The following is a 56345-nucleotide window of genomic DNA, read 5'->3' as shown; positions in this document are numbered from 1 at the left end:
CGACCCGCTCGGCCAGCGCGACGAGGTCCGCTGTGGTCGCGTTGCCCGCCGCCCGCTCACTGGTCCAGGTACGCAGGATGCGGAAGAAGAGGTCGTCACCGACGGTCCGGCGCAACGCGTGCACGGCCAGCGCCCCGCGCTTGTAGACGGCCGAGCCGAACATCTGCTCCCGGCCCGGCTCGACCGACGGCTGCGTCCAGTCGGTTGCCGCGTACTGGATCTCGAAGGTGCGCTGGGCGGTCCGGCCGCCGTCGTGCTCCTCCCACAGCCACTCGGCGTAGCTGGCGAAGCCCTCGTTGAGCCACATGTCGCTCCACCTGCTCAGCGACACGCTGTCGCCGAACCACTGGTGAGCCAGTTCGTGCGCGACGACGCTCGGGTTCGGCCGGTCGTCAGCGAAGAAGCCAGGCCCGTAGACCGGCCGGGACTGGGTCTCCAGCGCATACCCGATCCGGTCGTCGGCGATCACGATCCCCCCGTACGAGTCGAACGGGTACGGGCCGAAGCGGCTGGCCAGGAAGTCGACGATCGCGCCGGTGCGGGCCAGCGAGGTGGCCGCGCCGCCGGTCGCCGGCAGGCTCGCCGCCACCGCAGTGACCATCGGCCGGCCGGCGTGCGTGCCGGTCACCACCCGGTAGTCACCGATCACGAGCGTGCTCAGGTAACTGGCCATCGGGGCGCGTTCCGACCAGCGCCAGGTGGTCCAGCCGTCGGCGCTGCTCTTCGGCCCGGGCACGCCGTTGCTCAGCGCGGCCAGGCCGTCCGGGACGGTCACCGCCAGGTCGTAGGTGGCCTTGTCCGACGGGTGGTCGTTGACCGGGAACCAGGTGGCTGCCGAGTCGGGTTGGCCGAGCGCCACCGCGCCGTCGGCGGTGTGCAGGAAACCGCCGCTGCCCAACGTCCCGTCGTCGACGGCAGTGGGGACGCCCGCGTACTCGACGGTCACAGTGAACTGCCTGCCGCGCGGCAGTCCGTCGCGGGGCGTCACCACCAACTCGCCGTCGCCGCGTCGGTGCTCGGCCGCCGCGTCATCCACGCTGACCGCGCGGACCTCCAGGCCGACCAGGTCCAGGTTGAACCGGGACAGGTCCTGGGTGGTGGTGGCCGTGATGACGGCTCGACCGGTCAGCCGGTCGGTCGACGGGTCGTAGCGGACGTCGAGGCCGTAGTGCCCGACGTCGTAACCGCCGTTGCCGTGCCCCGGCACGTACGGGTCGCCGACGTCGGCGGCACCGGGCCGGAAGCCGTCGCTGTCGTCACCGGTGCAACCGGTGGCGGCCAGCCCGATCGCGCAGGTCAGCGCGGCGAGTCGCCGTCTCCGTCCGGTCAGGACCATGCCCACCCCTCCTGCGGCACCCGGCCTCCTGCGGCGTTGCGGTCAGGACGAGCGTAGTCAGCATCGCGGGCCGCGCGGCCGGTATCGACGATCATCAGTGACTTTCGTCGAATCGAACAAAAGCTGCCGTCGATCGAACCTTTCTTTCGACTTAGACCGACGTTAGTGTCGATCTCCGACCACCGTCGCGAAAGGTGGAACCATGTCAGACCACACCGCCCCCGACGCCACCCCCACCGGCCGGCTCAGCCGCCGATCCCTGCTCGCCGCCTCCGCCGGCGCCGCCGCCGCCATCGGCGCGGCCGGCCTACCCGTCCTCGCCACCGGCACCCCCGCGCTCGCCAACCCCGGCAACGCGAGCAAGCTGCGGGTGGAGCCGCTGATCCCGGCCAGGAACCGCGGCATCATCCTCTACAGCGTCCGCGACCGGATCACCGCCGCGCCCGACGACAGCGGGGTGCCGTACGGCTTCGAGCGCGTCCTCGCCCGACTCGCCGAGATCGGTTACAAGGAGATCGAGTTCGCCGGCTACACCCAGAGCACCGAGATCCTGGGCCGGCAGATCACCCCCGCCGAGATCCGCAAGATCCTCGACGACAACGGACTGGTGGCCAACGGCACCCACGCCTCCATCCAGCCGGCCACCTTCCAGCAACAGCTGGACATCGCCGAGGAACTCGGCATGAAGAACATCGGCACCGGCAGCGACCCGACCAGCAGCGCGTACAAGGCCGAGTGGGACGCCGCCGCCGACATCTGGAACGAGCTGGGCCGGCAGGCCAAGGCCCGGGGCATGCGGCTCTACACCCACAACCACGACGCCGCGTACAGCTTCCTCATCGACCGGGGCCCGCGCGACGCGCAGGGCCGGCAGACCCGGTCCTCCGGCATCCGCCGGTTGGAGTACTTCTTCGAGATCACCGACCCGCGGTACGTCTTCTTCGAGCTGGACATCTACTGGGCCTACGTGGCCCGTTACAAGCACCAGAAGTACGTCAACCCGGCCGGCCAGGAGGTGACCGACCTGTTCGACCCGATCCTCACCGTGGCCGACCGGACCACCCGGTTCCCGCTCTTCCACGCCAAGGACGGCGACCGGGACACCAGCGTGCCCAACGGGTACCAGATGACCCCGCTGGGCGACGGCGACCTCAACTTCCAGCAGTTCTTCCAGACCATCGGCGAGCGCAACTTCCACCACGCCAACTGGGAGATGGACACCGCCCCCGGCGGTGCGGACAACAAGGGCCAGTCGCTCGACTTCGCGGCGACCAGCTACCAGAACATGTCCGACCTGAGCATCTACGTGGAGAAGTGACTCCGCGCTGAACGCGACGAAGGCCGGCCCCGCACCAGGCGGGGCCGGCCTTCCGGCGTCTGACGGCTCGGTCAGCGGTCGAGGACCAGACCGACCTTCTGGAACTCCTTCAGGTCGCGGTAACCGCACTTGGCCATCGCCCGACGCAGCCCACCGAACAGGTTGAGCTGGCCGTCGGCCTCGTCCGCCGGCCCGAAGAGCAGCTGCTCCATCGACCCGAGCGGCTCACCGGAAACCTCGAAGGCACCCCGGGGCAGCGACGGGTGACTCGCCGCCGAGTGCCACCAGGCGCCACCGGCGGGGGCCTCGTCGCAGAGCGACAGCGGCTCACCGAGCATCACCGCGTCCGCGCCGCAGCCGAGCGCCTTGGCGATGTCGCCCGAGGTCTGGATGTCACCGTCGGCGATCAGGTGCACGTACCGGCCGCCGGTCTCGTCCAGGTAGTCACGGCGGGCCGCCGCGGCATCGGCGATCGCGGTGGCCATCGGCACCCGGATGCCCAGCACCGACTCGGTGGTCGACCACTCGTCGCCCCCGATGCCCACGATCACGCCGGCCGCGCCGGTACGCATCAGGTGCAGCGCCGTCTTGTAGTCGGTGCAGCCACCGACGATCACCGGCAGGTCGAGGTCGGCGATGAACTCCTTGAGGTTCAGCGGCTCGTCGGTGGTCGACACGTGCTCGGCCGAGACGATGGTGCCCTGGATGACCAGGATGTCCACCCCGGCGTCCAGGATCACCGGCGCCAGCGCGAGGGTGTGCTGCGGGGAGACCCGCACCGCCACAGTGCCGCCGCCGGCGCGCAGCTCGCGGACCCGCTCCGCGATCAGGTCCGGACGGATCGGCTCCGCGTACACCTCCTGGAGCCGCTTGGTGGCGCGGGCCTCCTCGTCGAGGCCGGCCAGCTCGTCCAGCACCTTGGTCGGGTTCTCGTAGCGGGTCCAGAGCCCCTCGACGTTGAGCACGCCGAGGCCGCCGAGCTGACCGAGCCGTACCGCCGAGGCCGGGCTCATGGTGGCGTCGGAGGGGTGGCCGACGCACGGAATGCCGAACGGGTACGCGTCGAGCTGCCACGACGTCGAGACGTCGTCGACGTCCCGGGTACGGCGGCTCGGCACGATGGCGATGTCGTCCAGGTGGTAGCCGCGCTGCGCGGTCTTGCCCAGCCCGATCTCGACCACGTCACGCATGGGGGACTCCAGGTGGTTGGGGGTGTTGGGTCAGCGGGTGTGGTAGTTGGGCGCCTCGACGGTCATCTGGATGTCGTGCGGGTGGCTCTCCTTCAAACCAGCCGCGGTGATCCGGATGAGCTGGCCCCGGCGGTGCAGATCGGGGATGTTCTCCGCACCGGCGTACCCCATGGCCAGCCGCAGCCCGCCGACCAGCTGGTGGGCGACCCGGGACAGTGGCCCCCGGTAGGGCACCTGACCCTCCACGCCCTCGGGGACCAGCTTGTCGTCGCTGAGCACGTCCTGCTGGAAGTAACGGTCCTTGCTGTACGACTTGGCCTGACCCCGGGACTGCATCGCGCCGAGCGACCCCATCCCGCGGTACGTCTTGAACTGCTTGCCGTTGACGAAGATCAGCTCGCCGGGGCTCTCCTCGCAGCCGGCCAGCAGGCTGCCGAGCATCACCGTGTCGGCGCCGGCCACCAGGGCCTTGGCGATGTCGCCGGAGTATTGGATGCCACCGTCGCCGATCACCGGCACGCCGGCCGGGCGGGCGGCCCGGGCCGCCTCCATGATCGCGGTCACCTGCGGCACGCCGACCCCGGCGACGATCCGCGTGGTGCAGATCGCGCCCGGCCCCACGCCCACCTTGACACCGTCAGCGCCAGCGTCGACGAGCGCCTTCGCGCCGGCGTACGTGGCCACGTTGCCGCCCATGATGTCGACCGCCACGTCGGCCTTGAGCCGGCGGACCATGTCCAGCACGGCCCGCTGGTGGCCGTGTGCGGTGTCCACGATCAGCACGTCGACGCCCGCGTCGACCAGGGCACGGGCCCGCTTGTACGCGTCCTCGCCCACACCGATGGCGGCGGCGACCCGCAGCCGGCCGGCGTCGTCCTTGCTGGCGTCCGGGTACTGCTCGCTCTTGGTGAAGTCCTTGACGGTGATCAGGCCACGCAGGCGGCCCGAGTCGTCGACGATCGGCAGCTTCTCGACCTTGTGCTGACGCAGCAGCGCCAGGGCGTCGTCCTTGCTCACCCCGACCCGCGCGGTGACCAGCGGGGTGTGGGTCATGATCTCCCGAACCGGAGTGTTCGGCTCGGAGACGAAACGCATGTCCCGGTTGGTGACGATGCCGACCAGCTGGCCGTCGCGGTCCACCACCGGAACGCCGGAGATGCGGTAACGCCCGCACAGCTCGTCGACCTCGCGCAGCGTGTCGTCCGGGCTGGCGGTCACCGGGTTGGTGATCATGCCGGACTCGGAGCGCTTCACCAGGTCGACCTGGAGGGCCTGGTCCTCCAGGGAGAGGTTGCGGTGCAACACACCGATGCCGCCCTGGCGGGCCATGGCGATCGCCATCCGGGCTTCGGTCACCGTGTCCATCGCGCTGGACAGCAGCGGAATGGACAACTCGATGTTGCGGGTGAGCTTCGTCCGGGTGTTGACCCGGCTGGGCACCACGTCCGACTCGCCCGGCTGAAGCAGCACGTCGTCGAAGGTGAGGCCGAGCGGAACCACCCGGGCGGAGCCGGCCGGCAGCTCGGGCAGGTGGCCGCCCAGGTCGGCGTGCTCGACGCCGGCCGGAAGATCGGTGCTGGGCGAATTTTCCACGATTGCTCCCCTGAGCTGCTCGGATGGGCTTCAGCGAGGTGGCGCGGGCGGGCACCGGAGCGCGCCACGATGCCGGCACGTCGCCTCATCGTACCCAGTGAGCTGGGCGCCCCGTCCGTGGCAGGCCGGGCCGCGCGGAGGCCGGGGGGCGGACGTTCGCGCCGCGTTGGGTCTACGGTGAGGGGGTGCACGACGAGCCCATCGACCCGTTCAATGGCGACCCGGCCGATCCGACAGCGGGTCTGGATGACCCGGGCGATGACGCGACGCCGGATCCGCTGACCGACGTCGAGCGGCAGGATGTGCTGGAAGACCTCGCTGACCTGGAGATCTACCAGGCTCTGCTGGCCCCGATCGGGGTCCGCGGGCTGGTGATCGAATGCGAGGACTGTCGCGAGCCACACTACTTCGACTGGGACCTGCTCCGCGGCAACCTGCGGCACCTGCTCAACTCGGGCCGGCCCCGGGTGCACGAACCCGCCTACGACCCGGACCCGGACCACTACGTGACCTGGGACTACGCCCGGGGGTACGCGGACGGGGTGCACGACACCCTGTCCGAGGGCACCGAGGACGAGCCGGGCGGCCCGACCGCCACCAAGTAACACCGCCGTGCGCCGGGCACCCGGCTGCCGCGCGTCACGGATGCCCCGCAGTCGCCTGGCGGGCCCGGGCTGCCGCGCGCCCCGATGCTCCGCCGCCACGCGGCGTGCCCTGCAGGCGCCTGGCGGACCCGGGCTGCCGCGATGCTCTGCTGTCGCGCGGTGCACCCCTGCTGTCGCGCGGCGTACCCCTGCTGTCGCGTGGTGTGCCCCGGCTGTCGCGCGGCGTACCCCTGCTGTCGCGTGGTGTGCCCCGGCTGTCGTCACGCGGGGTGCCCTGCGGCCGCGCGACGTGCGTATGTCAGGCGACCAGACCGGCGCGGAAGCCCGCAGCCACCGCGTGGGCCCGGTCCCGGGCGCCAAGCTTGCGGAACAATCGGCGGGCGTGCGTCTTCACGGTGTCCTCCGAGACGAACAACTCCCGGCCGATCTCCGCGTTGCTCTTGCCCTCGGCCATGCCGAGCAGCACCTGAAGCTCACGCTCGGTGAGGCCGATCGACGCCCGACTGGGTCGGGCGTTCGGGGCGGGACGGCCCGGGTCGGTCTGCGCCGGCGACTCGCCGGTTCCCGCCTCCGCCTCGTCGTCGCCCCGCTGCACCGGCACCGAAGCCAGCCCGGCCGGCCCGTCGGCGGCCGTGGCCGCCCAGCCAGGCTCACCGGAACCACGCGGCGACGGCCCGGAGCGGCCGGAACCACCCACCGCCGCCGCGTCGCGGGCCGGATCGGTGATCCGCTGCCGGGAGGCTCGGCCGGGGGCTGTGAGCAGCAGTAGCGCCTTCGCCACCGCGCTGGTCAGGTCATGGTCGACATTCTGGATGAGCCCCCGGGCGCCGGCGCTGATGGTGGCCGCCGCGGCCTCGGACTCCTCGGTACCGAGCAGCAGCACGGCCGCCTGCGGCGCACGTGCCAACACCCGACGGACGAAGCCGGCGCTGTCCGGCCGGGTGAGGGCCGTGTCGGCCAGGACCACGTCGGCCGGTCGCTCGGCCAGCCGCAGCATCACCTCGGGATCAGAGACGGCGGTACGAACGATCGCGGACAACCCCAGCCGCGCGGCAGCAGAAGTAAGGTGCTGGGCCGCGAGTGGTGTCCGAACGCACACAAGAACGGTACGCACTGTGGTCTCCTCTCCGCCAACGAGCAGACCATGACGCGGTCGGCTGGGGAGGGGGTTCCCGGCAATCCTTCGAACTTTTCCGACAGATGGGGCAAAAGCCGCAATTTCCCGGACGTTTTCGATCACAGACGTGTGAGTTGACGACGGCCCGGGTACCGGGAGATCCAGGCCGGGAACGGTGCGCCTGCGCGGCCCGCCGCCCGGATGCCGGCCATAAGGATTCTCGCGGAGCCGCGCGGGAGGAGGGGTGCTGATGTCGAACGTACGTAGACTGCCCGGACCCATCGTCGATCTCTGGGACTGGCAGCGACTCGGTGCCTGCCGAGGGCGCGACAGCGCTCAGTTCTTCCACCCCGACGGTGAGCGTGGTTCCTCCCGGCTGCGTCGCGAGTCCGCCGCCAAGTCGGTTTGCCGCGCCTGCCCGGTTCGCGCCGAGTGCGCCGCCCACGCCCTGTCGGTACGGGAGCCTTACGGCGTGTGGGGCGGCTTCAGCGAGTCGGAGCGTCTGCGACTGCTCGCCGTCGGCTGGGAGGACCTGGCAGACCGCCGGCACGCCCGGGTCGACGTCGCACGGCTGGAGGCCCGACTGGGCCGCCCGCACAAGTCGACCGTCCCGGCGCAACGCAACGTCGCCTGACCCGACGCGTCCCGAACATCCACGAAACCGCGCCCTCACCCGTTGGGCGCGGTTTCGTGTCGTTCATGCGGTTTCCCCACGGCCAAGGCCCGCGCCGCCGCCGACAAAGCCGTGATCAACACGGGTTTCTTGATGTCGGGGCATCCCGCCCGAACAGTCGATGTCAATAAACCCGGGTGGCTCAAGCGAAGCGTTCGGCCCGAGCGGCAGGCAGAAGAGGTGCCCTGGCTGGTTTGTCCGGTCTGGGGTATTCGGGCCGGGTGCAGGACTTAGGCTGCTGCGAGGTACGCGACCTTTGTCCGGTGACCGGATGCACTCGTGGGCCGGAATCATGGCCGGGCGGGGGTCGTTACATACCCTGACGATCGCAGTACCACCGGCCCGCCGCCCGACCCCTGAGGGCTGGTCGCGCAGGTTGGAATGCCAGCCTCCACCCGGTCGTTACAGTCCCCACGAACGACCGTCGGGCACCGCCTCGATAAGGGTGCCGGCAGGTGGGCCAACCCCGGAATGACCCCGGCCCCCCGGTCGTTACAACCCCCACGAACGACCGCAGGCACCGCCTCGACGAGGGTGCCGGCAGGCGGGCCGACCCCGGAATGACCCCGGCCCCCGGGTCGTTACACAGGGTCCCGGCGCCACGAGCCCCCCGGCTCGGCAGGTCGCCGACCCGACGCCCCACAGGGTGTCACCCCCCCAAGACTTTTTCCCCGTTTGATGCAGCGCCGGACGAGGTGCTCACACCCGTCACTGCCGTTCCCCCTTTTTGGCGGTGTGGGTGTTCTACCCCCGAAGGAGCTACCCCCATGAACACGATCTTCCGTAAGAGCATGCTGTCTGTTGCTGGTCTCGCGTTCGCCGGCGGTGTCTTCGCCGGCCCCATCGCCGCCCACGCCAACCCGGTGGATGCCAAGCCGGTCGCGGTCACCGTGCAGTCGGCGGCGCCGAAGCCGCAGGGCGACCAGTCCCACATCACCCTCAACGACGAGCAGACCGCGAACGTGAAGGCGATCATCGCCGCCACGAAGAAGGCCGGTCTGCCGGAGCGGGCCGCGGTCATCTCGATCGCGACGAGCCTGCAGGAGTCCAAGCTGGAGAACCTGGGTCACCTGGGCGACATGAACGACCACGACTCGCTGGGCCTGTTCCAGCAGCGGCCGAGCTCGGGTTGGGGTACGCCGGAGCAGATCACCGACCCTGAGTACTCCACGACCGCGTTCCTCAAGGGTTTGAAGCAGGTCGACGGGTGGCAGGACATGGCCTTGACCGACGCCGCGCAGACGGTGCAGGTGTCGGCGTACCCGGACGCCTACGCCCAGTGGGAGCAGCAGGCCACCGATCTCGTTGGCCAGCACTGGAACAGCTGACCCGCACCACCGCACCACACCACAAGCACCCAGCAGACGGCACGACAACACCACAGCAGGACACCGACCTCTGGCCGGCACCCGCAACCCGGGGTGCCGGCCAGAGGTGTTTCTCTGCTCCGAGTCCACAGACCTGAATCCGCAGATCTTGGACACTTTCCGTCCAGCGCGAACGGAAAGTGTCCAAGATCTGCGTGCGTGGTCCGGGGCACCACCGGTCCACCCGCCGTCCCGCCGTCCCGCCGTACCGCCGTACCGCCGTACCGCCGTACCGCCGTACCGCCGGAGAATCGCGGGAACCCCGCAACGCAGGTCGCGAACCAGCCCACCGACCCGCAGAGCAGGTCACGAACGCGCACCCGCAGAGCAGGTCACGAACGCACAGGGCAGGTCACGAACGCGCAGAGCACGTCGCGGACACACGTCGCGGACGCAGCCCGGGCGACGACGCCATGGCGTGGATCAGCGGACGGTCACCGTGATCGTGTGCCAGCCGGTGGCGCCATCCGGGACGACGTCCTGCGTACGTTCGGTCTGGGTTTCACCGGTTGCGTCGGTCGCGCGGACCTGAAGCCGGTGCTCGCCCAGCGTGGCCTCCCACCGCCAGGACCACTGCACCCAGGTGTCCACTGACACTGTCGGGGCCAGCGCGGCTTCCTGCCACGGGCCGTCGTCGACGCGTACCTCGACTCGGCGGATGCCCCGGTGCTGCGCCCAGGCCACCCCGGCGACGGTCACCGGGCCGGCGGTCAGCCTGTTACGTCCCCTGGGCGTGTCGATCCGGGATTGGGTCTTGATCGGCCCCTGGGGGGACCAGCCGCGCGGCACCCAGTACGCGTCGAAGTCGGCGAACCGGGTCAGCTCCAGTTCGGTCACCCATTTGCAGGCCGACACGTAGCCGTAGAGACCTGGCACCACCACTCGGGCCGGGAAGCCGTGCTCGACCGGCAGCGGCTCGCCGTTCATCCCGACGGCCAGCAGGGCGTCCCGGCCGTCGCGCAGCGCGGCGGTGGGGGTGCCACAGGTCCAGCCGTCGACCGACCGGCCGACGACCTGGTCGGCGTCGTCGTCCGGCTCGACCTCGTCCAGCAGTTCCCGCAGGGGTACGCCGAGCCACAGGGCGTTGCCGATCAGGTCACCGCCCACCTCGTTGGAGACGCAGGCCAGCGTGACATACCGCTCGACCAGCGGTCGGGCCAGCAGATCCGCGTAGCTGTAGGTGCGTTCCCTACCGACCCGTCCGTGGATCCGCAGCCGCCAGGTGTCCGGGTCGACCTGGGGCACCACCAGCGCCGTGTCGATTCGGTAGAACCCGAAGTTCGGGGTGACGTACGGCGCGAGCTGCGTCAGTGAGAGGTCCGCGCCCGCCGGTACGGCAGGTGCGGGGGTAACCGGCGCGGGCAGGCGGATCGCGTCGCGGGCTGCGGACACGCCGCGCCGCCCCGCCAGCCAGCGCCCACCGAGACCGGCCACCACGGCCGTGCCGAGCAGCACTCCGCTGCCGGTGAGGAATCGCCGCCGCGACTCGGGGTCCACTTCGGCAGGCCCGACCGGTTCGACAGCCGCCGTCGGTCCGGCCGGTGTCACCGGCACCGGCCCTGCCGGCGACACCGGCACCGATTCACCCGGCGGCACCGATTCTCCGGGCGACCCCGGACCAACCGGCGACCCCGGACCGGCCGACCCGGGACCAGCCTGCGATCCCAGGCCAGCGGACGACACCGGACCAGCCTGCGACACTGGACCTGCCGATGGCACCGGGCCAGCGGGCGGCGTGGGTGGTGACCAGGACCAGGGGTCCAGCTCGAACGGCCCGCCGATGAACAGCCAGAGCACCAGGGCGCCGAGACCGGCGCCGACCAGGGACGGCAGCGCGTCGGCGAGGTCAGCGCCGGCGCGGGTCAGCGCGGAGGCCACGCCGATGACGCCGAACGCGGCAATGCCGGCCAGGCCGAGTGCCAACCGGCGGACCGCCAGTACGCCGAAGAGCGCGGCGAAGCCTCCCAGCAATACGGCAGTGCCGACCAGCAGCGCGATCTTGTCGGCGGTGCCGAAGAGGTCGATGGCGAGTTGCTTCAGCGACTCGGGGACGGCGTCGACGACGACCCCGCCGACCGCGACCAGGGGCGCCGACCGGGGACCGGTCAACACCGCGACCGGTTCGGCGATCCCGATCGCGACGGCGGCGGCGGTGATTCCGGCCAGCGCGGCGTACCGCCGTGACGTGGTGCTCATCGGCCCAGTGTGCGCGATCATCTCGCCGGGTCGCCAACAACGTCAGCGTTCGGTAATGACCTACCAGCCCGCGAGAACGAGCCGGGGCGCACCGCCTTACAGCGGTGCGCCCCGAAACGGGTGTCGCTACCGGATCAGAAGCCCGGGCCGTGCTGGTGGCCGTGACCGTGGCCGTGCCCGCCGCCGGCGGCCGGCTCGGCCTGCTCCGGCTTCTCCACCACGAGGCTCTCCGTGGTGAGCAGCAGACCGGCGATCGAGGCGGCGTTGGTGACCGCGTTGCGGGTCACCTTCACCGGGTCGATGATGCCCGCCTTGACCAGGTCGACGTACTCGCCCTTGGCGGCGTCGAGGCCGTTGCCCCACTTGAGGTCGGCGACCTTCTGCGTCACGACGTAGCCGTCGTGACCGGCGTTCTGGGCGATCCAGCGCAGCGGCTCGACGAGCGCCTTGCGCACGACCGAGACGCCGACCTTCTCGTCACCGGTGAAGCCCAGGTCGTCGTCGAGCACCGAGAGGATCTGCACCAGGGCGGCGCCGCCGCCGGGCACGGTGCCCTCCTCGACCGCAGCCTTGGTCGCCGCGATGGCGTCCTCGATGCGGTGCTTGCGCTCCTTCATCTCGACCTCGGTCGCCGCGCCGGCCTTGATGACGGCGATGCCACCGGAGAGCTTCGCCAGCCGCTCGGCCAGCTTCTCCCGGTCCCAGTCGGAGTCGGAGGCCTCGATCTCCTTGCGGATCTGAGACACCCGGTCGGCGACGTCAGCCTTCTGGCCACCGCCGTCGACGATCGTGGTGTTCTCCTTGTCGACCACGACGCGCCGGGCGGTGCCGAGCACCTCCAGGCCGACCTGGTCGAGCTTGTAGCCCAGCTCCGGGGCTACCAGCTCGGCGCCCGTGGAGATCGCGATGTCCTGCAGCATTGCCTTGCGCCGGTCACCGAAGCCCGGGGCCTTGACCGCGCAGACCTTGAGGGTCTTGCGCAGCGAGTTGACCACCAGGGTGGAGAGCGCCTGGCCGTCCACGTCCTCGGCGATGATCAGCAGGGGCTTGCTGTTCTGCAGGACCTTCTCCAGCAGTGGCAGCAGCTCCTCGATCGCCGAGATCTTCTGGGTGGTGACCAGGATGTACGCGTCCTCAAGGACGGACTCCTGACCCTCCAGGTCGGTGACGAAGTTCGGCGAGATGAAGCCCTTGTCGAACTGGAGACCCTCGGTCACGTCCAGTTCGGTGGTGAGCATCGAGCCTTCCTCGACGGTGATGACACCGTCGCGGCCGACGCGCTCCATCGCCTCGGCGATCAGGTCGCCGATCGTGGAGTCCTGCGCGGAGATCGTCGCCACGTTGGCGATCGACTCCTTGCTGGTGACCTCGGCGGCACGGCCGAGCAGCGCCTCGGAGACCTTCATGGCCGCCGCGTCGATGCCCCGCTTGAGGCCGGCCGGGTTGGTCCCGGCGGTCACGTTGCGCAGACCCTCGCGAACCATCGCCTGGGCCAGCACTGTCGCGGTGGTGGTCCCGTCGCCGGCGACGTCGTTGGTCTTGGTCGCCACCTCCTTGACCAGCTGCGCGCCAAGGTTCTCGTACGGGTTGGTGAGCTCGATCTCCTTGGCGATGGTCACACCATCGTTGGTGATCGTCGGCGCACCGAATTTCTTGTCCAGGACGACGTTGCGCCCGCGCGGGCCGAGGGTGACCTTGACCGCGTCCGCGAGGGCGTTGACACCGTGCTCCAGCAGGTGCCGGGCGTCGTCCGAGAAGCTCAGGATCTTCGCCATTAATGTCCCTTCGAAGCGCCATTGCCCCGGCCCGGCGAGCCGGACCGGGGCAGTGGCACTGATCGGTTGCTTACTTCTCGATGACCGCGAGGACGTCGCGGGCGGAGAGCACCAGGTACTCCTCGCCGGCGTACTTGACCTCGGTGCCGCCGTACTTCGAGTAGAGGACGGTGTCGCCGACCTGCACGTCAACCGGAACCCGGTTGCCGTTGTCGTCGACGCGCCCCGGGCCCACAGCGAGGACGGTGCCCTCCTGCGGCTTCTCCTTGGCGGTGTCGGGGATCACGATGCCCGACGCCGTGGTGGTCTCAGCCTCGTTCGCCTGGACCACGATGCGGTCCTCGAGCGGCTTGATCGCAACCTTGGTCGCGGTAGTCACGGGCATACCCTCCTGGGGTACTGGTTTCGTTGCTGGCCAGCGGGGCTGACCAGCGTCAATCTGCCTCATGCCACCGGGCGGTGCCGTCGTCGCGGGTGCCGGTCCGCCTGGCGTGCGCACCCGGGTCGCGAGACCCGGAAGCTGGCACCCTCAGGGTGAGAGTGCTAATCGCAGGTTATTCCGTGGCTAGCACTCCGTCAAGGAGAGTGCCAGCGAGTCGCGCCCCGCCAGCCAGGATTTCCGGGTCGGCCAGGACAATGGCGGGGTGGATCTCGATCAGCTGGCGGCGCTGCGTACCCCTGAGGGGTCGGCCGCGCTCACGGCGGCGGCCGACCTGGCCGGCGGTGATCCACTGGTCGCGGCGTCGGCGCTGCGCGCGACCGGGGTGCCGCCGACGTTGGCTGCGGCGGCCCTCACCCAGGCCGAATTGCGGCACCGGGCGGTGGGCAAGTTCGGCCCGGCCGCCGCTGGGATGTTCCTCACCCGTCCCGGCCTGGAGCAGGCCACCCGCCGGGTGGTCGCCGACCGTCGGGCCGCCCGGTTGTCCGCGGCCGGCGTGCGCACCCTGGCCGACCTCGGGTGCGGGCTCGGGGCCGACGCGCTGGCCGCCGCCCGCGCCGGCATCCGGGTGTACGGGGTGGAAGCCGACCCGGTGACCGCGGCGATGGCCGCCGCCAACGCCGAGGCGGCCGGCCTGGCCGAGCTGTTCACTGTCGAGTGCGGCGACGCGACCGGGTTCGACGTGTCAGGGGTCGACGGGGTCTTCTGCGATCCGGCCCGCCGCACCACCGGCACCGGGCGGCGGATCTTCGACCCGCGCGCCTACTCACCACCGTGGGACTTCGTCACCGGGCTGGCCGAGCGGGTGCCGCGCACAGTCGTGAAGGTCGCGCCGGGCCTGGACCACGCGCTCATTCCGGCCGGCGCGGAGGCCGAGTGGGTCGGCGTGGACGGCGACCTGGTCGAGGCCGCGCTCTGGTGCGGCGAGCTGGCGGAGGTGCCCCGCCGCGCCACCGTCTACCGCCAGCGGGGCGCCGAGACCCACCGTCACCAACTCACCGGCTCGGGTGCCGCCGAGGCGCCGGTCGGGCCGCCGAGGCGCTACCTGTACGACCCGGACCCGGCGGTGGTGCGCGCGCATCTCGTGGCCGAGCTGGCCACCGAACTGGACGCCACCCTGGGCGATCCGAGCATCGCCTACCTCTACGCCGACCGGCCGATCCGCACCCCGTACGCGCGCTGCCTGGAGATCACCGACGTGCTGCCGTTCTCGCTCAAGCGCCTGCGGGCGCTGCTGCGCGACCGCGGGGTGGGCCGGGTGGAGATCCTCAAGCGGGGTTCGGCGCTCACACCGGAGCAGCTCCGGCGGGACCTGCGGCTGGCCGGGAACGCGGCGGCGAGTCTGGTGCTCACCCGGGTCGACGGCGCACCGACGGTGCTGGTCGGCCAACCTGTCGGCTAGCCCCGTCTCGACTAGCCTCGTCGCTGTGGCGGGACAGGGCACGCCGGCAACGGCACTGTTGGTCAAGCGCGGAATCGCGCATCGCACCCATCCGTACCGGGTGTCACCGGACGCCCCGAACTACGGCGCGTTGGTGGCGGTGGCGCTCGACGTGGCACCGGAGCGCGTGTTCAAGTCGCTGGTGACCGCTGTCGACGGCGCGCTCACTGTGGCGGTCGTCCCGGTCACCGGCGAGCTGGATCTCAAGGCGCTCGCGGCGGCGGTCGGCGGCAAGCGGGCAGCGTTGGCCGACCGGGCGGTCGCCGAGCGGGCCACCGGTTACGTGCGCGGTGGGATCAGCCCGCTCGGGCAGCGTCGACGGTTGCCCACGGTGTTGGACGAATCCGCGCTGGATCTCCCGACGATCTACGTCTCGGCTGGTCGGCGTGGTCTGCAACTCGAACTGGCCGCAGCGGATCTGGTGGCGCTGACCGACGCCCGCACCGCGCCGTTGCAGACCCACTGACGACAGTCGTTACGTCGACTCCCCCGTGGGATACCCAGGGAGTAACAGTCGCGTTGCTGAATTGTTATCGCTCCCAACAAACTATGCACCTGCGCGGTCTTGTGGAGCCGGTGTGACGCGAAATACGTTGCCGGACACAACAAAACAACACCTCCCCCACCTCCGAAAGGACCCTGCACATGCGTAAGGGGATCCTCACCATCGCCGCCGTGGGCCTGCTCACGACCGGCGGCTTGACCGCCTGTGGCGACGACTCCGGCGACAAGGCCGCCTCCGCCAAGACCCCCAAGATCGGCGTGATCCTCCCGGACAGCAAGTCCTCGGCCCGCTGGGAAACGGCGGACCGTCGGTTCCTGGAGGAGGCGTTCAAGGCCGCCGGCGTCCAGTACGACATCCAGAACGCCCAGAACGACAAGACGGCCTTCCAGACCATCGCCGACCAGATGATCACCGGTGGCGTGACCGCCCTGATGATCGTCAACCTGGACTCCGGCACCGGCAAGGCCGTGCTCGACAAGGCCAAGTCGCAGGGTGTGGCCACCATCGACTACGACCGGCTCACCCTCGGCGGCTCCGCCCAGTACTACGTCAGCTTCGACAACGAGACCGTCGGCAAGCTCCAGGGCGAGGGTCTGACGAAGTGCCTGACCGAGAAGGGCGCCAAGAACCCCGTCGTGGCGTACCTGAACGGCTCCCCCACCGACAACAACGCCACCCTCTTCAAGGCCGGCTACGACTCGGTGCTCAAGCCGAAGTTCGACGCCAAGGAGTACGTCAAGGGCCCTGAGGACGCGGTGCCGGCGTGGGACAACGCGCAGGCCGCGACGATCTTCGAGCAGCAGCTCACCAAGGCCAACGGCAAGATCGACGGCGTGCTGGCCGCCAACGACGGTCTCGGCAACGCGGCCATCTCGATCCTGAAGAAGAACAAGCTCAACGGCAAGGTGCCGGTGACCGGACAGGACGCCAGCACCGAGGGCCTGCAGAACATCCTCGCCGGTGACCAGTGCATGACCGTCTACAAGGCGGTCCGGGAAGAGGCCAAGGCCGCCTCCGACCTGGCCATCGCCCTCGCCAAGGGTGAGAAGAAGGACACCGGCCAGACGGTCAAGGACGGCGACCGGGACGTCCCGTCGGTGCTGCTCACCCCGAAGGCCATCTACAAGGACAGCGTCAAGGACGTCATCGCCGACGGCTACGTGACCAAGGAAGAGGTCTGCACCGCGGCGTACACCAAGTTCTGCGCCGAAGCCGGCATCAGCTGACCGACGCCGCAGTACCCGCCGGAACGACCATCGCCGCCCGGCACGGGAGCACCCTCCCGTGCCGGGCGGCGCACGCCGGACGGGCCCCGACCCTCCCTTAAGAAGGAGACCCCCGTGTCCGCGACCCCCCTGCTGGAACTCCGCGGGATCGACAAGAGCTTCGGTCCCGTCCAGGTGCTCCGCGACGTCGCCCTGACCGTCCACCCGGGAGAAGTGACCGCACTGGTCGGCGACAACGGCGCCGGCAAGTCGACCCTGGTGAAGTGCATCAGCGGCATCCACCCCACCGACGCCGGAGAGTTCCTGTTCAACGGTGAACCGGTGCACATCGGCAGCCCACGCGACGCCGCCACGCTCGGCATCGAGGTCGTCTACCAGGACCTCGCGCTCTGCGACAACCTGGACATCGTGCAGAACATGTTCCTCGGCCGGGAGAAGCGCAGCGGCATCGTCCTCGACGAGCCGACAATGGAACAGCTCGCCGCCGAAACCCTGGCGGGGCTCTCCATCCGCACCGTCACCTCACTTCGCCAGCACGTGTCCAGCCTCTCCGGCGGTCAACGCCAGACCGTGGCCATCGCCAAGGCGGTGCTGTGGAACAGCAAGCTCGTCATCCTGGACGAGCCGACCGCGGCGCTCGGCGTGGCACAGACCGCCCAGGTGCTCGAACTGGTCCGCCGCCTCGCCGACAACGGCCTGGCCGTGGTGCTCATCTCGCACAACATGAACGACGTCTTCGCCGTCTCCGACCGGATCGCCGCGCTGTACCTCGGCCAGATGGTCGCCCAGGTGAAGACCACCGACATCACCCACGCCCAGGTGGTCGAGCTGATCACCGCCGGGCGCTCGGGCGGGCTCGGCCTCGCCACCGACCCGGGCAGCAACGGCGACGGCCCACAGGCGGCCGACTCGATCTCAGGAGGCGTCCGATGACCACCACCGCCGTGCGGAAGGACGGACCCGCCGCCGTCACACCGACGCCGACCATCGGAGGCCACTTCCGCAACTACCTCAGTCGGGTACGCGGTGGCGACGTCGGCGCACTACCAGCCGTACTCGGCCTGATCGTGCTCTGCACCGTCTTCGCGATCATGAGGCCGTCGTCGTTCCTGTCGGCCGGCAACTTCGCCAACCTCTTCACCCAGGGCGCGGCGGTCACGCTGATCGCGATGGGCCTGGTCTTCGTGCTGCTGCTCGGCGAGATCGACCTGTCCGCCGGCTTCGCCAGCGGCGTCTGCGCGGCGGTGCTGGCCAATGTGGTCACGGTGCTCGGCTACCCCTGGTGGGTCGCCGTGCTCGCCGCTGTCGCCACCGGCGTGGTCATCGGCAGCACGCTCGGCATGCTCGTCGCGAAGATCGGCATTCCGTCCTTCGTGGTCACCCTCGCCGGCTTCCTCGCCTTCCAGGGCGTCGTGCTGCTGCTCGTCAAGGACGGCACCAACATCGCCGTCCGCGACGACGTGCTGGTCGCCATCGCCAACCGCAACCTCGGCCCCACCTTGGGCTGGGCGCTGACCGCCGTCGCGGTCATCGGCTACGCGGCTGTGCAACTGCTGCGCCACCGCACCCGGGTGGCCCGCGGCCTGATCACCGATCCGCTCGCGGTGGTGGCGCTGCGGATCGGCGGGCTCGCCGTCATCCTCGGCACCGCTGTGTACGTGCTCAACCTGGAGCGCAGCCGCAACGTCCTGATCAGCTCACTCAAGGGTGTGCCGATCGTGGTGCCGATCATCGCGGTGCTGCTGATCATCTGGACCTTCGTGCTCCAACGCACCAGCTACGGCCGGCACATCTACGCAGTGGGCGGCAACCGGGAAGCGGCCCGCCGGGCCGGCATCGGCGTCGACCGGATCCGGATCTCCGTCTTCGTGATCTGCTCCTCCATGGCCGCCATCGGTGGCATCGTGGCGGCCAGCCGGGCCAACTCGGTCGACCCGAACACCGGGGGCAGTAACGTACTGCTCTACGCGGTCGGCGCGGCGGTGATCGGCGGCACCAGCCTCTTCGGTGGCAAGGGCCGCGTCCTCGACGCCGTCCTCGGCGGCGCGGTGGTCGCGGTCATCGAAAACGGAATGGGCCTGATGGGGTACACCTCGGGAGTCAAGTACGTGGTCACCGGCGTCGTGCTCCTGCTCGCGGCCAGCGTCGACGCGCTCTCCCGCCGTCGCGCGGCAGCCACCGGCACCCGCTGACCGCGCGGGAGGTAGCACCAGCATGCGCCCAGGACCGACCCAGGATGACGTCCGACGGCAGAACCTCGGGGCTCTGCTGAGGCACGTGCACGTCCACGGGGCGACCACGCGTGCCGAACTGACCACCACGCTGGGCCTCAACCGCAGCACCATCGGCGCGCTCACCGCCGACCTGTCCGCGGTGGGGCTGGTCAGCGAAGGGGCACCGAAGGAAACCGGCCGAGCCGGACGACCGTCACTGGTCGTCCGGCCCGAGTCGGCGCGGGTCTACGCGTACGCGTACTCGGTGGAGGTGGACCGGCTGCGCGCCGCCCGGATCGGGCTGGGTGGCGCGATCCTGGACCGCCGGGATCTGGACCGGCCGCGCGGGCTGCTGGCCGCGGAGGCCGCACCGCTGCTGGCCGGCGCGGTCAAGGAGATGCAGCAACTGGTGCCGGCGGACGCGATCTGCGTCGGTGCCGGCGTCGCGGTCTGCGGCATGGTCCGCCGGGACGACGGCCTGGTTCGACTCGGCCCCACCACCGGTTGGGTGGACGAGCCGATCGGCGCGGCCCTCGCCGACGAGTTGGGCATCGACGTACCGATCACAGTGGGCAACGTGGCCGACGTCGCCGCGTTCGCCGAGCACGCACGCGGTGTGGCGGCAGGCTGCGACAACGTCCTCTACCTGTACGGCGACGTGGGCGTGGGTGCCGGCATCATCGCCGGTGGGCGCAGGCTGACCGGGCACGGTGGGTACGGCGGCGAGGTCGGCCACATGAAGGTGGTGCGCGACGGCAGACCCTGTGAGTGCGGCTCCCGGGGCTGTTGGGAGACCGAGATCGGCGAGCGTGGCCTCCTGCGCGCCGCCGGACGCTCCGACGCCCGGGGCCGTGACGCGCTGCTGGCCGTCTTCGACGCGGCCGATCGCGGAGACGCCCGGGCCCAGACGGCGGTCCGCCAGGCCGGCGACTGGCTCGGCTTCGGGGTGGCCAACCTGGTGAACGTCTTCAACCCCGAGATGGTCATCTTCGGTGGGACGATGCGTGACCTCTACCTCGCGGCGGCGGCCCAGATCCGCAGCCGGCTCAACTCCAACGCGCTCGGCGCCTGTCTGGAGCACGTCCGGCTGCGTACGCCGAAACTGGGTACTGACGCGCCCCTGATCGGTGCCGCAGAGCTGGCCTTCGAACGGCTCCTCGCCGACCCCCTCGACGTGGGCTGATCCGCGTACGCTGTCCGGCGTGGATGTCGAGCTGCGCGCCTCCGACGACGACCGCAACCGGGTGGTCGCCGCGCTGCACCAGCACACGGCGGCGGGCCGGCTGACGCTCGACGAGTTCTCCGATCGCGCCGGTGCGGTGTGGACGGCGCGCACCCTCGGTGACCTGGCCGCGCTGACCCGCGATCTACCGGCCCTGCCCACCTCGGGCGTCGACACCGGCCCGGTCGGGCGCGGGCGTCAGGAGTTGCTGATGGTTTTCGCCGCCGCGGCGATCACCCTGCTGCTGCTCGGCGGCCTGCTCGCCGTCACCCGCTGATCCCTGTCGCTCCGCGATGAACTGATCGCGCGATCAGTCCGTACCAGTGGGCGGACGGGCAACCGGCAGGATACGGCTGCCCGGTCCAGACGCGTTCCGGTCCGGACCGAGGAGGCACCACAGACATGGCACCGCTCAGATCCGCCCATCGCCGACTGGGCACCCGGACCCACCGAGCGGCGATGCTGCTCATCGCGGTCATCGCGGGGGTCGGTGTCCTGCCCGGCGTGGCCGTCGCCGCGCCCGCCGGTGGCCAGCAGCTCAACGCCGCCGACATGACACTGCTCAACGGGGTGCGGCTGGCCGGGCTGTGGGAGATGCCAGCCGGCCAGATGGCCGCCGAGAAGGGACAGTCGGCGAAGGTCCGGGAAATCGGCGCCGGCATCGCCAGCGAGCACCAGAAGCTCGACCAGCTCGTGGTCGACGCGGCCAACAAGTTGGGCGCGACGATCCCCAGCGATCCGACCGCCGAGCAGAAGGGCTGGCTGGCCGAGATGCAGAAGGCATCCGGCGCCCGGTTCGACCAGATCTTCGTCACCCGGCTCCGGGTCGCCCACGGCAAGATCTTCCCGGTGATCGGCGCGGTCCGGGCCAGCACCCGGGACGCCACAGTCCGCAAGCTCTGCGAGGACGCCAACGCGTTCGTCCAGCACCACATGCAGATGCTGGAGAGCACCGGCCTGGTCCGCTGGCCGGAGCTGCCGCCGGCGGCGCTGCCCGCCCCGGGTGAGGACGGGCTCCTGGCCGCCGCCTCCGCCAACTCCGGCCCGCAGGTCGGAGTCAGCAGCACAGTCGTGTGGCTGGTCTTCCTCGCCGCGCTGGGCACAGGCGGAATCGCCACCTACCGGATGTTGCGCCGCAGCTGACCAGTCAGGCAGCGGCCTGAATGGTGGCTCGCGTTACCGGTCCACCTGGGTGAAGTCCCAGGAGTGCGGGGCGCGGGCCACCAGCAGGGCTGGTGGGTCCGGCAGCGGCCGGGGGTTGCTGCGCCACTTGGAGATCACCACCACGCGGTGGTCGGTCGAGGAGAAGACCTCGCTGGAGACGTGGAGCGGGTCGTGCTCCAACTCCGGCAGGGCGGTGTCGCACACCCAGGTGATCAGGTCGGCGACTCCGTACGCCTCGGCGCGCGCCTCCCACATCCGCACGATCATGTCCGCCGCTCCCGTCACACGCTGACCGTTGTCAACGGCAGTGCCGAATCGGCCGGCAGGTCCAGTCGGCTCGGAGCGACCCCGGCGGCGACCAGGTGCGAACCGAGCGCGGCCACCATCGCGCCGTTGTCGGTGCACAACTTCGGCCGGGGTACCCGGACCCGGATGCCGTACTTCTCGGCTCGCTGTTCGGCCATCGCCCGCAGCCGCGAGTTCGCCGCCACTCCCCCGCCGATGACCAGGGTCTCGATGCCCTGCGCCCGGCAGGCGGCGAGCGCCTTGCTGGTCAGGACGTCACAGACCGCCTCCTGGAAGGACGCGGCCACGTCGGCCACCGGCACCGGCTCACCGGCACGCTGACGGGCCTCGACCCACCGGGCCACCGCCGTCTTCAGGCCCGAGAACGAGAAGTCGTAGCGGTGGGCGGCGAGATCCTTCGCGGCGGTCAGACCGCGGGGGAAGGCGATCGAGGCGGCATCGCCGGCCCGGGCCTCCCGGTCGATGGGCGGACCGCCCGGGAACGGCAACCCGAGCAGCCGGGCGACCTTGTCGAACGCTTCCCCGGCCGCGTCGTCGATGGTGGCGCCCAGCGGGGTGACACCCCGCGCCAGGTCGTCCACGAGCAGGAGGGACGAGTGGCCGCCGGACACCAGGAGCGCGATGGCGGGTTCGGGCAGTGGGCCGTGCTCAAGGGTGTCCACCGCGACGTGGGCGGCGAGGTGGTTGACGCCGTAGATGGGTTTCTCGGCGGCGACCGCGTACCCCTTGGCGGCGGCGACGCCGACCAGCAACGCACCGGCCAGCCCCGGCCCGGAGGTGACAGCGATCGCGTCGATGTCGGCCAGCGTGACGCCGGCCTCGGTCAGTGCCCGGTCCATGGTCGGCACGATGGCCTCCAGGTGTGCCCGGCTGGCCACCTCCGGCACCACACCCCCGAACCGGGCGTGTTCCTCGACGCTGGAGGCGAGCGCGTCGGCCAGCAGGGTGTGCCCCCGCACGATGCCGACACCGGTCTCGTCGCAGGAGGTCTCGATACCCAGGATCAGTGGTTCGTCAGCCATGGTCGTGTGGTCCGTCCCCGGTCGGCTCGGCGTCGCGCCGCATGACCAGCGCGTCGGTGTTGCTCGGTTGGTAGTAGCCGCGCCGCACCCCGATCGGCTCGAAACCGTACGTCGCGTAGAGCCGCTGAGCTGCGGCGTTGTCCACGGCGACCTCCAGCAGGGTGCTGCGGGCGTCGCGCCGGACCGCCTCGGCGAGCAACTCCTCCAGCAGGGCACGGCCCACGCCGCGCCGCTGGGCGTCCCGGCGGACGGCGATGTTCTGTACCCACACCTCGTCCGGCGGAACGCCGGCGAGCCCGGCGTAGCCGAGTACCGACCCGTCCGCGTCGACGGCGACCCGGTAGTGGTGCCCGTTGGCGAGCTCACTCCAGAACATGGCGGGCGACCACTTCTCAGCGCCGAAGAGGTCCGCCTCGATCGGCAGCACGTCGTCGATGTGCCACCAGCGGAACGGTTCGAGCCGTACCGCCGTCATGGCAGGACCGGTTTGCGACCGGTCGCCGCCACCGCGTCGGGGCGGCGCAGGTAGAGCGGGGTGAGCCGCTCACTGGACGCCCCCGCCCGGATCCGCTCGGCGGCGAGCAACGCCAGCACCGTCGCGTCCGGGTAGCGCGGCTCGACCCGAACGGGCAGGTCCAGGACCTCGGCGTACCGGTGCGCCCCGTCACCGACCGCGATCGTCGCGCCCAGTTCGCGGGCGCGCGCGGCGGCGACCGCCGGCGCGGACACCTCCGGCCCGACGATCCGCTGGCCAGCGCCGTCGTAGATGGCCCAGTAGAGCTCCTTGCGCCGGGCGTCGCTGGCGGCCAGGACCGGCGCGCCGGACGCCGCCGGGTAGCCGATGGCGTCCAGCGAACAGACGCCGTACGTGGGGATGCCCAGCACCTGACCCATCGTCGCGGCGGTGACCAGGCCGACCCGTAGCCCGGTGAACGGCCCCGGGCCGAGCCCGGCGACGATGGCGGCCAGGTCACGCGGGCGCGCGTCAGCGTCGGCGAGGACCGCATCCACCTGGGGCGCGAGCAGCTCACCGTGCGCGCGGGCGTCGACAGTGCACCGGTGCGCCCGCGACGCCACGCCGTCTGCCGAGACGTCCACCAGCGCCGCGGTGACCGCGGGGGTCGAGCTGTCCACCACGAGTACGAGCACGGTAAGCCAGCCTAGCCGCCCCGCCGCAGCCTTCAGTCACGCCCCGCCCCGCCAGCAGCCGCTGTCACGCCCACCCACGGCCGCCCGCACCACTGTCGCTCTTTCGCGGCGGGGGGGCGACGAACCGGCGCGGGGGGCGACGGGCCCCATCCCCCAGTGTCAGTCGCAGGTCCCGGGGAGCAGGGCGGCGGCCGTCCAGTCATGAATACGCCTCAGCGGTTTCGGCCACGACCGGCGTGGTCCACCATCCCGGGATGCCACCCACTCGTCTCGCCGGCCTGCTCGGCACCGCCATCCGTGAGCAACGACAGTCGCGCGAGCTGAGCCAATCTGAGCTGGCCGAGTTGGCCGGCGTCAGCCAGGCGACGGTCGCCCGGATCGAACGCGGTGAGCGAGCGCCCAGCATCGCCGTGCTGGAGCGGTTGCTTGCAGCGATGGATGTGCAGTTGGTCGTCGGCGTCGAGCCGTTGGACGCGCACCTCGACGCCCGGATCGACGGCTTGGCCGCACGGCCGATCGCCGAGCGAATCGACGGGCTGGGGTTGGATCGACTGCTGGATCGGCTCACCGACTTTCCGCAGGTGATCACCGGATGCGCCGCGGCGGTGCTACAGGGTGCACCGGTGCCGGCCGACACGCTGCAGATCGCCCTGCGCTGGCAGGACGCAAAGCTGTTCACCCGCTGGCTGGAGACGAACTACGGCCAGCGGTGGAACGCCCGCTGGGGTGAGTTCGGCGGGGTGTGGTTGGAGCCCGAAGAGCCGGGCGAACACCTGTGGTCGACCCGGTACGGGGAGATCAGGGCCACCATGTGCGACGAGCTGCCCGAGACGATCGAGGTGCGCCACGGTGGGCGGAGTTACCAGGTGGTGCCGCTTGTCGAGCTGGAACTGAGCGAGCCACGCGCCGCCGAGTTGCTGCGCCGCTACCGGGACCGGCAGCTGGCCAGCGACGGCTGAGCCAGTGCCGGTCCACACCAGCAGCGGGACGTCGACGAGCGGCTCAGCCGGCGGTGCGCTCCCAATCGATCGTGGGCAGGCCGGCGTCGGCGAGTGCCTTGTTGGCCGCGCTGAACGGGCGGCTACCGAGGAAGCCGCGCGGGTTCATCGGGCTGGGATGACCCGCCTCCAGCACCACGTGCTGCGGATTGGTGACCAGCGCGGCCTTCTTACGGGCGTAACCACCCCAGAGCAGGAAGACCACCCGGTCCGGTGCCGCGTCCAGTGCCCGGATGGTCGCGTCGGTGAACTCTTCCCAGCCGGCGTTGGCGTGCGAGCCCGGGGTTGCCTGCCGGACGGTCAGCACCGCGTTGAGCAGCAGCACCCCCTGGGCGGCCCACCCGTCGAGGTTGCCGCTGCGCGGCTTGGGGACGCCCACGTCCTCGCCCAGCTCCTTGAAGACGTTGCGCAACGACGGCGGCACCGTCACACCGTCGCGGACGCTGAAGCTCAACCCGTGTGCCTGCCCCGCCCGGTGGTAGGGATCCTGCCCGAGGATGAGCACCCGCGTGCCCTGCGGCGGGCAGAGCCGATATGCCGAGAACAGATCTTCCAGCGGCGGGAAGACCGTCTGCGTCGCGTATTCCCGGGCGACGAACTCGCCCAGCGCGGCGGTGCGTGCCGGGTCGAGGTGCGGGGTGAGCACTGTGCGCCACTGCTCCGGCAGCAGAGCCAGCAGATCCAGGGCGGGAGCGTCGTCGGGCATCGGGAACCTCTCACAGCGCGGGTCGGACACCCGCACTCTAGGCATCGGGTACGACAGCCGCCGACCTAGCCCAGGTCGGCGAGCCGCCGGGCCCAGTCGCCGCCGATCGGGTCCAGCTCGACGATGCGGGTGTCGTCGTCGCGGCGGTCGATGCGAACCCGCAGGTGCGCGTCCACCAACTGCTCCACCAGGCCCTCGCCCCACTCCACCACTGTCACCGAGTCGTCCACCGACGCGTCGAGGTCCAGATCGTCGATCTCGGCGCGCGGGTCAGTGGCGTCACCCAGGCGGTACGCGTCGGCGTGCACCAGCGCCACCCGGCCACCCCGGGCCGGATCGGGGCGGTGCACCCGAGCGATCACGAAGGTCGGCGAGGTGATGTCCCCGAGGACACCGAGCCCGGCGCCGACGCCCTGGGTGAGTGCGGTCTTGCCGGCGCCCAACGGGCCGGTCAACAGCACCAGGTCGCCGGCGCGCAGCAACCCGGCCAGCCGCCGGCCGAAGTCCCGAGTGTCCTCGACGGTCGGCAGCTTGACGACGTGACTCACCGTTCCTCCACGCTCTGCAATGACTCCAGGAACCGCGCCAGGGCGGCGTTGACCTCGTCCGCGTGCTCCAACATGACCACGTGACCGCTGTCCTTGATCTTCACGAACTCGGCGTGCGGCAGCCGGCGGACGATCTCCTCGGAGTGGGTCACCGGCGTGATCATGTCCTTGTCGCCGACCACCACCAGCACCGGAGTCGCCGCCAGCGCCGCCAGCGCCGGAAAGCGCGAGTGGGTGGCCAGGGTCCGCAGGTAGCGGGTCACCGTGTCGGCCGACGTCCGGGAGTTCATCGTCTCCACGTAGGACACCAGCGACGGGCTGGGCTTGCGGGTACCGAAGCCGTACTTGCGGGTCAGTAGCCAGGCCACGTTCGACGTCGACTTGCGGGCCTTGTCGATCACCGGCCCGCCGTACCGGGTGGCGTTGCTGACCATGTAGAGCACCGGCCCACCGACCCGGCCGAGCAGCGCGGGCGCGACCAGCTTGGTCTCCGCGATGAGCCCGCCCGACGTGGCCATCAGAACGGTGCCCACCACCCGGTCACCGAACAGCTCCGGGAACAACTCGGCGAACGCCATGATGGTCATGCCGCCCATCGAGTGGCCGACCAGCACCAGCGGCCCGTCCGGGGCGGTTCGGTCGATCACCTGGCGCAGCGTCCGGCCGAGCACGGCGAGGTCGTACTCCCCGGTCTCCAGCCGGCCGGACCGGCCGTGACCGGGCTGGTCGTACGCCACGATCCGGTAGTCACCGCGGGCGGCGAGCATCTGGCGCTGGAAGTGGAACGTCCCCATGTCCAGGCAGAAGCCGTGCACCAGCACCACAGTCGGTCGCCCCGGCACCGGCCGGGTCGGCTCGACCACCTCGACGTGGATGTCCGTGCCGTCCGGCAGCTCCAGGCGGAACGCCTCGTCGTACCGCTGCTTGTCGAACGTCTCGTGCGCGTAGCGGTCGGCCGGATCGGCCTTGAGCCGGCGGACCAGGGTCCGCTCGGTCGCGACACCAGCCGCCAGACCTGCCGCGGCCACCCCCACCGCCGCGCCGACGATCCCGGCGACCCGGCCCACGGCCGTGCGCGGACGCGGAATGCGGTAACTCATTGTTTCTCGCCGTCGTAGACCCGGGGCACCCGCGTGCCGCCGAACCGGGTGACGATCTCGTAGTTGATCGTGCCGACCGCCTCGGCCCAGTCGTCAGCTGTCGGTTCGCCGTCGACGCCGCTGCCGAAGAGCGTCGCCACGTCGCCGTCGGCCACCGGGTCGTCGCCGCAGTCGAGCACGAACTGGTCCATGCAGACCCGCCCCGAGATCGTCCGGCGTACGCCGCCGAGCTGTACCGGGCCGGTGTTGGACGCGTGCCGGGGGACCCCGTCGGCGTACCCGAGCGGCACCACGGCCAGGTTCGCGTCGGCTTCCGTCGTGTAGGCGTGCCCGTAGGAGATACCGGTGCCGGCGGGCACCCGCTTGGTGAGCATCACGCGGGCGCGGGCGGTCATCGCCGGCCGCAACCCGTACGTCTCGCCGGCCACCGGGGACAGCCCGTAGATGGCCAGGCCGGGGCGGACCAGGTCGAAGTGGGTGTCCGGGCGGGTGAGGGTGGCTGCCGAGTTGGCGAGGTGCCGCCAGCGCGGCCGTAGCCCGGCCCGCTCGACCATGGCCAGCCCCTCGTGGAAGACGGCCAGTTGGCGGTCGGTGGTGGGGTGGCCGGGCGAGTCCGCGTACACGAAGTGGCTCCACACGCCGACCACCTCGACCAGGCCATCGGCCTGCGCCTTCGCGGCGGCGTCCAGCAGCGCGGGCCAGTCGGCGACTGTCGCGCCGCCCCGGGACAGCCCCGTATCGATCTTGAGGTGCAGACGGGCGGGACGCCCGGCGAGACGACTCGCCTCGATCATCTCGTCCAATTGCGCCAGGCTGGCCGCGCCCAGGTCCACGCCGGCGGCGACCCCCTCGTGCAGCGGCAACCCGGGGGCGAGCAGCCAGGCCAGCACCGGCACTGTCACCCCGGCCCGCCGCAGGGTGAGCGCCTCGTCGAGGGTGCAGACACCGAGCCAGTCAGCGCCGGCGTCGAGCGCCGCGCGGGCGGCCGGAAGCATCCCGTGGCCGTACCCGTCGGCCTTCACCACTGCCATCAACTCGGCGGTGGTGCCGGAGCGGAGCCTGCTCACGTTCTCGCGGATGGCGTCAAGATCGACGCGTACCTCGGCCTGCCACATGTACCCAGCCTACTTTCCGCCGTGATCACGGCGGGCGGCGACGCACGTCCCGACGCGGCGATCCGGTCACCGCGCCCGGAACCGCCCGTTCAGCCCAGCCGGGCCAGCACCGGACGCAGCGCGGTCGCCACGTCGGGCGCGGTCACCGGCCCACCCCGGGCCGCCTCCCGCCCGGCGAGCCCATGCAGGTACGCGGCCGAGGCGGCGGCCCGATCGGCGGGCACCCCGGCCGCCAGCAGCGAACCGAGCAGCCCGGCCAACACGTCGCCGGTGCCGCCGGTGGCCAGCGCCGGGGTGCCGGTCGGGTTGACGTACGCCCGACCGTCCGGCGTGCCGATCACAGTGCGGTCGCCCTTGAGCAGCACCACAGCGTTCATCCAGGCGGCCAGCCGCAGCGCGGCGCCAACCCGGTCGGCGCCCGGCTCCTCACCGCAGAGACGGGTGAACTCCCGGTCGTGCGGGGTGACCACGATGGGCGCGTCGCGACCCCGCAGCCGGTCGGCGAGCGAGCCGTCCACCAGCAGGGTCAGGGCGTCGGCGTCGAGCACCACCGGCACCGGGGCGGCCAGAACGGCGCGCAGCTCGGCCGCCGCGTCGGCACCGGTGCCCAGCCCGGAGCCGCAGACCCAGGCCTGCACCCGGCCCGCGTCGGCGACCCGCCCGCTGGCGATCACCGAGGGGTGCTGGTGCAGCACCTCGGCGCGGGCGCTGCCGGCGTAGCGGACCAGGCCGGTCGGCCCCGCCAGGGCGCCGCCCACGGAGAGCACCGCCGCACCGGGGTAGGTCGCCGAGCCGGTCGCCACCCCCACCACGCCCCGGGTGTACTTCTCCGACGCCGGGCCCAGTTGGGGCCACCAGTCGACCAGGTCGGACCACTCGGTGACCCGCAGCGCAGGGGTGCCGCGCAGCCACTGCCGCAGCCCGATGTCGACAAGCTCGACGTGCCCGGCCAGCGCGGCGGCCGGCCCGACCACCAGGGCGGGCTTCAGCGCGCCGAAGGCCACAGTCACGTCGGCGCGGACCGCCGTGGGCCGGCCGGACGCGGACAGCGGCACGTGGCCGGTGTCGACAGCGACCCCGCTGGGCACGTCGACCGCCAGCACCGTGGCCCGTTCCCCGTCGCGTCCGCGCAGCTCGCCGAGGCGCTTGACCACCTCGTCCGCGTTCGCCCGTAGCCCGCCGGTGCCACCGATGCCGACGATGCCGTCGAGGACCAGGTCGACCGGGCCGGCCGGATCCTGGACCAGCCGGCCTCCAGCGGCTCGCAGTGCGGCCAGACCGGCGGTGTGCGCCCGCCCGGGGGTGAGCAGCAGGGCGGACACCTGGACACCTCGGCGGGCCAACCGCTCCCCCGCGTACAGCGCGTCACCGCCGTTGTCACCGGAGCCGACCAGCAGCAGCACCCGGCCTCCGTAGACCCCGCCCCGCTCGGCGAGCAGGAGCGCGGCCCGGCGGGCCAGGCCGGCGGCGGCCCGCTGCATCAGCGTCCCCTCCGGCAGCGTGCCCATCAACCCCGCCTCGGCCGCCCGTACGTCGGCAACCCGCCACACCGCTCTCATGCCACCGTGTCCCATTCCGTTCGCGGGCGGACCTGACCGGCCCTCCCGGCCGACGTCATCGTTCCGCGACCACCATCGCCGACGCGATCCCGCCGTCGTGCGACAACGAGAGATGCCAGTGGTTGACCCCACGTAGGTCGGCCACCGCCGCGACAGTGCCGGAGACGGCCAGCCAGGGGCGGCCATCCGGGTCGGGCACGATCTCGCAGTCGTGCCAGTTGAGCCCGGCCGGGGCGCCGAGCGCCTTGGCCACCGCCTCCTTGGCGGCGAACCGGGCGGCGAGCGACTCGGGCGAGCGCGGGCTGCCGGAGCGGGTGTGCCGCTCGGCCTCGGTGAAGAGCCGGTCGGCGAGCAGTGGCGTTCGTGCCATGGCCCGGGCGAACCGGTCGACCAGGACGACGTCGATGCCGACAGCGACGATCACGACACCACCCTACCGGCGGTCGAGGCCGCAGATTAGCCGTCGGGCTCGCGCTGGGCAACGCCTGTGGACACCCCGGGGTACGCCTCGACGTCGGCTGTCCACAGGGCACGGCGCAACCTCCGGTACGTGCCTAGCGTCAGCGCGTCGATGCCGATCGTCCACGGGGGTGTGGTCATGACCGACGAGCCGTTCGCCGTCCAGCCGGAGGAGTTGCGGGCCGTCGCCGTCCTGCTCGACGACGAGGCGCGCCGGTTGGCGTTGGGCCTCGCGGGGGTGCCCGGGCTGGTGGTGGCGGCGCCCGAGTGGCGGGCCGGCGCGGCGCTGGCCGGGTTCGAGGCGGCCGGGCACGCCTGGTTCTGCCGGCTGGGTGCCCGGGTCGCGGTGACCTCCGGCGGGGTCCGGGCGGCGGCCGAGGCGTACGAGACGGTGGACGACAGGGCCGCCGACCGGTTCGCGTCCCTACCCCGGTGAGCAGCGTCGGTTACCGGCAGCTGTGGGCTGTCGATCCCGGTGGGTGGCGGGCCGCCGGGGCGGCGTGGGCGGGGTTGGCCGGGCCACTCGATCGGGGCCTCGGCGGGCTGCGCACGGCCGGCGGGCGGTTGCGGGACGGCTGGTCGGGTGCGGCAGCCACGGCGGCGGACACTCGACTCAGCCGTCTGCGTGACGAGCTGGCCTCGATCGCACCCGCGCTGATCGAGGTCGACCAGCTGCTGGCCGAGTTGGCCGGTGGGCTGGCGGTGGCGAAGGCACGGCTGGCCCAGGCGGTCACCCAGGCCGAGGCGGCCGGCCTGCTGGTGGACCGCTCGGGTGGGGTGCGGGTCGATCCCGCCCGGTTCCGGCCCACCGAGCGGGCCGGGGTCGCCGCGGCTGGGGTGGCCGCGGCGCTGCGGGCCGCGCTCGACGGGGCAGCCGCCGCGGACCGCGTCGCCGCCGACCGGTTGGATGATCTGGCGAGGGCCGCCGGCACCGGCTGGACGTCTCCGCCCCCGTCGGGCCGGCCGCCCCTCGGTGCCGCGCCCGCGCTGGTCAGCGCCTGGTGGTCCGGGTTGACCCCGGCGCAGCGACGGTGGCTGATCGTTCGCGAGCCGGCACTGGTCGGCCGGTTGGACGGGCTGCCGGTGGCCGCCCGCGACCAGGCCAACCGGTTACGGCTCGACGCCTGGCGTGCGGAGTTGCTGGCCGAGCGGCGACGGCTGCTGTCGCGAGTGCCGCCGGGGCCGCTCGCGGTGATCCGGTTGCGCGGGGTGGCCGGACGGCTGGCCGGTCTGGACGCGCTGGTCGGGCGGTTGACGGCCGACGAGGTGCCGCGGGCGTACCTGCTCGGGTTGGACCCGGCGGGTGAGGGCCGGGCGGTGGTGGCGCTCGGCGACCCGGACCGCGCCGACCGGGTGCTGACCTACGTGCCGGGGATGACCGCCGGCCTGGACGACGCCTCCGGCGAGCTGGGCAGGGCGGCCCGGGTGCTGGAGCGGTGCGCCGCGCTCGCCCCGGGTGAGCGCAGCGCGGCGGTGCTCTGGTTGGACTACGACGCTCCGGATCTGCTGACCGAGGCCGCCTCGGCGGGTCAGGCCCGGGACGCCGGCCCGGCGTTGCACCGCTTCCAGGAGGGGCTGCGTGTCAGCCACGACGGGCCGCCGGCCCGGCAGACGGTGCTCGGGCACAGCTACGGGTCGCTGGTGGTGGGTGTGGCCGCCCGGGAGCACGGCCTGGCCGCCGACGCGCTGGTCTTCGTCGGCTCCCCCGGTGTCGGCGCGTCGCACGCCAGCGAGCTGGGCGTGCCACCCGGGGAGGTCTGGGCGAGCAGCGCCCCCGACGACGTGATCCGGGCGGCCCGGTCACCGGAGGAGCTGGGCCGAGGGGCCCTGCTGCGTACGGCTCCGCTGGCCGCCGTGCTGGGCTGGCCGGGCCGGACCGGGCACGAACTGTGGTTCGGGCACGACCCGTCGGATCCCGGGTTCGGCGGTCGAGTCTTCGGCAGTGGGCGAGGCGGGCACACCGGTTACTGGGACCCGGGCAATCCCGCGCTGGACGGGATGGCCCGGGTCGTGTTGGGCCGCTGAGGCTTACTCGACGGTGACCGACTTGGCCAGGTTGCGGGGCTGGTCCACGTCGTGCCCCCGGGCGGCGGCGATCTCGGCGGCGAGCACCTGCAACGGGACCGTGGTGACGAGCGGGGCCAGCAGGGTGGGCGTACGCGGCACGTAGATCAGGTGGTCGGCGTACCGGACGACAGCCTCGTCGCCCTCCTCCGCGATCACGATGGTCCGCGCGCCCCGCGCCCGGACCTCCTGGATGTTGGAGACGACCTTGTCGTGCAGCATGCCCCGGCCCACCGGCGAGGGCACCACGCAGATCACCGGAGTGCCCTTGTCGATCAATGCGATCGGGCCGTGCTTCAGCTCACCGGCGGCGAAGCCCTCGGCGTGCATGTACGCCAACTCCTTGAGCTTCAGCGCGCCCTCCAGGGCCACCGGGTAGCCGACGTGCCGGCCGATGAACAGCACCGTCGGCTCGGACTTCAGCTCCCGGGCCAACTCGCGGACGGGCTCGATCCGGTCGAGCAGCTCACGCAGCTTGCCGGGAATCTCCTGCAACTGCGCGACCACAGCGCCCACCTCGTCGGCGAACTTGATGCCGCGCACCTGGGCCAGGTGCAGGCCGATCAGGTAGCAGGCGACGACCTGGGTGAGGAACGCCTTGGTGGAGGCGACGGCGATCTCCGGCCCACCGTGGGTGTAGAGCACGGCGTCGGACTCGCGGGGGATGGTCGAGCCGTTGGTGTTGCAGATCGCCAGCACCCGGGCCTTCTGCTCCTTGGCGTGGCGCAGCGCCATCAGGGTGTCCATCGTCTCGCCGGACTGCGAGATGACCACGATCAGCGTGGACCGGTCGAGCACCGGGTCGCGGTAGCGGAACTCGCTGGCCAGCTCCACCTCGCACGGGATCCGGGTCCAGTGCTCGATGGCGTACTTGGCGACCATGCCGGCGTGGTACGCCGTGCCGCAGGCCACGATGAAGATCTTGTCGACGTCGCGCAGATCCTGGTCGCTGAGGCGGACCTCGTCGAGGGCGATCTCACCGCTCTCGGTGAGCCGGCCCAGCAGCGTGTCGGCGATGGCCTGCGGCTGCTCCTCGATCTCCTTGAGCATGAACCAGTCGTAGCCGCCCTTCTCCGCGGCCGAGGAGTCCCAGTCGATGTGGAAGTCCTTGCCGGAGGCGGGCTGGCCCTCGAAGTCGGTGATCTCGATGCTGTCGCCGGTGATCAGCACGATCTGGTCCTGGCCCAGCTCGACCGCTTCCCTGGTGTGCTCGATGAACGCGGCCACGTCGCTGGCCAGGTAGTTTTCCCCGTCGCCCCGGCCGACCACCAGCGGCGAGTTGCGCCGGGCGCCGACGACCGCGCCGGGCACGGCGGCGTCCACAGCGAGCAGGGTGAACGCGCCCTCCAGTCGCTGGCAGACCACGCGCATGCCGGCGGCGAGCAGTTGCGGGCTGTCCGGCTGGCCGGCGGCGCGCAGGTCGGCCAGCGCGGCGGCGAGCAGGTGCGCGGCGCACTCGGTGTCGGTGTCGCTGGTGAACTGGACGCCGTCGGCCTCCAGCTCGGCGCGGAGCTTGGCGAAGTTCTCGATGATGCCGTTGTGGATCACCGCGACCCGCCCGTCGGGGGCGACGTGCGGGTGGGCGTTGCGGTCGGTCGGGCCGCCGTGGGTGGCCCACCGGGTGTGCCCGATGCCGGTGGTGCCGTCACCGATGCCGATCGGGCTGGCCGCGCAGGAGGTCGGGTCGTCGGCGGCCCGCTCGGACAGCACCTTCTCCAGGTTGGCCAGCTTGCCGGCCTTCTTCTCGGTCAGCAGCTGATCGTCACAGACGATCGCGACGCCTGCCGAGTCGTAGCCACGGTATTCCAGCCGCCGCAGCCCGTCGAGGACGATGCCGAGTGCGGGGCGCGCGCCCGCGTATCCCACGATTCCACACATGGCCCGCAGCCTAACCCAGTTTCACTCATGTTGGTTGCTCGAAAGTCGGGTTATCAATCACGGAATCTGAGCGATCAGCGCCTACGCGGCCACAACGGGACGAGCGTCACAGCCCGCCCGCCCGCGCCCGCTCCGCCGGGCGGGGTTGCGACACGCCTTCGGGTGCGACAGTCTCTCGGCGGGTTTGGCGCTCCCGTCCACGGCCCGTTCGTTCCATACCCACTCCCGCCCGGAGCAGCCATGTCCGACGCGCCGTCGCCCGACCCGACCCCCTCATCCACTCCGGACCCGGCCTCCCCCGCACCCCCGCCGGATCCGACGGCACCGCCGTCCTCGGCCCCGTATCCGGCCCCCGACCCGCTGGCTGCGGGTCAGCCGTGGGCACCGCAGGCCCCCTGGGCACCCGCCCCGCCGGCCGCGCCGTGGACGCCCTCTCCGCCCGCCACCCAGTGGACGCCACAACCGTCCGCGACGCCGTGGATGCCCGCCCCACAGACGCCCCAGTGGTCGCCCGACGCCTCAGGCCCGCCGTCGGCCGGATCGCCACCGCCAGCGGGGTGGCCGATGCCGGACGGGCAGCCGTCGGCCGCTGGCTGGCCGCCGCCCGGGACCGGCTGGCCGCCGCCTGGCTATCCGCCGCCGTACGCCTACCCCGGGTATCCGCAGGTTCCCGGCAAGCCGGCCACGAGCAGCGGGCGGATCGTCGGGATCGTCGTCGCGGCCGTCGTGGCACTCGTCCTACTCGTGTGCGGCTGCCTCTGCGTGGGTGGCCTGTGGCTCGGCTCGACCAACCCGGACCCGACCGCCGAGGAGCCGTGGGTCGTCCCCGACGACGACGGCTGGACGGAGCCCACCACTGGGCCGATCATCCCGGAGCAACCCACCACCAGGCCATCCACCGCAGCGCCCACCCCCAGCAAGAAGCCGATCACCCGACCGACCTCAGGGCCGGCACCGGTGACCGTGGTCTACGAGCTCAGCGGAACGGGTGTCGTCGACCTGGCGTACTACGACGCCGAGAGCGATCTCATGCATGTCGACGGCCAGAAGCTGCCCTGGCGCACCACGATTCGCACCAACGGCAAGACCCGGGTGCTGGTGGAGGCCAGATGGGCCGACGACGAGGGTCAGCGACCACTCGACTGCACGGTCACTGTCACCGGCGCCGGCAAGCCGGTCGTCGACAAGACCCGGGGGTACTGGTCGACCAGTTGCGCGCCCGAGTGAGGCTGGGGTCCGAGCCGGGTATGGCCGTAGGCTGGCGCAGGTGACGACGAGCACGGATGTCGACCCGCTGGTGGCCCGGATGCGGCCATTCGGCATGACGATCTTCGCCGAGATGTCCGCCCTCGCCGTACGCACCGGCGCGGTCAACCTCGGCCAGGGCTTCCCCGACACCGACGGCCCGCCGGAGATGCTGGCCGCCGCCGCCGAGGCGCTGCGCAACGGACAGAACCAGTACCCGCCGGGCCCGGGAATCCCCGCCCTGCGCGCGGCCGTCGCGGCGCATCAGCAGCGGTTCTACGACCTGGGGTACGACCCGGACAGCGAGATCGTGATCACGGCGGGCGCTACCGAGGCGGTCGCGGCGAGCATCCTCGCGCTCTGCGAACCGGGCGACGAGGTGGTCTGCTTCGAGCCGTACTACGACTCGTACGCCGCCTCGATCGCGCTGGCCGGCGCGGTCCGCCGGCCGGTGACGCTTCGCCCCTCGGCCGACGGCCGGTACACCTTCGACCCGGCGGCGCTGCGTGCGGCTTTCGGCCCGCGCACCCGGCTGGTGCTGCTGAACTCGCCGCACAATCCGACCGGCAAGGTCTTCACCCCTGCCGAGTTGGCGCAGGTCGCCGAGTTGTGCCAGGAGTTCGGCGCGTACGCGGTCACCGACGAGGTGTACGAGCACCTGGTCTTCACCGACGCGGCGAGCGCGCACGTGCCGCTGGCCAGCCTGCCCGGGATGTGGGAGCGGACGCTGCGCATCTCGTCGGCCGGCAAGACGTTCTCCTGCACGGGGTGGAAGGTCGGCTGGGCGAGCGGCCCGGCTGCGCTGGTGTCGGCGGTGCTCCGGGTGAAGCAGTTCCTCACCTATGTCAACGCCGCGCCGCTGCAACCGGCGGTGGCCGTGGCGCTGGCCCTGCCGGACGACTACTACACCGGCTTTCGGGACGGTCTCCAGCAGCGGCGTGACCAGCTCGTCGGTGGTCTGACCGACGCCGGGTTCGAGGTGCTCGACTCGGAGGGGACGTACTTCGTCACCGCCGACATCACCGCCCTCGGCGGCCGGGACGGGGTGGAGTTCTGCCGCTCGTTGCCGGAGCGCTGCGGTGTGGTGGCGGTGCCCACCCAGGTCTTCTACGACGACGTCGACGCGGGCCGGCGGCTGGTCAGGTTCGCCTTCTGCAAGCGCCCGGAGGTGCTGACCGAGGCGGTCAGCCGGCTGCACGCTCTGGGCTCGAGCCGCTGACCCGCCCGGACCCGGCCGATCCCGGGTCGGTCGCCGACTGATCCGCTGTCGACGCCGCGAGTCGGGTGAGCAGTTGGCCCTCGTCACCGAGCAGCACCGCCTCGGCGTCGTCGACGAACGACAGGTCCGCTGTCACGTGCCGGCTGGCCGCGGTGAGCAGCAACCCGACCACCGGGTCCTCGGCGGCCCTCCGTAGGCCGTCCAGATTGCGCAGCTCGCGCAGCAGGTGCCCCCGCTGGTTGCTCAGGACGGCGCGAACGGTGGTCGCGGAGCCGGACCGGGCGGCGGCGGTGACCTTGAGGAAGAAGTCGTCCCGGAATCCGCCGCTGCGCGGGCTCGGCTCGGCCAGCCACCGCGCCAACTCCGAGCGGCCGGCCGGGGTGATCTCGTAGACCACCCGGTCCGGCTTGATCGGCTGCGGCTGTCGTTCGGCGACGACCAGCTCGTCCCGGGAGAGCCGGTCCAGGATCTGGTAGAGGTGGCCGATGTTCAGCGGCCCCCACTGCGGGCCGACGGCGGCCTCGAACGCGCCCTTGAGCTGGTAGCCGTGGCTGGGGCCACCAGCGAGCAGGGCGAGGACAGCGTGCTGGATCGCCATGTCACCTCCGGTACGGGTCTTGCATTGTCACAATGTATCGCGCAGAGTGGGAGCCAGCACACGGGGAGGCGCGATGCTCGGCTTCATCTGGAGACAGCTGCGCGGCCGTGCGGGACGGTCGGTGGCGCTACTGGTCGGCGTGCTGGTGGCTACCACCGGCTTCGTGGTCCTGACCGGCGCCACCACCACCTCCCACCTGGACGTCACCGGCACTGTCGAGCGCAACACCCAGGTCGCCTACGAGATCCTGGTCCGTCCGAAGGGGACCCGCACCCCGCTGGAGGCCGAGCGCCGGCTGGTCCGCCCCAACTATCTCTCCGGGCTGTTCGGCGGCATCACCACGCAGCAGTACGAGCAGGTGACCGCCGTCCCCGGCATCGAGGTGGCGGCCCCGATCGCGATGCTCGGCTATTCCACCACGCTGCTGCCGACTCCGATCGACCTCACCGAGGCCGTCGACCGCTCGCTGGACCAGCAGGTCATCCGGGTCGACCCGACCTTCCACGCCGAACGCGGTCTCTCCAGCGCACCGGGCAAACCCCGGTACGTGTACGTGACCACGAAGCCGTTGATCTACCCCCGGATCGACAGGGGAGTCGACGGTGACACAGTGCCGTACTCCGATGGGCGGTCCTACTCCTGGTCGGACACCTGCGGGCCGACGCCCCGCGAGGTGCAGCCGGACGGGCGCAGCCTTCCCATCTGCGATCCGGGATACGCGTTGCTCGGCAACCCGGGCACCTACTCCGAGCGCGAGGATTGGTCCCTGCACGCCGTCCAACTGCTGCCCGACGGTCGGTTCCAAGCCGACTCCTACATCCTCGCGACCGACCGGGACGGCTCCGCTACACCCAATGACCGGCTGGTGATGGCGTACGACCTGACCGTGCCGTTCCTCCTGGCCGCTGTGGACCCGGCGGCCGAGGACCAACTCGTCGGACTCGACGACGCAGTCGTCACCGGTCGAGCCGTCCGCACCGACGACACTGTCGCCGTCAACCGCCGGGGCACAGCGGACAACCAGGAGGTCCCGGTCCTCGTCACCAACCGACCCTTCATCGACGAGTCGCTGGCGGCCAGGTTCACCCGGCTCTCGATCAGCCCCGCCGGGGTGGAGGCGATCGACCTGGAAGAGACGTTGAGCCGCCCTGGGGGGACTCCCGCCGGGTCCGGTCGGTACGACCTCAGCGCCGGGCACCAGGCGATGCTCACCGAGGAGCTTTCCCTGGCCGGGTGCTGCCACGGTCAACTTCAGACGGTCGTGCAGTCGGCCGAGGTGCAGTACGACCCGCTACCCGACGGCAGCCTGCGGGCCCGCCAGCAACCGCCCGGCGACCCCGAGGTGTACGGCAAGAAGGAGGCGTTCAACCCGCTGCCCCGACCCTGGCTTGCCGACGACACCGGTTCCCGATCGATACGGGCGCTGCCGCTACCCGTGGGCGCGAACAGCGCCAATCGTTTCTGGCGGGCCGTCGGTGTCTTCGACCCGGGCCGGCTGACCGGGTTCAGTGACCTCGGCCAACTGCCGCTGGAGACCTACCAGGCGCCGACGGCACAGGGTGCCGACGACCGCAGCCGGGCGGCGCTGGGTGGTCAACCGCTGGCGCCCAGCGGCAACCCTGCCGGCTATCTGTCCGCGCCGCCGCTGCTCCTCACCAACCTCGCCAGCGTGCCGAAGATCCTGCAGGGTGGCGGCGGGCCACAGGCCAAGGCCCCGATCAGCGCGATCCGGGTACGGGTGGCCGACGTGGGCGGCTACAGCGAGCGATCGGCCGAGCGGGTCCGACTGGTCGCCGAGCAGATCGCGGCACGCACCGGGCTGGACGTCGACATCACCCTCGGCTCGTCGGGCGCGCCGCAGACGGTGGAGCTTCCCGCCGGCTCGTTCGGCCGGCCGATGCTGCGGCTGACCGAGAACTGGTCGGCACTCGGTGTGGCCTCGATCATCACTCAGGCGGTGGACCGCAAGAGCATTGTGCTTTTCGTGCTGGTCCTGGTGGTGTGTGTGCTCTTCCTCGGCAACGCGGTCAGCGCCGCCGTCCGGGACCGGCGCTCCGAGCTGGCGGTTCTCTCCTGTCTCGGTTGGCCGGTCCGCCGCATCGCGGCGCTGATCCTGGGCGAGGTGGCCCTGCTGGGGCTCATCGCCGGTCTGCTCTCGCTGACCCTCGCGATCCCGCTCGGAATCGCGCTCGGCATCGACGTCGACTGGCGGCGGTCGGCCCTTGCCGTACCCATCGCCCTGCTGCTCGCGGTGGCCGCCGGCCTGGTGCCGGCGCTGCGGGCCGCGCGCACCCACCCGGCCGCCGCCCTCCGCCCGATCGTCGCTCCCGCCGGCTGGGTGCGCCGGCCACGCACCCTCTTCGGGTTGGCGCTGGTGAACCTGGCCCGCACCCCCGGGCGTACGGTCCTCGGCGCCGGCGCGCTGGCCATCGGGGTGGCCGCGCTGACGCTGGTCACCGCCGCCGCGTGGGCGTTCCGGGGGGCGATCGTCGGCAGCCTGCTCGGCGACGTGGTCTCGCTGAGCGTCCGCGGCGCGGACACCGTGGCCGCCGCGGCCACGGTGCTGCTCGGTGCCGCTGCGGTGGCGGACGTGCTCTACCTGAACATCCGCGACCGGGCCGCCGAGTTGGCCACCCTGCGGGCGATCGGCTGGACCGACGCCGAACTCGGCCGGCTGGTCGGCTACGAGGGGCTGACGCTGGGGCTCGTCGGTTCGACGACCGGCGCCGCGGTCGGCCTGGCCAGCGCGGGTTTGCTGATCGGCGCCCTTCCCGGCGCGCTGCTCCTGGTGGCCGTGCTGGTCGCGCTGGCGGGCGCGTTGCTCAGCGCCGTCGCCGCGCTGGTGCCCGCCGCCCTGTTGCCGCGCCTACGACCCGCCCGACTTCTGGCAGAGGAGTAGCAGTCATGAGCGAGCAGATCGGCAGCGCGATCTCGGTCGACCACCTGACACGACGATTCGGCACCGGGGCGGACCAGCTGACCGCTGTCGACGACGTCTCCCTGACCGTCGCGGCCGGCTCGGTGGTGGCGTTGACCGGGCCGAGCGGGTCGGGCAAGTCCACGCTGCTGCATCTCATCGGCGCGATCGAGCAGGCCGACGAGGGCAGCGTGACAGTCGACGACGTGGTGGTCAGCGACCTGCGTCGGGCCGCACTGGCTCGCTACCGGCAACGGGTCGGCTTCGTATTCCAGCGCTACCATCTGCTGCCCGCACTCACCGTGCTGGACAACGTGATCGCGCCGGTCCTCCCCCGCCGGGGCCGGGCCGATCACGCGACCCGAGCCCGCGAGTTGCTCGACGCGGTCGGCCTGGCCGGGCGGGAACGCGCCCTGCCCGCGCAGCTCTCCGGTGGCCAGCAGCAACGGGTCGCCATCGCCCGCGCCCTGATGGGGGCGCCGGGCCTGCTGCTGGCCGACGAGCCCACCGGCAACCTCGACTCCACCACCGGTGGGCAGATCCTCGACCTGCTGCTCGACCTCCGTGAACGGCACGGCATGACCATCCTGCTCGCCACACACGAACAGGCCATCGCCGCCCGCTGCGACCGACTGGTCCGACTGACCGACGGACGAGTCACCGAGGACCTCGACCTCACCGACGGCGAGGACCCCTCCGACACGTACGAGCGGGCGGCCCGACTGCGGCTGTGACGCCGCCCCGAGGTGGCCTCAGGCGACCGGGCTCGCGGTGCGCACCAGCTCGGCGATCCGCTCGGCGACCTCACGGGCGGTCGCCTCGGTGGCCGCCTCGACCATCACCCGGACCAGCGGTTCGGTGCCCGACGGGCGCAGCAGCACCCGGCCGGTCTCCCCCAGCTCCGCCTCGGCCCGCTCGACCTCGGCGCGTACCGCGGGTGCGGCGGCGCCGACGGTCCGGTCGCCGACCGGCACGTTGATCAGCACCTGGGGCAGCTTGGTGACCACCGAGGCCAACTCCGCGAGGGACTGGCCGGTGGCCGCCATCCGAGCCATCAGGTGCAGGCCGGTGAGCACCCCGTCGCCGGTGGTGGCGTGCGCGGGCATCACGATGTGGCCGCTCTGCTCACCGCCGAGCGCCAGCCCCGAGGCACGCAGCTCCTCCAGCACGTACCGGTCGCCGACCTTGGTCTCGATCAGGCGGATGCCCTGCGCGGACATCGCGAGCCGCAGCCCGAGGTTGCTCATCACGGTGGCCACCAGGGTGTCCTGGGTGAGCGTGCCGGCGTCCCGCATGGCCAGCGCGAGGATCGCCATGACCTGGTCGCCGTCCACCTCGTCGCCGTCGGCGGTGACCGCCAGGCAGCGGTCGGCGTCGCCGTCGTGGGCGATGCCCAGGTGGGCGCCGTGCTCGACCACTGCGGCGCGCAGCGCCTCGATGTGGTTGGAGCCACAGTCGTCGTTGATGTTCAGCCCGTCGGGCTCCGCGTGGATGGCGATGACCTCCGCGCCGGCCTCCCGGTAGGCGACGGGGGCGACCTCGGCGGCGGCGCCGTTGGCGCAGTCGACCACTACCTTGATCCCGTCGAGCCGGTGCGGAACGGTGCCCACCAGGTGCTGGACGTAGTGGTCGGCACCGTCGAGCAGGTCGTGCACCCGGCCGACGCCGGCACCGATCGGCCGGTCCCAGGCGGTGGTGGCGTTCGTCTCGACGGCCGCCTCGATCTGCATCTCGATCTCGTCGGGCAACTTGTGCCCACCGGCGGCGAAGAGCTTGATGCCGTTGTCCGGCATCGGGTTGTGCGACGCGGAGAGCATCACACCCAGGTCGGCCTTGGCCTCCGCGGTGAGGAACGCCACCGCCGGCGTGGGCAGCACGCCGACCCGCACCACGTTGGCGCCGGCACTGGTCAGCCCCGCGACCACGGCAGCCTCCAGCATCTCGCCGCTGGCGCGGGTGTCGCGACCGACGACGGCGAGCGGCGGATGACTGCGGTCCGTCTCGGCGAGTGTGTGCGCGGCGGCCACCGCGAGCGCCAGCGCCAATTCCGGGGTGAGATCCGCGTTTGCCCGCCCGCGTACGCCGTCCGTGCCGAACAACCGACCCATACCCGCCAACCTCCGAAAGAGCACTGCTAGTGAGGAGAAAGCGGAACGGCCGACCCGCCTCCCCCGAGGGGAGGCGGACCGGCCGTCCGTCAGAAGTACAACGCGCTGGAAAAGATCAGCGCTTCGAGTACTGAGGAGCCTTACGGGCCTTCTTGAGGCCGTACTTCTTGCTCTCCTTGACCCGGGCGTCACGGGTGAGGAAGCCGGCCTTCTTCAGGGCCGGGCGGTCGTCCGGCTCGTTGATGATCAGCGCGCGGGCGATGCCCAGCCGGAGCGCACCGGCCTGGCCGGTGGTGCCGCCGCCACGCAGGTTGGCGATGACGTCGAACTGCTCGGGCTTCTCGGCGGTGACCAGCGGGTCCTTGATGAGCTGCTGGTGCACCTTGCTCGGGAAGTACGCCTCGAGGTCCTGGCCGTTGCAGGTGATCTTGCCGGTGCCCGGAACGAGGCGAACCCGGACGATGGCCTCCTTGCGGCGGCCCACGGTCTGGATCGGCCGGTCACCACGAGGCGCGCGGGCAACGGGGGCCGGCGCCTCGGTGGCCTCGGGGGCCTCCGTGGCTTCCGGGGCGACCTCGGTCTCGATGATGTCGGTCATGCTGCTTCCTTCGCCCGCGCTCACTGCGCGATCTGCTTGATCTCGAACGGCACCGGCTGCTGCGCGAGGTGCGGGTGCTCGGCACCGGCGTAGACCTTCAGCTTCTTGATGAGCTGACGGCCGAGCTTGTTGTGCGGGAGCATCCCCTTCACGGCCAGCTCGATGGCCCGCTCGGGACGCTTGGTCAGCAGCTCGTCGTAGCCGATCTGCTTCAGACCACCCGGGTAACCCGAGTGGCGGTAAGCGACCTTGGTGTGGCGCTTGTTGCCGGTCAACGCAACCTTGCCCGCGTTCACGATGACGACAAAGTCGCCCGTGTCGACGTGCGGCGCGAAAGTCGGCTTGTGCTTACCACGCAGCAACGTGGCGGCGTGGGTGGCCAGGCGGCCCAGCACGACATCAGAGGCGTCGATGACGTGCCACTGACGCTCGATCTCACCCGGCTTCGGGCTGTACGTACGCACAGGTCTACCTTGTCTCGTCGTCGGTCTGGGGTCGCGCGCCGAGGTGACCAGATCTAGCAGGCCGGACCAGCGCGCACGAACGACCAAGCGTACCTGAAGGGGCACGCCTCTGGATGTCGTACAACAGCAGGCAACGATACCCGGCGCCCCGTCCGCAGGTCAAAACGGGGGTGCGGTCCCGCGCGGCGACGCGCCGAGGGTGTCTCAGCTCACACGTTGGCGAGTCGACCGGCCCTCGGACGGCGGTAGACCACCCAGGTGACCGCGAAGCACAACGCGTACCAGCCGATGAAGGCCAGGTAGGCGGCGTCGGCGTTGCCCGAGCTGAGGAACGACTGGCGGAACGCGATGTTGACCAGCACCCCGCCGCAGGCGCCGATCGCACCCGCGATGCCGATCAACGCGCCGGTCATCCGTCGCGCCCACCGCGCGGCGGCCTCCGGATCACGCTGACCGGCGGCCACCGCGTCCGCCGAGCGGGCCCGGAAGATCGCCGGAATCATCTTGTACGTGGAGCCGTTGCCGACGCCGGAGAAGACGAAGAGGGCGAGGAACCCGGCGAGGTAGAGCCCGAACGAGCGCTCCCGGGCCGCGTACAGCACTGTGCTCGCGCCAGCCGCCATCGCCACGAAGTTCCAGAAGGTCACCCGTGCCCCGCCCAGACGGTCGGCGAGGTGCCCGCCCAGCGGCCGGATCAGCGAGCCGACCAGCGGGCCCAGGAAGGTCAGCCAGGCGGCGTCGACCGGGGTGGGGAACCGCTCGGCGAACTGGAGCTGGAGCACCTGGCCGAACGCGAAACCGAAGCCGATGAACGAGCCGAAGGTGCCGATGTAGAGCAGCGACATCACCCAGGTGTGCGGGTCGCGGGCCGCCTCCCGCAACGCGCCCGGCTCGTTGCGCGCCCCGGGCACGGTGTCCAGCCAGCGGGCCGCGGCCAGCGCGGCCAGCACGATCAACGGCAGGTAGACCGCCGGCACCAACCGGGGGTACGCGGCACCCGCGGTGGCGAGGACCGCCAGGCCGACCAACTGCACGGCGGGTACGCCCAGGTTGCCGCCACCGGCGTTGAGCCCGAGCGCCCGTCCCTTGAGCCGCTGCGGGTAGAACAGGTTGATGTTCGCCATCGAGGAGGCGAAGTTGCCGCCGCCGACCCCGGTGAGGCAGGCGAGCACCATCAGGGTGGTGTAGGACACCCCGGGTTCCAGCAGCACCGTCATCGGGACCGCGGGCACCAGCAACAGCAGTGCGCTGATGATCGTCCAGCGTCGTCCGCCGAAGCGGGCCACCGCCAGCGTGTACGGCAGCCGCAGCACCGCGCCCAGGGCGGCCGGCACGGCGGTGAGCAGGAACTTCCCGGCCGGATCGATGCCGTACGCGGGGCCGAGGAAGAGCACTGTGACCGACCAGAGACTCCACACCGAGAAGCCGACGTGCTCCGCGAAGATCGAGACCCAGAGGTTGCGTCGGGCGATCGGCGCGCCGGTGGCCTGCCAGAAGTCCGGGTCCTCGGGGCGCCAGTCCTGCAGCGGTTGCCGGCGACCGGTGACGGCAGGCGGCTCGGCGGTGACTACGGTGCTGGTGAGCGTGCTCACGGCGGCTCCTCCTCGTCGATGTGACGAGGGGAAACGCTAGGAACACCCGGTTACCTGGCAGTGCCCGTCGCGGGTCGGGCCGGAAACGGCTATCGCACCACGGGCCGGCGGCGATGGTGAGCACGCCATCGGGGCGGCACGATCGGAGCTGCCTTCGCGCGCGCTCAGAGCTGCTGGAGGATGCGCAGCGCGCGGCCGACCCGGAGCATGGTGTCGGTGTCGGCAACGTCCACGCACGCGGTGAACCACTTCTTCATGGGCGAGGAGATCCGGTCGGGCATCACCACGTACCGGCCCATCGACACGGCGAGCGGCGAGTCCCGCAGGAGCGACTCCTCGACCACCTCGACCACGATCACGATGGGCACGTCGGTGGAGTTGTAGACGTCCGAGCTGATCACGAGGCCGAGGCGTTCTCGGGCGCCCTCGATGCGCCAGATCTCACCCCTACGCAGCACGCGGCCGTCCGCCGGAGAACAGGTCGTTGACCATGCCCACCTCGCGGGCGTCGGCGAGCGCGGCGGACTCCAGATCCAGGCTGGCGCGGCCGACGGCGGCAGCGTGCGCGGTGAAGACCTCGCGCAGCGCCTTCTCCCGGGCGGCCTGGTCCATCCACGCGGAGAGCGACAGCCCTTCGCGCTTGGCGAACCGCCGCGCCTCCTCGATCGTCTCGTCCGTGAACGAGAGAGTCACCTTGGCAGTCATGCCGAGCAGATTACCCATCGGTGTGACCAACAGTCATCCCTGCGTTCACCGGCTCGCCCCCGGGCGGCGAAACGCACATTCCGTCGGGCTTACCCGGCCCGGCCGCCGAACACCGCGAAGCGCCACTCCTTGAAGTAGCAGTCGACGTCGACAAGGCCCGCCTCGGCGAGCCACCGGCACTGGTCGGCCACCGTGGCCGGGCGGTCGTGGCGCATCCGCTCCCGGGAAGCCGCGATCTCGTCGGGGGACGCGTCCAGTTCGGTGATCCGCTCCAGCCACACCTCGTCGTAGCGCCGGTCCAGCTCCGGCGTCGGGCCGGCGACCTGCTCGGCGTTGACGAATACCCCACCCGGCGCCAGCGCGGCAGCGGCCCGCCGGTAGAGCGCGCGCTTGCCGGCGTCGTCCAGGTGATGGATCGCCAGCGCGCTGACCACCGCGTCGTACCGGCCCGGCGGCAGTTCGTCAGCCAGGTCGGCGTGGACCGTTCGGTGTGGCACGGACCGCGCGTCCAACTGGTCGGTGGCGCGGGCGAGCATCGCCGGCGCTCCGTCCACCAGGGTCAGCCGGACTCCGGGCACCGCGGTGGACAGCAGCAGGGAGAGCAGGCCAGTGCCCGCGCCCAGATCCAACACCTCCGGGGTACGACCGGCGGCGAGCGCGGCCCGCAACGGCGGCGCTGCCACCTGGACGGCGGCGCCGTAGAAGGCGTCGAAGCACGGGATCAGCCGCCTGCGCGCCTCGTCGTAGGTGCCGGCAACCGCGTCGAAAACGTCAGTCACACTCATCGCGGACTCCCACCTATTGAGACAACTTTCCCACATTATAAGCCAGCGAACGGGGCTGACGTCGTCAAAGATTCAGCCCCACCCCCCGGTGCGACTCAAGGGCTAGTGGTCATCGAGACCGCCGCCGATCTTGCACTTCCGGTCGTCGTTTCGTCGCATTCATCCTTTATGCCGCCACAGAAAATGCAAGATCGCCGCAGGAGAGGGCGGTGCGCGGGAAGCGGGGGGGAGAGGAGTCGGGGGGGTGCTTCCCGGGGGATCAGACGGCGCGGCCGGTAGATCTCACGGAACGCGGCTAACGCGTTCGTGGCGGGGCCGCCTTCGACCTGCTCAGATCTTGGACAGTTTCCGTTACGTCAGAACGGAAACTGTCCAAGATCTCGACTGACGAGCACTGACGGGGCAGCCGTCCGATCGGCGACCCGAGCCGAAGCCCACACCGCGGGAGCCGCACACGGGCGACGTCTTGCACCTGACCCGCCCCGCGAGTGTGCAATTTCTGCGCCCGATCTTCGTCCACGTGATTCGCGTTCTCGACTGGCCGACGGACGACGGGTGGCTGTGCATTGACGGTCACGAGCTGGCCACGAATGGCGATGCGGTCGCCCGCCGGTCCCTGTTCGTGATGCCCGCAGCCCTGATCTGGCCGAACACGCCCGCCCGGCGGCCCGTTTTCCAACCACCCGCGTTCCCGTCAAGCGCAGTCCGGTGAGAGTCGGGTGACCCGCCGCCCTCACACCGCGCCGACCTGCGCTGACCTGCGCTGACCGCTCCCTGCGGGATGACGTCCGCTATGGCCGCGCTGGTCGAGCGTCCGTCCGAGGCGGCCGCCGTCACCCACCCGTCACACCCGCTGCTCCTGTGCGGTGTGAGCCCCACTTGACAGGACCGAAACAGAAGGGACCCGGACCGGAAACCGCCCGGCGGCACGCTTTCCCGACATGACAGACGGTGCACGGTCGGCGACTCCACCGGGGCTGACGCCCCGGGAAGTGGCGACGCACTGCCCGTACTGCGCACTGCAGTGCGGGATGACGCTGCGCGCTGACGACGCTGGTGTGACGGTCCACCCACGTGAGTTCCCCACCAACAGGGGCGGGCTCTGCCAGAAGGGTTGGACCGCCGCCGAACTGCTCGACCACCCGGACCGGCTGACCACTCCGCTGGTGCGAGACGCGGCCACCGGCGAGCTGCGCCCGGCGAGCTGGGACACCGCGCTCGACCGGGTGGTCGCCGGCATCCGCGCCGTCCAGGACGACGCCGGCCGGGACGCGGTCGCCGTCTTCGGCGGTGGTGGTCTGACCAACGAGAAGGCGTACGCGTTGGGGAAGTTCGCCCGGATCGGGCTTCGTACCAGGCACATCGACTACAACGGACGGTTCTGCATGTCCTCGGCGGCAGCCGCCGGGATGCGGGCCTTCGGCATCGACCGTGGGCTGCCGTTCCCCCTCGCCGACCTGGGCCGGGCCGACACCTTGCTGCTGGTCGGAGCGAACCCGGCGGAGACCATGCCGCCGCTGGTGCGCTGGCTCACCGAGCAGCGCCGGGGCGGCGGAAAGCTGATCGTCATCGACCCCCGGGTCACCGCCACCGCCCGCCAGGCCGACCTGCACCTGCAACCGCTGCCCGGCACCGACCTGGCGGTTGCCAACGCGCTGCTGCACATCGCCCTCACCGAGGGTTGGGTCGACCGGGCCTACGTGGCCGACCGCACCTCCGGTTTCGACGCGGTCCGCCGGGGCGTCGCCGCCTGGTGGCCGGCCCGCGCGGAACAGCTCTCCGGGGTGCCGGTGGCCGACCTGGAGGCGACCGCCCGAGCGCTGGGCACCGGCGGTCGCGTGATCATCCTGACCGCGCGCGGCGCCGAGCAGCACGCCAAGGGGGTGGACACCGTCACCGCGTACGTCAATCTCGCCCTCGCCCTCGGTCTGCCCGGCCGCGACGGATCGGGGTACGGCTGCCTCACCGGCCAGGGCAACGGCCAGGGCGGCCGGGAGCACGGGCAGAAGGCCGACCAACTGCCCGGCTACCGGCGGATCGACGACCCGGCGGCCCGTGAGCACGTGGCCGGGGTCTGGGGCGTGCCGGCCGACGAACTGCCCGGCCCGGGAGTGCCCGCCTACAAACTGCTCGACTCGCTCGGCACCCCGGGTGGCCCACGCGCGTTGCTGGTGTTCGGGTCGAACCCGGTGGTCTCGGCTCCCCGGGCGGCCCGGATCGAGGGCCTACTGCGCGACCTCGACCTGCTGGTCGTCGCGGACCTCCTGCTCTCCGAGACGGCCGCGTTGGCGGACGTGGTGCTGCCGACCGCGCAGTGGGCCGAGGAGGACGGCACCATGACCAACCTGGAAGGTCGGGTGCTGCGTCGGCGCGCGCTACGGCCGCCCCCGCCGGGTGTCCGGACCGACCTCGCCATCATCTCCGACCTGGCGGTGCGGCTGGCCGAGACCGAGTCGACGGACGCCAACCCGGCCGACGCCGACCCGGCCAGTGTGCGACCGGCCGCCGTCGCGGCGGCTCGGTTCCCGGCCGACCCGGCCGCCGTCTTCGCCGAGTTGCGCCGCGCCTCCGCCGGTGGGGCCGCCGACTACGCCGGCATCAGCTGGGACCGGATCGACGCCGACGACGGGGTCTACTGGCCCTGCCCGACCGAGGACGGGCCGGACACGCCCCGACTCTTCGCCGACCGGTTCGCCACACCGGACGGCCGGGCGCGCTTCCACAGCGTCGACCATCGGCCCGCCGCCGAGGAGGTCTGCGACACGTACCCGCTGCACTTCACCACCGGGCGGGTGCTGGCGCAGTACCAGTCGGGCACCCAGACCCGACGGGTGGCAGCGCTGCGGCGCGCCGCCCCGGAGGCGTTCGTCGAACTGCACCCCGACCTGGCCACCCGGCTGGGCATCGACGACGGCGACCCGGTGCGGGTCACCTCACGCCGAGGTGAGTTCCGCGCTCCGGCCCGACTCAGCGCCGGGATCCGACCCGACACCGTGTTCGCCCCGTTCCACTACGCGGGGGCGGGACGCGCCAACTCGGTGACAAACGACGCGGTGGACCCGATCTCCGGGATGCCCGAGTTCAAGATCTGCGCGGTCCGGGTGGAGAAGGCATGACCGCCCGGGTGGTCATCGTCGGCAACGGGATGGCGGGCGCGCGCCTCGCCGCTGAGCTGCACGCCCGGGAGGGAGACCGGAAGGTCACTGTGCTCGGGGCCGAGCCGCATCGCGCGTACAACCGGATCCTGCTCTCCACCCTGCTTGCCGGCCGGATCGACGAGCCGGACGTGGAGCTGACCGAAGCCGCCGGGCACGGCGTCGACCTGCGCAGCGGCGTACCGGTGACGGCCGTCGACAGGTCCGCCCGGGAGGTCCGAACCGACGACGGCGAGCGGATCGGGTACGACCATCTGGTGCTCGCCACCGGCGCCCGTGCGGTGGTGCCGCCACTGCCCGGCCTCGACCCGGCGAACCTGCCGGAGCGGGTGGTCCCCTTCCGGACCCTGGACGACTGCCGGCGGATCCTCGCCGCGGCGGACGGCGCCCGCAGCGCGCTGGTGCTCGGCGGCGGGTTGCTCGGCCTGGAAGCCGCCCGAGGGCTGGCCACCCGAGGGCTGACCACCACTGTGGTGCACCCGAGAGAGCACCTGATGGAACGGCAACTGGACCCGACCGCCGGCGCGGTGCTCGCGGGCACGCTCGCCGGTTTCGGCGTCAGCGTCCAACTGGGGGTGTCGGCGACCGGCGTGGCAGCGGACGCCAGCGGTGTCCGCCTCGACCTGGCCGACGGCCGGTCGCTCCGCGCCGATCTGCTGGTGCTCTCCTGCGGCGTACGCCCGGACACCGCCCTCGCGCAGGCCGCCGGCCTGACCGTGCGGCGCGGCGTGGTGGTGGACGACCGGCTGCGCACCAGCGACCGGTCCATCTCGGCGATCGGCGACTGCGCCGAGCACGACGGCGTGCTCACCGGGCTGGTCGCGCCCGCCTGGGCCCAGGCCCAGGTGCTCGCTGACGTGCTGACCGGGACGGACCCCCTGGCCCGCTACCGGCCCCGCCCGGTGGTGACCCGGCTGAAGGCCGCCGGGATCGACCTGGCCTCGATGGGTGACGCGGCCAGTGGCGGGCCGGACGAGGAGTTGACCTTCGCCGACCCGACCCGGGGCACCTACGCCCGGCTGCGGATCCGGGACGAGCGGCTGATCGGCGCGATCCTGCTCGGCGACAACCCGGCCGTCGGCACTGTGATTCAACTCTTCGACCGTGGTCAGCCGGTGCCGAGTGACCGCCGGGCGCTGCTGCTCGGCAGGGCACTCGGCGCGGCCGGCGCTACCCCGGCCGCCTCACCGGCGCTGATGCCGGACGCGGCCACGGTCTGTCAGTGCAACACGGTGAGCAAGGGCGCACTGGTCAGAAGCTGGCGCTCCGGCGCCCGGACTGTCGATGCGGTGGTGGCCGCGACGCGGGCCGGCACCGGGTGCGGCGGATGCCGGGACGCGGTGAGCGGCATCGTCGACTGGCTGAGCCAGGCGGAATCGGTGGAGGTGACGCGATGAGCGGCGGCGAACTGGTCGTCATCGGCAACGGCATGGTCGGGCAGCGTTTCGTGGACGCGCTGCGCGCCCGTGACCCACAGGGCACCTGGCGGGTGACGGTGCTGGCCGAGGAGGTGCGCCCGGCGTACGACAGGGTGCGGCTCTCGGCGTACTTCGACGGGGTCGGTGAGAGCGAACTCAACCTGCACACCCCGCACGACGGGGTGCGGCTGCGACTCGGCGAGCCGGCAACCGCCGTCGACCGGGACCGACAGGTGGTCACCACGGCCGTCGGCGAATACCGCTACGACGCGCTGGTGCTCGCCACCGGGTCGTACGCGTTCGTGCCGCCGGTGGCCGGCACTGAGCTGCCCGGGGTCTTCGTCTACCGGACCCTTGACGACCTGGCGGCGATCCGGGCGTACGCGCGGGGCCGGCGGGTCGGCGCGGTGATCGGTGGCGGGCTGCTCGGTCTGGAGGCCGCCAATGCCCTGCGACTGCTCGGCCTAAGCACCGACGTGGTCGAGTTCGCGCCCCGGCTGATGCCGGTGCAGGTGGACCAGGCCGGCGGCGCGATGCTCCGCCGCTACGTCGACGAGTTGGGCGTACGGACCCATCTCGGGGTGGCGACCACAGCGATCCGTCAGGGCCCGGACGGCGGCGTCGCGGCCCTGGAACTGTCCGACGGCACCGCCCTCGACGCCGAACTGGTGGTGGTGGCCGCCGGCATCCGGCCCCGGGACCAGTTAGCCCGGGACGCCGGCCTGCCGCTGGGCCCGCGCGGCGGGGTGCTCGTCGACGCGACCTGTCGTACCGCCGACGAGCGGATCTGGGCCGTCGGGGAGTGCGCGGCTGTCGACGGCACCTGCCACGGTCTGGTCGCGCCTGGTTACGCGACGGCCGAGGTGGTGGCCGATCGGCTGGTCGGCGGCGCGGCGACCTTCCCGGGCGCGGACACCGCCACCAAACTCAAGCTACTCGGCGTCGACGTGGCCTCGTTCGGCGACGCCCACGGCACGACCGAGGGCTGCCTGGACGTCACGTTCACCGACCCGGCCACCCGGGTCTACGCGAAGCTGGTTCTCTCCGACGACGCGCACACCCTGCTCGGCGGGGTTCTGGTCGGTGACGCCAGCGCGTACCCGACGCTGCGGGCCAGTGTGGGCGGCCCGCTGCCGGCCGCGCCGCTGGCGCTGCTCGCCCCCGACGGCGGCGGCGCGGACGCCGGGGCGCTGCCCGCCGCGGCGCAGGTGTGCTCCTGCAACGCGGTGACCCGAGGCGACGTGGACGCCGCCATCGCCGACGGTTGCGCGGACGTGCCGGCGTTGAAGGCGTGCACCAGGGCCGGCACCAGCTGCGGTTCCTGCGTGCCGATGCTGAAGCAGCTCCTGGACGCGGCCGGGGTGGCGCAGTCCAGCGCGCTCTGCGAGCACTTCGACGTCAGCCGGCGGGAGCTGTTCGAGATCGTCCGCGTCCGCGGCATCCGCACCTTCTCCCGGCTCGTCGCCGAGCACGGTCGGGGCCGCGGCTGTGACATCTGCAAGCCGGTGGTGGCGTCCATCCTCGCCTCGCTGGGCAGCGGGCACGTGCTCGACGGCGAACAGGCGTCGTTGCAGGACACCAACGACCACTTCCTGGCCAACCTGCAGCGCGACGGCAGCTATTCGGTGGTGCCCCGGATCCCGGGCGGCGAGATCACCCCGGAGAAGCTGATCGTGATCGGCGAGGTCGCCAGGGACTTCCAGCTCTACACGAAGATCACCGGTGGGCAGCGGATCGACCTGTTCGGGGCGCGGGTGGAGCAGTTGCCGCAGATCTGGCGGCGGCTGGTCGACGCCGGCTTCGAGTCCGGGCACGCGTACGGCAAGGCGCTGCGCACTGTGAAGTCGTGCGTGGGCGAAACGTGGTGCCGGTACGGGGTGCAGGACTCGGTGGGGCTGGCCGTGGCGCTGGAGCTGCGCTATCGCGGGCTGCGTGCTCCGCACAAGCTCAAGTCGGCGGTCTCCGGTTGCGCCCGGGAGTGCGCGGAGGCGCGCAGCAAGGACTTCGGCATCATCGCCACCGAGACCGGTTGGAATCTCTACGTCGGCGGCAACGGTGGTTTCCGGCCCCGGCACGCCGACCTGTTCGCCACCGACCTGTCCACGGACGCGCTGATCAGGCTGATCGACAGGTTCCTGATCTACTACATCCGCACCGCCGACCGGCTGCAACGCACCGCCGGTTGGATCGAGGCCATGGACGGCGGCCTGGACCACCTGCGCTCGGTCATCGTGGACGACTCGCTCGGGCTCTGCGAGGACCTCGACGCGGCGATGGCTCAGCACGTGTCGTCGTACTCCGACGAGTGGCGCGACGTCCTGGACGACCCGGATCGGCTGCGCCGCTACACGTCCTTCGTCAACGCCCCCGACGTACCGGACCCGTCGATCACCTTCACCAGGGAACGCGGCCAGCCGGTCCCCGTACGCGACCAGTCCCCGACCGGATCCGAGCCGACCAATGGTCGCCGTCGGCAACCGGTCACCCTCGGCCTACCGGAGGTACGGCGATGACCCAGACCCTCACCCTTACCTGGACCACCGTCTGCCCGCTCGACCGGTTGGAGCCGGACCGGGGCGTCGCCGCCCTGGTCGACGGGGTGCAGATCGCGCTCTTCCGGGTCGCCGACGAGCTGTTCGCGATCGACAACCGCGACCCGGTCTCCGGGGCGTACGTGCTGTCCCGGGGCATCGTCGGCAGCCGCGGCGGGGTGCCGACTGTCGCGTCACCGCTGCACAAGCAGGTGTACGACCTGCGCAGCGGGCACTGCCTCGACCTGCCCGGGGTGGCCGTGGCCCGACACGACGCACGTTGCCGCAACGGGCTGGTCGAGGTGCGGCTGCGACAGGAGGGTTGATGCGGGAAGAACTGTCGGGCTTCACCATCGGGGTGACCGCCGACCGGCGGCGCGACGAGTTGGCCGCGCTGCTCGAACGACGGGGCGCCCGGGTGGTGCTCGCCCCGGCGCTGCGGATCGTGCCGCTGTCCGACGACACCGAGCTGCGCGAGGCGACCCGCGCCTGCCTCGACCAGCCGCCGGACATCCTGATGGCCAACACCGGCATCGGCATGCGCGGCTGGTTGGAGGCGGCCGAGGGCTGGGGGCTGGCCGAGCCGCTGCGCTCCGTGCTGTCCAGCTCGTACGTGGTGGCACGCGGCCCGAAGGCGCGCGGCGCGATCCGGGCGGCCGGGCTGCACGACCAGTGGTCGCCCGCCTCGGAAAGCTGCGACGAGGTGGTCGACCATCTGCGCCGGCGCGGCGTGGCCGGGCAGGTCATCGCCATGCAGCTGCACGGCGAGCGTCAACCCGAGTGCACGCTCGCGCTGGAGGCGGCGGGCGCCACCGTCATCGAGGTGCCGGTCTACCGTTGGGCACCGCCGACCGATCCGGCGCCGCTGCACCGGCTGATCGACCTGATCGCCGGTCGGCTGGTGGACGCGGTGACGTTCACCTCGGCGCCGGCGGCCGAGGCGTTGCTGCGGGCCGCCGGCGACCGCACCGACGCGGTGCTGTCCGCGTTGCGCACCGACGTGCTGGCCAGCTGCGTCGGGGCGGTGACCGCCGAGCCTCTGCTGCGGCACGGGGTGCCGGTGAGCGCGCCCGGTCGGGCCCGGTTGGGCGCACTGGTGCGGACCATCGTCGACGAGCTGCCCCGCCGGACCGTGACGTTCAAGGCCGGCGGGCATCTGCTCACGTTGCGCGGGCACGCCGCGGTGATCGACGGCGAGCTGCGGCCACTAGCGCCCGCGCCGATGGCGGTGCTGCGGGCGTTGGCCCAGTCCCCGGGTCGGGTGTTGTCTCGCACGGCGTTGCTGAGGACGCTGCCCCGGGGCGCGGACGAGCACGCGGTGGAGATGGCCGTCGCCCGGCTACGGGCCGGCCTGCGCGCGCCCCGCGTGGTGCAGACAGTGGTGAAGCGCGGCTACCGGCTCCGGGTCGACTAGGGCGTGCGGCGACGTCCTCGGTCGAGCCGAGGGCGTCGACACGCCTGTACGCGTCACGGCCGGCCGTCGTGAGCCGGCCGTGACGCGACGTTTCAGCCGACCGGCGTCGGGAAGCCCCGCCCGTGCTCGGACTGGAGTCGGAGCATGGCGTGCTCGACGACAGTCACCAGCACCTGCTTGACCGAGTCCCGCTGCCGGGCGTCGGTCATCACCAGCGGCACCTGCGGCGAGATGGCCAGCGCTTCGCGGACCTCCTCGGCCTCGTACTGCGGTGCGCCGTCGAACTTGTTCAGCGCCACCACGTACGGCAGGTTGCGGTTCTCGAAGTAGTCCAGCGGGGCGAAGGCGTCGGTGATCCGGCGGGTGTCCACCAGCACGGCGGCACCCACCGCCCCCCGGATGATCTCGTCCCACATGAACCAGAACCGAGTCTGACCCGGCGTACCGAAGAGGTACAGGATCAGGTCCTGGGCCATGGTGATCCGGCCGAAGTCCATGGCGACCGTGGTGGTCTCCTTGCCCGGCACCTTGGACGGATCGTCGATGCCGACACCCGCCGCGGTCATCAACGCCTCGGTGGTCAGCGGTGTGATCTCGGAGATCGCCCCGACCAGTGTCGTCTTACCGACGCCGAAGCCGCCCGCGACGACGATCTTCGCGGATACGATTCCCCGGCCCGGCCGCCCCCCTGCGGGGTCATAGCCTGCGAAGTCCACTTAGCACCCTTCCAAGCAGTTCCATCCGCTCCTCGAACCCCTCGGCGGGAGCAGCAGTGTGTAACGTCAGCAGGCTCTCGGCCACCATGTCGGCGACCAACACCCGGGCGACGCCAAGCGGCATCCGGGTATACGCGGCGATCTCCGCCAGCGACTGTGCTCGGCCCTCACAGACCGTGGCGATGCGGTGCTTGTCGTGCCCGGCGAAGCGGGACTCGGCGACCTGGGTGGGAGAGGCGGTCAGGACGGCCTCGAGGGCGATGTCCTGCCGGGGCTCGGTACGACCACGGGTGACCGCGTACGGACGCACCAGCGCGCCACGCGGGTCAGCGCGTCGTTGGTCCATTCCCGATCACCTCCTCGTCCCCTGCTGAGCCGGACTGTGCCGCCTCTCGTCCCTGGTCCGGCGCTCGGAAAGAGCGCCGCCTTCCGGTGCTAAGAGCGCACCGCGTCGCGCGGCAGCGGCACCAGCGCGGCGCCCACCCGCTCGACCAGCAGCGCCATCTCGTAGCCCACCTGGCCCACGTCGCAGCTGCGCGCGGCCAGCACGGCCATCGAGGAGCCGTCGCTGATCGACATCAGGAAGAGATACCCGC

General features: G+C 71.8%; 55 protein-coding genes (2 of these 55 cut by a window edge). 25 read left to right on the top strand and 30 right to left on the bottom strand.

Translation table 11 applies throughout. From position 1 onward, the window contains the following. Positions 1-1336, bottom strand: partial view of a M1 family metallopeptidase gene (locus OG992_RS25040; protein ID WP_266304436.1) — the 5' portion only. 68 nt of this gene lie to the left of the window's left edge; only the first 1336 of its 1404 coding nucleotides appear in the window; its start codon is at positions 1334-1336; its stop codon lies off the left edge, out of view. A 202-nt stretch (positions 1337-1538) separates the two neighbouring features. Between OG992_RS25040 and OG992_RS25035 the strand changes: the two genes are divergently transcribed. Further along, complete coding sequence (locus OG992_RS25035; RefSeq protein ID WP_266304435.1) at positions 1539-2654, top strand: sugar phosphate isomerase/epimerase; 1116 nt, start codon at positions 1539-1541, stop codon at positions 2652-2654. Positions 2655-2725: 71 nt separating this feature from the next. On the opposite strand, the gene OG992_RS25030 is transcribed toward OG992_RS25035, so the two are convergent. Beyond that, positions 2726-3844 (bottom strand): GuaB3 family IMP dehydrogenase-related protein, encoded by a 1119-nt coding sequence (locus OG992_RS25030; protein WP_091406427.1) that lies wholly within the window; start codon positions 3842-3844, stop codon positions 2726-2728. A gap of 30 nt (positions 3845-3874) precedes the next feature. Continuing rightward, positions 3875-5437 carry an IMP dehydrogenase gene (guaB, locus tag OG992_RS25025; protein WP_238687775.1) on the bottom strand — a complete coding sequence of 521 codons (1563 nt, stop codon included), beginning with the start codon at positions 5435-5437 and terminating at the stop codon, positions 3875-3877. Positions 5438-5622: 185 nt separating this feature from the next. Between guaB and OG992_RS25020 the strand changes: the two genes are divergently transcribed. After that, a complete protein-coding gene (locus OG992_RS25020; RefSeq protein WP_238687776.1) occupies positions 5623-6042 on the top strand; it encodes a DUF5319 domain-containing protein in 420 nt (139 codons plus the stop codon). A 298-nt stretch (positions 6043-6340) separates the two neighbouring features. Here OG992_RS25020 and OG992_RS25015 read toward each other — a convergent pair whose 3' ends face one another. Further along, complete coding sequence (locus tag OG992_RS25015) at positions 6341-7156, bottom strand: response regulator transcription factor (RefSeq protein WP_238687777.1); 816 nt, start codon at positions 7154-7156, stop codon at positions 6341-6343. Positions 7157-7409: 253 nt separating this feature from the next. Here OG992_RS25015 and OG992_RS25010 point away from each other — a divergent pair, with 253 nt between their 5' ends. Beyond that, on the top strand, positions 7410-7793 hold the full coding sequence (locus OG992_RS25010; RefSeq protein ID WP_091406539.1) for a WhiB family transcriptional regulator: 384 nt from the start codon (positions 7410-7412) through the stop codon (positions 7791-7793). Positions 7794-8599: 806 nt separating this feature from the next. Next, positions 8600-9160 carry a hypothetical protein gene (locus tag OG992_RS25005; RefSeq protein WP_266304434.1) on the top strand — a complete coding sequence of 187 codons (561 nt, stop codon included), beginning with the start codon at positions 8600-8602 and terminating at the stop codon, positions 9158-9160. Between the two features lie 462 nt (positions 9161-9622). On the opposite strand, the gene OG992_RS25000 is transcribed toward OG992_RS25005, so the two are convergent. The 3 genes from OG992_RS25000 to groES all read right to left on the bottom strand — a co-directional run bounded on the left by OG992_RS25000 (position 9623) and on the right by groES (position 13555). Further along, entirely contained in the window at positions 9623-11395 is a 1773-nt protein-coding gene (locus tag OG992_RS25000; protein ID WP_266304433.1) for a molybdopterin-dependent oxidoreductase, read from the bottom strand. A gap of 134 nt (positions 11396-11529) precedes the next feature. Further along, a complete protein-coding gene (groL, locus tag OG992_RS24995) occupies positions 11530-13170 on the bottom strand; it encodes a chaperonin GroEL (protein WP_210783328.1) in 1641 nt (546 codons plus the stop codon). A gap of 70 nt (positions 13171-13240) precedes the next feature. Then, a complete protein-coding gene (groES, locus tag OG992_RS24990; protein ID WP_030330046.1) occupies positions 13241-13555 on the bottom strand; it encodes a co-chaperone GroES in 315 nt (104 codons plus the stop codon). A 259-nt stretch (positions 13556-13814) separates the two neighbouring features. Here groES and OG992_RS24985 point away from each other — a divergent pair, with 259 nt between their 5' ends. From OG992_RS24985 to OG992_RS24950, 8 genes are all read left to right on the top strand, one after another. Continuing rightward, complete coding sequence (locus OG992_RS24985; RefSeq protein ID WP_266304432.1) at positions 13815-15011, top strand: methyltransferase domain-containing protein; 1197 nt, start codon at positions 13815-13817, stop codon at positions 15009-15011. A 25-nt stretch (positions 15012-15036) separates the two neighbouring features. Continuing rightward, positions 15037-15516, top strand: a complete 480-nt coding sequence (gene ybaK, locus OG992_RS24980; protein WP_266304431.1) for a Cys-tRNA(Pro) deacylase — start codon at positions 15037-15039, stop codon at positions 15514-15516. A gap of 179 nt (positions 15517-15695) precedes the next feature. Next, complete coding sequence (locus tag OG992_RS24975; RefSeq protein WP_266304430.1) at positions 15696-16781, top strand: sugar ABC transporter substrate-binding protein; 1086 nt, start codon at positions 15696-15698, stop codon at positions 16779-16781. A 114-nt stretch (positions 16782-16895) separates the two neighbouring features. Beyond that, positions 16896-17714, top strand: coding sequence for an ATP-binding cassette domain-containing protein (locus OG992_RS24970; protein ID WP_238679445.1), 819 nt, complete (start codon positions 16896-16898; stop codon positions 17712-17714). After that, entirely contained in the window at positions 17711-18973 is a 1263-nt protein-coding gene (locus OG992_RS24965) for a sugar ABC transporter permease (protein ID WP_266304429.1), read from the top strand. Before OG992_RS24970 ends, OG992_RS24965 begins: the two co-directional genes overlap by 4 nt. A gap of 22 nt (positions 18974-18995) precedes the next feature. Next, on the top strand, positions 18996-20177 hold the full coding sequence (locus OG992_RS24960; protein ID WP_266304428.1) for an ROK family protein: 1182 nt from the start codon (positions 18996-18998) through the stop codon (positions 20175-20177). 19 nt (positions 20178-20196) lie between these two features. Then, a complete protein-coding gene (locus OG992_RS24955; protein ID WP_238687786.1) occupies positions 20197-20493 on the top strand; it encodes a DUF1707 domain-containing protein in 297 nt (98 codons plus the stop codon). Between the two features lie 125 nt (positions 20494-20618). After that, positions 20619-21359, top strand: coding sequence for a DUF4142 domain-containing protein (locus OG992_RS24950; protein ID WP_238687787.1), 741 nt, complete (start codon positions 20619-20621; stop codon positions 21357-21359). A gap of 33 nt (positions 21360-21392) precedes the next feature. Here the strand turns inward: OG992_RS24950 and OG992_RS24945 are convergent, their stop codons facing one another. The 4 genes from OG992_RS24945 to tsaB are packed head-to-tail and all read right to left on the bottom strand — an operon-like array spanning position 21393 to position 23857. Beyond that, entirely contained in the window at positions 21393-21647 is a 255-nt protein-coding gene (locus tag OG992_RS24945; RefSeq protein ID WP_053660576.1) for a hypothetical protein, read from the bottom strand. A 14-nt stretch (positions 21648-21661) separates the two neighbouring features. Beyond that, a complete protein-coding gene (gene tsaD / locus OG992_RS24940) occupies positions 21662-22708 on the bottom strand; it encodes a tRNA (adenosine(37)-N6)-threonylcarbamoyltransferase complex transferase subunit TsaD (protein ID WP_091402289.1) in 1047 nt (348 codons plus the stop codon). Beyond that, positions 22701-23183, bottom strand: coding sequence for a ribosomal protein S18-alanine N-acetyltransferase (rimI, locus tag OG992_RS24935; protein ID WP_112621757.1), 483 nt, complete (start codon positions 23181-23183; stop codon positions 22701-22703). The genes tsaD and rimI overlap by 8 nt, the downstream gene beginning before the upstream one ends. Further along, on the bottom strand, positions 23180-23857 hold the full coding sequence (gene tsaB / locus OG992_RS24930) for a tRNA (adenosine(37)-N6)-threonylcarbamoyltransferase complex dimerization subunit type 1 TsaB (protein ID WP_266304427.1): 678 nt from the start codon (positions 23855-23857) through the stop codon (positions 23180-23182). Before tsaB ends, rimI begins: the two co-directional genes overlap by 4 nt. A gap of 254 nt (positions 23858-24111) precedes the next feature. Between tsaB and OG992_RS24925 the strand changes: the two genes are divergently transcribed. Beyond that, positions 24112-24816 (top strand): helix-turn-helix domain-containing protein, encoded by a 705-nt coding sequence (locus OG992_RS24925; protein WP_266304426.1) that lies wholly within the window; start codon positions 24112-24114, stop codon positions 24814-24816. Positions 24817-24859: 43 nt separating this feature from the next. Here OG992_RS24925 and ung read toward each other — a convergent pair whose 3' ends face one another. The 7 genes from ung to OG992_RS24890 all read right to left on the bottom strand — a co-directional run bounded on the left by ung (position 24860) and on the right by OG992_RS24890 (position 30483). Further along, positions 24860-25561 (bottom strand): uracil-DNA glycosylase, encoded by a 702-nt coding sequence (gene ung, locus OG992_RS24920; RefSeq protein WP_238687792.1) that lies wholly within the window; start codon positions 25559-25561, stop codon positions 24860-24862. 65 nt (positions 25562-25626) lie between these two features. Continuing rightward, positions 25627-26109 (bottom strand): tRNA (adenosine(37)-N6)-threonylcarbamoyltransferase complex ATPase subunit type 1 TsaE, encoded by a 483-nt coding sequence (tsaE, locus tag OG992_RS24915; protein ID WP_238687793.1) that lies wholly within the window; start codon positions 26107-26109, stop codon positions 25627-25629. Further along, a complete protein-coding gene (locus tag OG992_RS24910; RefSeq protein ID WP_238687794.1) occupies positions 26106-27209 on the bottom strand; it encodes an alpha/beta fold hydrolase in 1104 nt (367 codons plus the stop codon). The genes tsaE and OG992_RS24910 overlap by 4 nt, the downstream gene beginning before the upstream one ends. Next, positions 27206-28324 (bottom strand): alanine racemase, encoded by a 1119-nt coding sequence (gene alr, locus OG992_RS24905; RefSeq protein WP_238687795.1) that lies wholly within the window; start codon positions 28322-28324, stop codon positions 27206-27208. The genes OG992_RS24910 and alr overlap by 4 nt, the downstream gene beginning before the upstream one ends. Before the next feature lie 89 nt (positions 28325-28413). Next, entirely contained in the window at positions 28414-29883 is a 1470-nt protein-coding gene (locus OG992_RS24900) for an NAD(P)H-hydrate dehydratase (RefSeq protein WP_238687796.1), read from the bottom strand. A 55-nt stretch (positions 29884-29938) separates the two neighbouring features. Next, positions 29939-30307: a holo-ACP synthase gene (locus OG992_RS24895; RefSeq protein WP_266304425.1), complete on the bottom strand. Its 369-nt coding sequence runs from the start codon at positions 30305-30307 to the stop codon at positions 29939-29941. Positions 30308-30339: 32 nt separating this feature from the next. Next, complete coding sequence (locus OG992_RS24890; RefSeq protein ID WP_266304424.1) at positions 30340-30483, bottom strand: hypothetical protein; 144 nt, start codon at positions 30481-30483, stop codon at positions 30340-30342. Here OG992_RS24890 and OG992_RS24885 point away from each other — a divergent pair. Together OG992_RS24885 and OG992_RS24880 are read left to right on the top strand one after the other, a co-directional pair. Continuing rightward, the gene (locus OG992_RS24885; RefSeq protein ID WP_266304423.1) at positions 30482-30778 is read left to right on the top strand and encodes a hypothetical protein; all 297 of its coding nucleotides are present in this window, start codon (positions 30482-30484) and stop codon (positions 30776-30778) included. The two genes, OG992_RS24890 and OG992_RS24885, sit on opposite strands and share 2 nt — an antisense overlap. Next, entirely contained in the window at positions 30775-32367 is a 1593-nt protein-coding gene (locus tag OG992_RS24880) for an alpha/beta hydrolase (protein ID WP_266304422.1), read from the top strand. The genes OG992_RS24885 and OG992_RS24880 overlap by 4 nt, the downstream gene beginning before the upstream one ends. A 3-nt stretch (positions 32368-32370) precedes the next feature. Here OG992_RS24880 and glmS read toward each other — a convergent pair whose 3' ends face one another. After that, complete coding sequence (gene glmS / locus OG992_RS24875) at positions 32371-34284, bottom strand: glutamine--fructose-6-phosphate transaminase (isomerizing) (protein WP_238687799.1); 1914 nt, start codon at positions 34282-34284, stop codon at positions 32371-32373. Positions 34285-34848: 564 nt separating this feature from the next. Between glmS and OG992_RS24870 the strand changes: the two genes are divergently transcribed. Then, positions 34849-35511: an MmpS family transport accessory protein gene (locus tag OG992_RS24870; RefSeq protein WP_238687800.1), complete on the top strand. Its 663-nt coding sequence runs from the start codon at positions 34849-34851 to the stop codon at positions 35509-35511. Positions 35512-35590: 79 nt separating this feature from the next. Further along, the gene (locus OG992_RS24865; protein WP_266305271.1) at positions 35591-36748 is read left to right on the top strand and encodes a pyridoxal phosphate-dependent aminotransferase; all 1158 of its coding nucleotides are present in this window, start codon (positions 35591-35593) and stop codon (positions 36746-36748) included. On the opposite strand, the gene OG992_RS24860 is transcribed toward OG992_RS24865, so the two are convergent. Beyond that, positions 36714-37346 carry a PadR family transcriptional regulator gene (locus OG992_RS24860; RefSeq protein WP_266304421.1) on the bottom strand — a complete coding sequence of 211 codons (633 nt, stop codon included), beginning with the start codon at positions 37344-37346 and terminating at the stop codon, positions 36714-36716. The two genes, OG992_RS24865 and OG992_RS24860, sit on opposite strands and share 35 nt — an antisense overlap. A 73-nt stretch (positions 37347-37419) precedes the next feature. Here OG992_RS24860 and OG992_RS24855 point away from each other — a divergent pair, with 73 nt between their 5' ends. Both OG992_RS24855 and OG992_RS24850 read left to right on the top strand, forming a co-directional pair. Further along, positions 37420-40245 (top strand): ABC transporter permease, encoded by a 2826-nt coding sequence (locus OG992_RS24855; protein ID WP_266304420.1) that lies wholly within the window; start codon positions 37420-37422, stop codon positions 40243-40245. Positions 40246-40250: 5 nt separating this feature from the next. Then, positions 40251-40997: an ABC transporter ATP-binding protein gene (locus OG992_RS24850; RefSeq protein WP_238687803.1), complete on the top strand. Its 747-nt coding sequence runs from the start codon at positions 40251-40253 to the stop codon at positions 40995-40997. Positions 40998-41015: 18 nt separating this feature from the next. On the opposite strand, the gene glmM is transcribed toward OG992_RS24850, so the two are convergent. From glmM to OG992_RS24815, 7 genes are all read right to left on the bottom strand, one after another. Next, a complete protein-coding gene (gene glmM, locus OG992_RS24845) occupies positions 41016-42371 on the bottom strand; it encodes a phosphoglucosamine mutase (protein WP_091402319.1) in 1356 nt (451 codons plus the stop codon). A gap of 115 nt (positions 42372-42486) precedes the next feature. Next, positions 42487-42969 carry a 30S ribosomal protein S9 gene (gene rpsI, locus OG992_RS24840; protein WP_238687804.1) on the bottom strand — a complete coding sequence of 161 codons (483 nt, stop codon included), beginning with the start codon at positions 42967-42969 and terminating at the stop codon, positions 42487-42489. A 20-nt stretch (positions 42970-42989) separates the two neighbouring features. Then, a complete protein-coding gene (rplM, locus tag OG992_RS24835) occupies positions 42990-43433 on the bottom strand; it encodes a 50S ribosomal protein L13 (RefSeq protein ID WP_238679468.1) in 444 nt (147 codons plus the stop codon). 209 nt (positions 43434-43642) lie between these two features. Then, positions 43643-45025 carry a NarK/NasA family nitrate transporter gene (locus tag OG992_RS24830; RefSeq protein WP_266304419.1) on the bottom strand — a complete coding sequence of 461 codons (1383 nt, stop codon included), beginning with the start codon at positions 45023-45025 and terminating at the stop codon, positions 43643-43645. A 164-nt stretch (positions 45026-45189) separates the two neighbouring features. Continuing rightward, complete coding sequence (locus tag OG992_RS24825) at positions 45190-45483, bottom strand: hypothetical protein (protein ID WP_091402325.1); 294 nt, start codon at positions 45481-45483, stop codon at positions 45190-45192. Continuing rightward, positions 45473-45730, bottom strand: a complete 258-nt coding sequence (locus OG992_RS24820) for a DUF6364 family protein (protein WP_091403518.1) — start codon at positions 45728-45730, stop codon at positions 45473-45475. Before OG992_RS24820 ends, OG992_RS24825 begins: the two co-directional genes overlap by 11 nt. An 89-nt stretch (positions 45731-45819) precedes the next feature. After that, entirely contained in the window at positions 45820-46515 is a 696-nt protein-coding gene (locus OG992_RS24815; protein ID WP_266304418.1) for a class I SAM-dependent methyltransferase, read from the bottom strand. 394 nt (positions 46516-46909) lie between these two features. On the opposite strand from OG992_RS24815, the gene OG992_RS33835 reads away from it, so the two are divergent. The 6 genes from OG992_RS33835 (at position 46910) to OG992_RS24790 (ending at position 55033) form a co-directional block, all read left to right on the top strand. Then, on the top strand, positions 46910-47227 hold the full coding sequence (locus tag OG992_RS33835) for a hypothetical protein (RefSeq protein ID WP_323181969.1): 318 nt from the start codon (positions 46910-46912) through the stop codon (positions 47225-47227). 229 nt (positions 47228-47456) lie between these two features. Next, positions 47457-49631, top strand: a complete 2175-nt coding sequence (locus tag OG992_RS24810; RefSeq protein ID WP_266304417.1) for a molybdopterin oxidoreductase family protein — start codon at positions 47457-47459, stop codon at positions 49629-49631. Then, on the top strand, positions 49628-51067 hold the full coding sequence (locus OG992_RS24805; RefSeq protein ID WP_266304416.1) for an FAD-dependent oxidoreductase: 1440 nt from the start codon (positions 49628-49630) through the stop codon (positions 51065-51067). The genes OG992_RS24810 and OG992_RS24805 overlap by 4 nt, the downstream gene beginning before the upstream one ends. Continuing rightward, positions 51064-53601: a nitrite reductase large subunit NirB gene (gene nirB / locus OG992_RS24800; protein ID WP_238687810.1), complete on the top strand. Its 2538-nt coding sequence runs from the start codon at positions 51064-51066 to the stop codon at positions 53599-53601. The genes OG992_RS24805 and nirB overlap by 4 nt, the downstream gene beginning before the upstream one ends. Continuing rightward, positions 53598-53945, top strand: coding sequence for a nitrite reductase small subunit NirD (gene nirD / locus OG992_RS24795; RefSeq protein WP_238687811.1), 348 nt, complete (start codon positions 53598-53600; stop codon positions 53943-53945). Before nirB ends, nirD begins: the two co-directional genes overlap by 4 nt. After that, positions 53945-55033 carry a uroporphyrinogen-III synthase gene (locus tag OG992_RS24790; RefSeq protein WP_266304415.1) on the top strand — a complete coding sequence of 363 codons (1089 nt, stop codon included), beginning with the start codon at positions 53945-53947 and terminating at the stop codon, positions 55031-55033. Before nirD ends, OG992_RS24790 begins: the two co-directional genes overlap by 1 nt. Positions 55034-55125: 92 nt before the next feature. On the opposite strand, the gene OG992_RS24785 is transcribed toward OG992_RS24790, so the two are convergent. The 3 genes from OG992_RS24785 to OG992_RS24775 form a co-directional block, all read right to left on the bottom strand. Beyond that, positions 55126-55749: an ATP/GTP-binding protein gene (locus OG992_RS24785; RefSeq protein ID WP_030329978.1), complete on the bottom strand. Its 624-nt coding sequence runs from the start codon at positions 55747-55749 to the stop codon at positions 55126-55128. Further along, positions 55730-56095: a DUF742 domain-containing protein gene (locus OG992_RS24780; protein ID WP_007465174.1), complete on the bottom strand. Its 366-nt coding sequence runs from the start codon at positions 56093-56095 to the stop codon at positions 55730-55732. Before OG992_RS24780 ends, OG992_RS24785 begins: the two co-directional genes overlap by 20 nt. Before the next feature lie 89 nt (positions 56096-56184). Further along, positions 56185-56345, bottom strand: the 3' portion of a protein-coding gene (locus tag OG992_RS24775) for a roadblock/LC7 domain-containing protein (RefSeq protein ID WP_007465177.1). Its footprint extends 247 nt past the window's final position; the window shows 161 of its 408 coding nt (coding positions 248-408); its start codon lies off the right edge, out of view; its stop codon occupies positions 56185-56187.

It is taken from the genome of Micromonospora sp. NBC_00362, from assembly GCF_026342155.1.
Classification (GTDB): domain Bacteria; phylum Actinomycetota; class Actinomycetes; order Mycobacteriales; family Micromonosporaceae; genus Micromonospora; species Micromonospora hortensis.
The sequence above is the reverse complement of the archived record's forward strand: the minus strand, read 5'-3'. Positions and strand labels throughout refer to the sequence as shown.

Coding starts and splice junctions, on each gene's coding strand:
- OG992_RS25035 (WP_266304435.1), top strand. CDS start 1,539: ATGTCAGACCACACCGCCCCCGACGCCACCCCCACCGGCCGGCTCAGC.
- OG992_RS25030 (WP_091406427.1), bottom strand. CDS start 3,844: ATGCGTGACGTGGTCGAGATCGGGCTGGGCAAGACCGCGCAGCGCGGC.
- OG992_RS25010 (WP_091406539.1), top strand. CDS start 7,410: ATGTCGAACGTACGTAGACTGCCCGGACCCATCGTCGATCTCTGGGAC.
- OG992_RS25005 (WP_266304434.1), top strand. CDS start 8,600: ATGAACACGATCTTCCGTAAGAGCATGCTGTCTGTTGCTGGTCTCGCG.
- OG992_RS25000 (WP_266304433.1), bottom strand. CDS start 11,395: ATGAGCACCACGTCACGGCGGTACGCCGCGCTGGCCGGAATCACCGCC.
- groL (WP_210783328.1), bottom strand. CDS start 13,170: ATGGCGAAGATCCTGAGCTTCTCGGACGACGCCCGGCACCTGCTGGAG.
- groES (WP_030330046.1), bottom strand. CDS start 13,555: ATGCCCGTGACTACCGCGACCAAGGTTGCGATCAAGCCGCTCGAGGAC.
- OG992_RS24975 (WP_266304430.1), top strand. CDS start 15,696: ATGCGTAAGGGGATCCTCACCATCGCCGCCGTGGGCCTGCTCACGACC.
- OG992_RS24965 (WP_266304429.1), top strand. CDS start 17,711: ATGACCACCACCGCCGTGCGGAAGGACGGACCCGCCGCCGTCACACCG.
- OG992_RS24960 (WP_266304428.1), top strand. CDS start 18,996: ATGCGCCCAGGACCGACCCAGGATGACGTCCGACGGCAGAACCTCGGG.
- OG992_RS24950 (WP_238687787.1), top strand. CDS start 20,619: ATGGCACCGCTCAGATCCGCCCATCGCCGACTGGGCACCCGGACCCAC.
- OG992_RS24945 (WP_053660576.1), bottom strand. CDS start 21,647: ATGATCGTGCGGATGTGGGAGGCGCGCGCCGAGGCGTACGGAGTCGCC.
- tsaD (WP_091402289.1), bottom strand. CDS start 22,708: ATGGCTGACGAACCACTGATCCTGGGTATCGAGACCTCCTGCGACGAG.
- rimI (WP_112621757.1), bottom strand. CDS start 23,183: ATGACGGCGGTACGGCTCGAACCGTTCCGCTGGTGGCACATCGACGAC.
- OG992_RS24925 (WP_266304426.1), top strand. CDS start 24,112: ATGCCACCCACTCGTCTCGCCGGCCTGCTCGGCACCGCCATCCGTGAG.
- ung (WP_238687792.1), bottom strand. CDS start 25,561: ATGCCCGACGACGCTCCCGCCCTGGATCTGCTGGCTCTGCTGCCGGAG.
- OG992_RS24910 (WP_238687794.1), bottom strand. CDS start 27,209: ATGAGTTACCGCATTCCGCGTCCGCGCACGGCCGTGGGCCGGGTCGCC.
- alr (WP_238687795.1), bottom strand. CDS start 28,324: ATGTGGCAGGCCGAGGTACGCGTCGATCTTGACGCCATCCGCGAGAAC.
- OG992_RS24900 (WP_238687796.1), bottom strand. CDS start 29,883: ATGAGAGCGGTGTGGCGGGTTGCCGACGTACGGGCGGCCGAGGCGGGG.
- OG992_RS24885 (WP_266304423.1), top strand. CDS start 30,482: ATGACCGACGAGCCGTTCGCCGTCCAGCCGGAGGAGTTGCGGGCCGTC.
- OG992_RS24890 (WP_266304424.1), bottom strand. CDS start 30,483: ATGACCACACCCCCGTGGACGATCGGCATCGACGCGCTGACGCTAGGC.
- glmS (WP_238687799.1), bottom strand. CDS start 34,284: ATGTGTGGAATCGTGGGATACGCGGGCGCGCGCCCCGCACTCGGCATC.
- OG992_RS24870 (WP_238687800.1), top strand. CDS start 34,849: ATGCCGGACGGGCAGCCGTCGGCCGCTGGCTGGCCGCCGCCCGGGACC.
- OG992_RS24865 (WP_266305271.1), top strand. CDS start 35,591: ATGCGGCCATTCGGCATGACGATCTTCGCCGAGATGTCCGCCCTCGCC.
- OG992_RS24860 (WP_266304421.1), bottom strand. CDS start 37,346: ATGGCGATCCAGCACGCTGTCCTCGCCCTGCTCGCTGGTGGCCCCAGC.
- OG992_RS24855 (WP_266304420.1), top strand. CDS start 37,420: ATGCTCGGCTTCATCTGGAGACAGCTGCGCGGCCGTGCGGGACGGTCG.
- OG992_RS24850 (WP_238687803.1), top strand. CDS start 40,251: ATGAGCGAGCAGATCGGCAGCGCGATCTCGGTCGACCACCTGACACGA.
- glmM (WP_091402319.1), bottom strand. CDS start 42,371: ATGGGTCGGTTGTTCGGCACGGACGGCGTACGCGGGCGGGCAAACGCG.
- rpsI (WP_238687804.1), bottom strand. CDS start 42,969: ATGACCGACATCATCGAGACCGAGGTCGCCCCGGAAGCCACGGAGGCC.
- OG992_RS24820 (WP_091403518.1), bottom strand. CDS start 45,730: ATGACTGCCAAGGTGACTCTCTCGTTCACGGACGAGACGATCGAGGAG.
- OG992_RS24815 (WP_266304418.1), bottom strand. CDS start 46,515: ATGAGTGTGACTGACGTTTTCGACGCGGTTGCCGGCACCTACGACGAG.
- OG992_RS24810 (WP_266304417.1), top strand. CDS start 47,457: ATGACAGACGGTGCACGGTCGGCGACTCCACCGGGGCTGACGCCCCGG.
- OG992_RS24805 (WP_266304416.1), top strand. CDS start 49,628: ATGACCGCCCGGGTGGTCATCGTCGGCAACGGGATGGCGGGCGCGCGC.
- nirB (WP_238687810.1), top strand. CDS start 51,064: ATGAGCGGCGGCGAACTGGTCGTCATCGGCAACGGCATGGTCGGGCAG.
- nirD (WP_238687811.1), top strand. CDS start 53,598: ATGACCCAGACCCTCACCCTTACCTGGACCACCGTCTGCCCGCTCGAC.
- OG992_RS24790 (WP_266304415.1), top strand. CDS start 53,945: ATGCGGGAAGAACTGTCGGGCTTCACCATCGGGGTGACCGCCGACCGG.
- OG992_RS24780 (WP_007465174.1), bottom strand. CDS start 56,095: ATGGACCAACGACGCGCTGACCCGCGTGGCGCGCTGGTGCGTCCGTAC.